We start from the raw sequence: 57,671 nt of genomic DNA, 5'->3' as shown, positions 1-57,671 counted from the left end.
ACGCCCTGCGCGCCGCGAAGATCGCCAAGGACCGCGGCATCGGCGGCCCCATCCTCTCCGCGTCCTCGTACTTCATGAAGTCCCCGCCGGTCCAGTACTTCGACGACCAGGCCCGGGAGAACGTCGAGAAGTTCATCAAGGGCGAGGTCGAGCGCTGACCCAGGTCGGCGTAGTGCGCTGACGCGCACCCGTGCTCCGTACGCGGGCCCCCGGGCAATCTCCCCGGGGGCCCGCGCCGTGTGTGAGGCTGTGCCTCATGCCCGTTGTGCGTGACCTTCGCGTATTGCTCCAACTGCGCGACTTCCGGCGCCTGCTGACCGTACGGCTCCTCTCGCAGGCCGCCGACGGCGTCTATCAGGTGGCGCTCGCCACGTACGTCGTCTTCTCCCCCGAAAAACAGGCCTCCCCCGCCGCCATCGCCTCGGCCATGGCGGTGCTGCTGCTCCCCTACTCCCTGCTCGGCCCGTTCACCGGCGTCCTCCTGGACCGCTGGCGCCGACGCCAGGTGCTCGTGCACGGCAACCTCCTGCGCACCGTGCTCGCCACCGGCACCGCCGCGCTGATCGTGGCCGGTGTCCCGGACTGGCTCTTCTACGCCTCCGCCCTGTGTGTCACGGCCGTCAACCGCTTCGTCCTGGCGGGCCTGTCGGCGGCCCTGCCCCGGGTGGTCGACGGCGAGGAGCGCCTCGTGATGGCCAACTCCCTTTCCCCCACGGCCGGAACGCTCGCGGCAACCGCAGGAGGAGGGCTGGCCTTCGCCGTCCGCCTCATGGGCACCGACTCCAACGCTCCGGTCGTGCTGCTCGGCGCGGCGCTCTATCTCTGCGCGGCCCTGGCCGCCGTACGGATGCCGCCGGACCTGCTCGGACCCGATACGGAACGCCTCCAACCCCTCCTGGGGGAAGCCCTGTTGAGCACGGCGCAGGGTCTTGTGGCCGGGCTGCGCCACCTCGCCGAACGCCGCGCCGCCGCCCGCGCCCTGACGGCGATGACCGTGATCCGCTTCTGCTACGGCGCGCTGACGGTCATGGTGCTGATGCTGTGCCGGTACGCCTGGGCCGACGGCGGCTCCGACGGCCTGGCGCTGCTGGGCGCCGCGGTGGGGATCTCCGGTGCGGGGTTCTTCGCGGCCGCGGTGATCACACCATGGGCGGTCGCCCGGCTCGGCCCCTTCGGATGGATCACCACCTGCGCCGCCTTCGCGGCCGTGCTGGTACCGGCCCTCGGCCTGCCGTTCGCACCCGGACCGATACTGGCCGCCGCGTTCGTCCTCGGCCTCAGCACCCAGGGCGCGAAGATCGCCACGGACACCGTGGTCCAGTCCTCGGTGGACGACGCCTTCCGCGGCCGGGTCTTCGCCATCTACGACATGCTCTACAACACCGCGTTCGTGGGCGCGGCGGCCGTGGCCGCGGTGGTGCTGCCACCGGACGGCAGGTCCGCCGCCCTGGTCCTCGGAGTCGCCATCCTCTATGCGCTGGTCGCGGTCCTTGTCCTGCACCGCCAACGGCGACAGCGGAGGTCCCGCTCACCCCAGCGCCCTCCCGCTGCGGAGCCTCGCTGAGAACCCGATACGTTACGGGGCGTCAATCACGCACCAAAGCGCATCACTTTCAGGGGGAATCCCATGACCACGCCGCCTCAGGGGCAGAATCCGTACGGCCAGGCCCCATATGGCCAAACCCCGTACGGCCAGGGTCCATACGCCCAGAACCCGTACCCTCAGGCGCCCAGCGCCCCGTACGGTCAGCCCCCTCAGGCACCCCATGCTCCGTACGGCCAGCCTCCTCAGGCGGGCTACGCCTACCCGCCGCAGCAGCAGGCACCGTACGGGCAGCAGCCGGGATTCCCGCAGGCACCCCAGCAGCCGCAGATACCCCAGGGCGGCGCCCCGGTTCCCCCGTCGCGGCCCGCTCGCAACGGCCCGTCCCCGATGACGATCCTCAAGGGCATAGGCGTCGTCATCGTCCTCATAGCCGGCGTCGTCTTCTGGATCAGCAGCTGGAACGACGCCGACACCGCCAAGGCCGGCGACTGCATGAAGAACAACGGCAACGACATCAAGCCCGACCTCGAGGTCGTCGACTGCGGCTCCGCCGAGGCCAAGTTCAAGGTGGAGCAGGTCCACAACGACACCCTCGACCGTTCCCTGTGCGGCCCGAGCGGCATTTCCTATGTGGAGAGCCAGCACCGCAGGAGGGGCGCGGACACCAAGTTCGTGCTGTGCCTGTCGCGGAAGTAGCAGGGCACCGCATGGGCTCGACAAGCCGCATGCGATGTTTCACGTGAAACAGACGGGCGTCCGCCTTCTCGGCGGACGCCCGTCGTTCTGTTTCACGTGAAACATCAGCCCTGCGCGGCCCACCACTCCTTGAGAGCCGCGACCGCCGCCTCGTGGTCCATCGGCCCGTTCTCCAGCCGCAGCTCGAGAAGGTGCTTGTAGGCCTTGCCGACCTCGGGCCCCGGCGAGATCCCCAGGATCTGCATGATGGCGTTGCCGTCCAGGTCGGGCCGGATCGCGTCCAGCTCCTCCTGCTCCTGAAGCTGCGCGATGCGCTCCTCGAGCCCGTCATAAGCGCGCGACAGAGCGTTGGCCTTGCGCTTGTTGCGGGTGGTGCAGTCCGATCGCGTCAGCTTGTGGAGCCGCTCCAGCAGCGGCCCGGCGTCACGGACATAGCGGCGCACCGCCGAGTCGGTCCACTCGCCCGTCCCGTACCCGTGGAACCGCAGGTGCAGTTCCACCAGCTGCGAGACATCCTTGATCATCTCGTTGGAGTACTTGAGAGCGGTCATCCGCTTCTTGGTCATCTTCGCTCCCACCACCTCGTGGTGGTGGAAGGAGACCCGGCCGTCCTTCTCGAAGCGCCGCGTCTTCGGCTTGCCGATGTCGTGCAGCAGCGCCGCCAGCCGCAGTACCAGGTCAGGCCCGTCCTCCTCCAGGTCGATGGCCTGCTCCAGGACGGTCAGCGTGTGCTCGTAGACATCCTTGTGACGGTGGTGCTCGTCGCACTCCAGGCGCAGCGCCGGCAGCTCCGGCAGCACCCGGTCGGCCAGACCCGTCTCGACCAGCAGCTTCAGCCCCTTGCGCGGGTGAGCGGCCAGGATCAGCTTGTTCAGCTCGTCCCGCACCCGCTCGGCGGAGACGATCTCGATCCGCTCCGCCATGGCCTTCATCGCCGCGACGACCTCGGGGGCGACCTCGAAGTCCAGCTGGGCGGCGAACCGCGCCGCGCGCATCATCCGCAGCGGGTCGTCCGAGAAGGACTCCTGCGGGGTGCCCGGCGTCCGCAGCACCCGCGCCGCGAGGTCCTCCAGGCCGCCGTGCGGGTCGATGAACTCCTTCTGCGGCAGCGCCACCGCCATGGCGTTGACCGTGAAGTCCCGGCGGACCAGGTCTTGCTCGATGGAGTCGCCGTAGGACACCTCGGGCTTGCGCGAGGTGCGGTCGTACGCCTCGGACCGGTAGGTCGTGATCTCGATGTCGAACGAGCTCTTCTTGCAGCCGACCGTGCCGAAGGCGATCCCGACCTCCCACACCGCGTCCGCCCAGGGCCGCACGATCTTCAGTACGTCCTCGGGGCGGGCATCGGTCGTGAAGTCCAGGTCGTTGCCGAGCCGGCCGAGCAGCGCATCCCGGACCGAACCGCCGACCAGGGCAAGCGTGAACCCGGCCTCCTGGAAACAGCGGGCCAGGTCATCCGCGACGGGGGAGACCCGCAGCAGTTCACTGACGGCGCGGCGCTGCACATGGCTCAGCGCGTTCGTCGACTGCGGGGTCCGCTCGGTCTGCGAGGTGGGGTTGTCATCGTTGGCGTTCGGCACAACAGAACAGGGTACGTGGCCGCGCCGGGCGAGGCTTCCTCGCCAAGCCCCGGGGGCGTCCCCACCGATACCGGGCGTCTCCCGAAAAAGGGGACCCGTACCCGGCCACCGGACCGGCGATCATGTGGAGCAGTCCCCAGCACTTCGCCACAGCGCGCATCGTTACCATTCGTGGACGCACATTCCGACGACCACTGACGACGACGAGGGACGGGCGAGCGCGTGGCCGAGGCGGCAGGGTTCCAGGGGAGTGAACGGCCGCGTGGGCGATGGCTGCGGCGCACCGCGACAGTCCTCGCCTCGGTGCCCCTGCTCGTAGGACTGCTGAACCTCCCGGCTCCCTCCGCCGCGCGGGCCGCCGAGACCGGCAGCCGCACCGTCGACGTCGCCATCGACAGCCTCACGCCCCCCGCCCCGTCGAAGGACGGCGAGATCACCGTCTCCGGCACCGTCACCAATGACGGGGACTCCACAGTCACCGACGCGCATGTGGCACTGCGCCGCGGCCAGATCCTCAACAGCCGCAGCGCCATCGACGCCCTCGCCAACCGCGCGGCCTTCTCCAGCGCGGACGGCCCGGAGGTCAAGGACCACACCGCGAAGATCGACAAGCTGGAGCCGGGCGTCAGCCGCTCCTTCGACCTGCGCGTACCGGTCAAGGACCTCGAGCTCGACGACGACGGCGTCTACCAGATCGGCGTCTCCCTCTCCGGCAAGACCGAGGAGGCCCGGTATGAGCAGGTGCTCGGCATCAAGCGGACCTCGCTGTCCTGGAAGCCGTCCGACGCGGAGAAGAAGACACAGCTCACCTTTCTGTGGCCGCTGATCTCCGCCACCCACCTCACCGCAGAGACCGACGCGGACCTGGAGCAGACGCCGGTCTTCCGCGACGACAAGCTGACGGCGGAGATCGCGCCCGGCGGACGGCTGCAGCAGATGGTCGCGCTCGGCAAGGAACTCCCGGTCACCTTCGTCATCGACCCCGACCTGCTCGCCACCGTCGACGCGATGACCAGGCCCTACAAGGTCGACGGACCAAACGGCCCCACCGCGGGCAAGAACCAGGCGATCGCCAAGCAGTGGCTGAACGACCTGACGGAAGCGGTGAACAACCACGAGGTCGTGGCGCTCCCCTTCGCCGACCCCGACCTGGCGTCGCTGGCGCACCACGGCCGGGAGGTGCCCGGCGCGCTCAGCCACCTCGGCCCGGCGACCGAGCTGGCGACGCGGACCGTGAACACCGTCCTGCACGTCAAGCCGCGCACGGACTTCACCTGGCCCGTCAACGGGGCCATCGACTCCTCCATCGTGGATGTGGCCACCTCCGCGGGCTCGCACAACGTCATCACCCGCAGCGACAGCCTGCGCGAGGGCAGCGACCTGTCCTACACGCCGACCGCCGCCCGGCCCATCGGCGGCGGCAACACGGCCGTCGTCGCGGACGCGCGGCTGTCCACCGCCTTCGAGGGCGACCTGTCCCGGGCGGAGAACGCCACGCTCGCCGTGCAGCAGTTCGTCGCCCAGACCCTGATGATCGACCTCCAGGAGCCGGGCCGGCAGCGCAGCATCGTCGTCGCCCCCCAGCGCATGCCCTCGGTGAGCCAGGCCCAGGCGATGGCGTCCGCGCTCAAGGCGCTGAACCCCGGACGCTGGACGCAGTCCCTGAACCTCGGCGCCGCGGCGAAGGCCCAGCCGGACCCCGGCGCCAACCGCGAGATCCCGGACAGCGACGCCTACCCCGCCTCGCTGCGCAAGCAGGAGCTGCCCACCGCGGCCTTCCGCGAGATCCAGGACACCCAGACCGCCCTCGACGACTTCACGGTCATCCTGGCCCAGCCGGGGCGGGTGGTGACCCCCTTCGGCAGCGCCATAATGCGGGAGATGTCGACCGAGTGGCGCGGCGACAGCAAGGGCGCCCAGCAGTTCCGTAAGTCCGTACGCAAGTACCTCGACGGGCTGAAGGCCAAGATCCACCTGATCCCCAAGTCGGACGCGACGCTCTCCGGCCGCAGCGCGACGATCCCGGTGACGGTCCAGAACAACCTGTACCAGGGCGTGCGCAACATGACCCTGGAGCTCACGTCCTCGCAGCCCAACCGTCTGGATGTCGGCGCCCCGCAGAAAATCGCGGTCGACGGCGGCCGCAACCAGTCCTTCAAGTTCGACACCACGGCCGCTGCCAACGGCCCCGTACGGGTGACCGCTCAGCTCTACACCTCGGACGGCAAGCCCTACGGCGACCCCATGTCCTTCGAGGTGAACGTCACCGAGATCACGGCGACTGTCATGCTCGTCATCGCGGGCGGTGTGCTGCTGCTCGTGCTCGCCGGTGTACGGATCTACTTCCAGCGCAAGAGTGCCGCGGCGCGGGAGGACGACGAAGGCGGCGAGGGCACGGACGGCGACAGCGGCGATACGGGCGGCGACGTACCCGAGCAGCCGAGTGACCCGCAGCCGGACACCGGTTCGGAAAGCACGGACGGGTCCGGCTCAGGTGAGAAAGTGGACCGTTGATAGATGGCGGGGCCGGATGGCCGGCGACGGATGAGGTGGGGCAGCGATGAATGCGCCGTACGACGGTGACCGCGGCCGGGGCGCGAGCGGCGATCCCGCGGGGCAGGCCCCCGCGCACCCGCACGTCCCGCCGCCTCAGGACCCCTATGTCCAGGACGCCTACGCCAACGACCCGTTCCGCGCCCAGGACCCCACGGCCCAGGATCCGGTGACCGAAGCGCTCTACGACCGGGCCGCGCACCCCCCGCCTCCCCCGGGACAGCCCCCGCACCCGCTCTACCAGCAGCCGCCCGCGCCGCAGCACGCCCCCGACCCGCAGTTGTGGGCGCCGCCCCCGGCGCCCGAGCCGCAGGGCCCGGGCCGCCGCCTGCCCTACGGCGACGACGCGGCGACGACACAGTTCGTGGGTGTGGACGACTTGGTCAGCCAGGCCGCGGACGAGCGCCCCGAGCCCGATGCGTTCGCCCATCTCTTCCGGGACCAGCAGCCCTACGAGCCGCAGCGTCCCGCCCCGCAACAGCAGCAGCAACAGCCCGTGCCCGCCCCGGCGGCCGTGCCGGAGCAGCCGGTCCCGGCCCCGGAGACGGTGGCCCCTCCCGTGCAGGCGCCTGCCAAGCCCTCCGGCGGCAAGGCCGGCAATCTGCTGAAGTCCAGTGCGGTGATGGCCGCGGGCACGATGGTCTCCCGGCTCACCGGCTTCGTACGGTCCGCGCTGATCGCCTCGGCGCTGGGCGCTGCCGTCCTCGGTGACTCCTGGCAGGTCGCCTACACCCTGCCGACGATGATCTTCATCCTGACCATCGGCGGCGGCCTGAACTCCGTCTTCGTCCCCCAGCTCGTACGGGCGATGAAGGAGGACGAGGACGGCGGCGAGGCGTACGCCAACCGTCTGCTCACCCTGGTCATGGTGATCCTCGGAGCGCTGACGGTCGTCGCCGTGCTCGCGGCTCCGCTCCTGGTCAAGCTGATGTCCTTCGACATCTCCCGTGACCCGGCGGCCAACGAGGTCGCCGTCGCCTTCACCCGCTACTGCGTACCCACGATCTTCTTCATGGGTGTGCACGTGGTGATGGGCCAGATCCTCAACGCCCGTGGCCGCTTCGGCGCGATGATGTGGACCCCGGTCCTCAACAACATCGTCATGATCGCCACGTTCGCCCTGTTCATCTGGGTCTACGGATCGGCCAAGAACTCCCAGATGGGCGTCACCACCATCCCGGACGAGGGCATCCGGCTGCTGGGCATCGGCACGCTACTCGGCCTGGTCGTCCAGGCGCTGGCGATGGTCCCCTACCTCCGCGACGCGGGCTTCAAGATCAGGCTGCGCTTCGACTGGCGCGGCCACGGACTGGGCAAGGCGGCCAAGCTCGCCAAGTGGACGATCCTGTTCGTGCTGGCCAACCAGGCCGGTGTGCTGGTCGTCTCGCAGCTCTCCACCTGGGCCGGAAACTCCGCCGACGCCGAAGGCTTCCCCGGCACGGGTTACATGGCGTACTCCAACGCCCAGCTGATCTGGAACATGCCGCAGGCCATCATCACCGTCTCCGTGATGGCCGCTCTGCTGCCGCGCCTGTCCCGTTCGGCACACGACGGCGACACCGGCGCCGTGCGCGACGACATCTCCCAGGGCCTGCGTACTTCCGCCGTGGCGATCGTGCCCATCGCCTTCGGCTTCGTCGCCCTCGGCATCCCGATGTGCACCCTGATCTACAACTCCTCGGGCGCCGGCGTCCCCATGGGCTACATGCTGATGGCCTTCGGCATCGGCCTGATCCCCTTCTCCGTGCAGTACGTCGTCCTGCGCGCGTTCTACGCGTACGAGGACACCCGCACCCCCTTCTTCAACACGGTGATCGTCGCCGCCGTCAACGCGGCCGCCTCCGCCCTCTGCTTCCTCATCCTTCCCGCGCGCTGGGCCGTGGTCGGCATGGCCGCCTCGTACGGCCTGGCGTACATCATCGGCGTCGGCGTGGCGTGGCGGCGGCTGCGCAAGCGGATGGGCGGCGACTTGGACGGCGCGCACATCGTCCGTACGTACGCACGGCTGGCGGGCGCCAGCATCCCCGCCACACTGGTCTCCGGTGGCATCGTTTACGCCATCATGCAGGCACTGGGCACCGGCGTTCTCGGCTCTCTCGCCGCGCTGGTCGGTGGCGGTGCCGCACTGCTGGTGGTCTTCTACGCGGCGGCCAGGAAGATGCGCATCGAAGAACTGAACGCCTTGGTGGGCATGGTCCGCGCCAAGCTGGGGCGCTGAGCCCGCACAACCATCGTCCGCCACTGTGTGTCGTGCATAGCGGCGGACTGTGGGCACAATTGTCTTGGCTCTGAGAGCGTGCAACGGATGGGGAGGCAGGAACGACGGTGGCGGAACGGAGCACGGCTGCCGTCGACGTGGCCGACACGAGCGGTGAAGAACCGCTGACCGCCAAGGCGGGAGAGGCCACGACCGACGGTGCGGAGGCCGAGAAGGTAGCCCGCACAGAGAAGGACACCGCACGCACCGACGAGCAGCATGCGTCGGCATCCGAAGCACAACCACCGGAACTGCACAGCGGCCACAAGCTCGCCAGACGCTACCGACTGGAAGAGTGCGTCACCCGTCTGGACGGATTCAGCAGCTGGCGTGCGGTCGACGAGAAGCTGCGCCGTGCCGTCGGTGTGCACATCCTGCCCGCCGACCACCCGCGCGCCCGCCCCGTGCTGTCCGCCGCCCGATCGGCCGCGCTCCTGGGCGATCCGCGCTTCGTCCAGGTCCTGGACGCCGTCGAGGAGAACGACGTCGTCTATGTCGTGCACGAGTGGCTTCCGGACGCCACCGAGCTCACCACGGTGCTGGCCAACGGGCCCCTGGAGCCGCACGACGCCTACCAGCTCGTCAGCCAGGTCTCCCAGGCCATGGCCGCCGCCCACCGCGAGGGCCTGGCCCACCTCAGGCTCACCCCCGGCTCCGTGCTGCGCACCGAGTCCGGGCAGTACCGCATCCGCGGCCTCGCGGTGATGGCCGCCCTGCGCGGCATCACCTGCGAGCGCCCCCAGCGCACCGACACCGAGGCGATCGGCGCGCTGCTGTACGCCGCCCTCACCCGCCGCTGGCCGTACGAGAGTGACGCCTACGGCCTCACCGGCCTGCCCAAGGACGTGGGGCTGATCGCCCCGGACCAGGTGCGTGCCGGGGTCCACCGCGGTCTGTCGGAGCTGGCCATGCGCGCGCTGGTCAACGACGGCGCCACCGCCTCCCGTCAGGAACAGCCCTGCGCCACTCCCGAGGAACTGGCCAAGGCGGTCGCGGCCATGCCGCGTATCCGGCCCCCGGAGACGTCCTTCACCACGCCGCCGCCCTATCAGCGCACGGCCTTCCAGCAGGGCACCTACGGACAGTCGACGACCCGCAACAACCAGGCGAGCCAGGCCACCCGACAGGTCCCCACGCCGCCGCCCCCGCTGCAGAGCCGCACCGGCAAGGCACTGAAGTGGTGCGTCTCCGCCCTGCTCATCGCCGCCCTCGGCCTGGGCAGCTGGCAACTGGCGGACACCCTGCTCCAGAGGGAGAACGAGAGCGAGGGCTCGGGCAGCTCCCAGCCGAGCAGCAACGAGGCCAAGAAGCCGAGTGGCAAGCCGATCAAGATCGCGGATGCTCAGGAGTACTACCCCGACGGCAAGCCGCAGCACACCGACCAGGTGCAGTTCACCTACGACGGGAAGCCCGACACCTACTGGCGCAGTAAGAGCTATCACGAGGGCCCGGCTCTGAACCCGGGCTTCAAGAAGGGCGTCGGCATCACCTACGACCTCGGCTCGAAGCAGCAGCTGAGCAAGGTGTCGATAGGGCTGCACTACCCCGGCGACCACACCACCGTGACGCTCTACGCGGCCAATTCCCTTTCGCCTTCCGAGCCGCTGAGTTCCATGCAGAAGCTCGGAACCGTCGATACTTCACAGACCACTGCGGACCTGAAGTTCGAGAAGTCGGCGCAGGCGCGCTATGTCCTCGTCTGGATCACCGCGATGCCGTACGGGCAGAGAGACGAATTCAGTGATCCCGGGTTCAAGCAAGCCGTGACGGATGTGTCCTTCACCGGCTGACACCGCGAGCGAATCGGTTTCCAGAAAGATTCAGGGCCCCGGCCGAGGAAACGGCCGGGGCCCTGAGCTTCGCCTCAACAGCGAAAATACACACCGCAGCGTCAGTTCCAGCCGGTGCAGTAGGTGACGTTGTTACCGAAGTAACCGCAGGCCCGCACCGAATATCCCGGACCGTCGTACTGAAGGTTGGTGCCGGCGATGGTTGCCGTCTCGCCCGGGTCGAGACTGAAGCCACGCCGCTGGACCAGCCCGTTCCAGGTCTTCCCTCCGTTGCGGGAGACATCCAGCCACAGCGCTCCCTCGCTGTCGCTGTTCTGGGACGTCATGCTTGCCATGGCCCAGTCGTGACCGTCACTGCACGTGTAAACGAGCAGTTTCACCGTCGCGTGTCCGCCGTACGTCTTCGCCGACAGCGACTTCCGGAAGCTGCAGCTTCCCTTGGAGACTGCCGACGCCGAAGCCGGCATGGCCCCCAGAGCAATTACCGCAGCCACAGCGATCAACAACAGACGCTTGATATTCCGCATCATTTGACTCAAACACCCCCACACCAAGAAGCAGGATTTCAACGGACAGGAGGAACTCGAATCCGCCACCTGCGATGCGGCATGCCCCCTTTGCCGTTGTTGATCTTTTCATCCCCTGTACATGACAGCAACTCACGCAAAATGCGCATTCGCCCCTTCTCTAACGGCCGCACGCCAGCATCGGGCGCGAGGGTCACGATCCGGCCGGCGCACTGCGACCAGCACGCTCCGGCCGCCCGGATCGCACATCCGCTGAATCATTTACTTTCGCCGCAGGGGAGGCTTCAATGGGCAGGAGTTGGAGCACTCGGTGGGGGTGTCGTGCGCGCTGAGGACAACGAAGCACTCGCGCCGAATGACGCCGAACTGCTGACACAGCACCTCAAAGGCGACCCAGACGCCTTCGGGGAGATTGTTCGGCGGCACCGGGACCGGTTGTGGGCAGTGGCACTGCGTACGCTCGGCGATCGCGAGGAGGCCGCCGACGCTGTCCAGGACGCCCTGGTTTCCGCCTACCGGGCCGCGCACACCTTTCGTGGTCAGTCCGCGGTGACGACCTGGCTGCATCGCATCACGGTCAACGCCTGTCTGGACCGGGCCCGTAAGGCGGCCTCGCGGCGGACCTCCCCTGTGGCCGAGACCGAGCGGCTGGAGCAGTTGCTGGAGCCCGAGGAGTCCGCAGCGGTTCCGGCCGAGCGTCAGGATCTGCACCGCGAACTGCTCAGCGCTCTGCGGACGCTGCCCGCCGAGCAGCGTGCCGCTCTCGTCCTGGTCGACATGCAGGGATACCCCGTGGCCGAGGCAGCGAAGATCCTCGATGTGCCCACCGGGACGGTCAAGAGCCGCTGTGCGCGGGGCCGGGCCCGTCTCCTTCCGATGCTCACCCATCTGCGTCCCGAAGCCGGGGGTAGCAGACCCGCGAGCGGGGGAAGGAACCGGGCGCAGGGGACATCCGTCCCACCGGCGGCAGGACCCAACGACACAGGTGCCGTGAAGGGCGGAGGTGGGTGAGCGTGACTTCCAGGACCGACACGGATGAGCACCCGGAGGTCTCGGAGATCTCTGCACTCACGGACGGACTGCTCTCCCCGTCCCGTAGCGCCGATCTACGCGACCACCTCGCCTGCTGCGAATTGTGCGAGGACGTCCATGCCTCCCTGGAGGAGATCCGTGGACTGCTCGGCACACTCCCCGGACCCGCGCGGATGCCCGAGGACGTGGCCGGCCGTATCGACGCCGCGCTCGCGGCCGAGGCACTCCTCAATTCCACCGCGCCGGAGGACGACGACGCTGTTTCACGTGAAACAGCGCCATCGGTTGTGACGACACGTGTTTCACGTGAAACAACACCGGCCGACACCTCGGACGGCACTGCCGCCCAGGACCGCCCCGCAGGCCGGCCCCGCGGAGCGACCGGCCCCGGTCGACAAACGCCTGGAATCCGATCGACGCGCGCTCGACGCTGGCCCAGGGTTCTTCTCGGCACCGCGGCGGCCGTCGCGGTCCTGGGAATCGGCGGCATCGTCGTCCAGAACATGACGTCGGCCTCCGGATCGGGCGGCGAGCAGCACGGAGCCGTACCCGAGAAGAGCTCCAACAGCGACGTCTCCACGCTCAGCTCCAGCACGCTCGAAGAACAGGTGCACGGGCTGCTCGCGGGCTCGGGGCCCAACAAGGCCCCGCGCATCGGTACACGCAGCGCCTCCGAAACGCCCCTGCGTGCGGGGTCGGACGCTGTCCCCTCCTGTGTGCGCAAGGGCATCGGGCGGTCCGAGACACCCCTTGCCGCCACGGAGGGGACGTACGAGGGCCGGAACGCCTATCTCGTCGTCCTGCCGCACCCTTCCGACGCGACGCAGGTCTCCGCCTACGTCGTCTCCGCTTCCTGCGCCTCGGCCTCACCACCGGTGCCCGGTGAGGTTCTGCTGAGCGGTTCCTACCGCCGGGAGTGAGACCACGGGACGTGTGCTGTGGCGCTCACGGGAATGCTCGCCCCGTAGGATCCGTTGGGTGGGGTGAGAGTTCCGAGAGAGCCCCAGCAAGCAGTCGGCAGAGACAAGGAAGACACCCGTGAGCGACGTCCGCAACGTGATCATCATCGGCTCCGGCCCCGCGGGCTACACCGCCGCGCTCTACACCGCCCGTGCCTCCCTCAAGCCGCTGGTGTTCGAGGGTGCCGTCACCGCCGGCGGCGCTCTGATGAACACCACTGAGGTGGAGAACTTCCCCGGTTTCCGTGACGGCATCATGGGCCCGGACCTGATGGACAGCATGCGTGCCCAGGCGGAGCGATTCGGCGCCGAGCTCGTGCCGGACGACATCGTCGCGGTCGACCTCTCCGAGGAGATCAAGACCGTCACCGACACCGCGGGCAATGTGCACCGCGCCAAGGCCGTCATCGTCACCACCGGCTCCCAGCACCGCAAGCTCGGTCTGCCGCGTGAGGACGAGCTGTCCGGCCGTGGCGTCTCGTGGTGCGCCACGTGCGACGGCTTCTTCTTCAAGGACCAGGACATCGCCGTGATCGGTGGTGGCGACACCGCGATGGAAGAGGCGACCTTCCTCTCCCGGTTCGCCAAGTCGGTCACGATCGTCCACCGCCGTGACACGCTGCGCGCGAGCAAGGCGATGCAGGAGCGTGCCTTCGCCGACCCGAAGATCAAGTTCGTGTGGGACAGCGAGATCGCCGAGATCCACGGCGACGCCAAGCTCTCCGGGCTGACCCTGCGCAACGTCAAGACCGGTGAGACCTCCGAGCTGCCGGTGACGGGCCTGTTCATCGCGATCGGCCACGACCCGCGCACCGAGCTGTTCAAGGGCCAGCTGGAGCTGGACGACGAGGGTTACCTCAAGGTCGAATCCCCCAGCACACGCACGAACCTCACGGGCGTCTTCGCCGCCGGTGACGTCGTGGACCACACCTACCGCCAGGCGATCACCGCGGCCGGCACCGGGTGCTCCGCCGCTCTGGACGCCGAGCGGTTCCTCGCCGCCCTCGCCGACGGTGAGGCCACCCCCGAGCCGGAGAAGACCGCCGCCGTCTGATCCCGACTCCAGCTTCCCCCCATACCCCCCTCAGTAAGGAGAAAGCCATGGCCGGTGCCACGGTGACCGTGACGGACGCCAACTTCGAAGAGGTCGTCCTCAACAGCGACAAGCCCGTCCTCGTCGACTTCTGGGCCACCTGGTGCGGCCCGTGCCGCCAGGTCGCCCCGTCCCTGGAGGCCATCGCAGCCGAGCACGACGAGATCGTCATCGCCAAGCTCAACACCGACGAGAACCCCGCCACCACCGCCAAGTACGGCGTCATGTCGATCCCGACCATGAACGTCTACAAGGGCGGCGAGGTCGTGAAGACCATCGTCGGCGCCAAGCCGAAGGCCGCGATCGAGCGTGACCTGGCGGACTTCCTCGCCTGAGCGAGCCGCACACGGCGTTCCATGCGAACGGGCCTGCCCCATCGGGGCAGGCCCGTTCGCGTACCGGGGCGGGCGCGCCTACAGAGGTCTGAGCGCGGGCTCTTTCTGCACCGCTCCCAGCAGCCGGTCCAGCGCCAGTTCCACGTCTTCCTTCCAGGAGATCGTGGTGCGCAGTTCCAGGCGCAGACGCGGATAGCGAGGGTGCGGGCGCACGGTCTTGAAGCCGACGGCCAGGAGGTGGTCGGCGGGCAGGACGCACGCCGGCTCCTTCCAGCGCGCGTCCCCGAAGGCCTCGATCGCCTTGAAGCCGCGTCTGATGAGGTCCTTCGCCACGGTCTGCACCATCACCCGGCCCAGCCCCTGACCCTGGTAGCCGGGCATCAGCCAGGCCGTCAGCAGCTGTACGGCGTCGGGGGAGACGGGACTGGTGGGAAAGGCCGTGGAGCGCGGCACATAGGCCGGCGGCGCGTACATCACGAAGCCGACGGGCACGTCGTCGACGTAGACGACCCGGCCGCACGACCCCCACTCCAGGAGTACGGCCGAGATCCAGGCCTCTTTCTCCAGCTCGGGCCGGCCGGCCTTTACCGCGGCTTCGCCACTGACGGGGTCGAGCTCCCAGAAGACACAGGAGCGGCAGCGCTTGGGGACATCCGAGAGGTTGTCCAGCGTGAGCGGTACGAGCCGACGGCCCATGAAGCAAGATCCTCACTTCCATCGCCCGCCGCACCGCGTGGGGCCGTCGGTGCTCCCCGCTCCGTGAGCAGGCCACCGACGAATCCACCGACTGCGCCGAGGCCGAACCCCGCTGCCATCAGTCCAGTGCGGCTCACCGATCGCATGGCCCTCTCCTCGATGTGAGGTTTCTCCACATGGATGCGTGCCATACCCGTTCGCATCGTATCGGCGGTATGCGACCGCGGATAGCGTGAGAGAGCAAAGGGTGAGCGGTGTTCCGGAATCAGCACCGGCCCACAGCCCACCCCTGAAACCCGCGGGGTGGGATCACCCCTCGTCCTGCTCCTCGGAGAGCTTCTGCTCCATCACGCGCCCCTCGCCGGGAGCGAGCGTTCCGAGGATCCGCTCCAGATCCTCTATCGAGGCGAACTCGACGACGATCTTTCCCTTCTTCTGACCGAGGTCGACCTTCACCCGGGTCTCGAAGCGGTCCGACAGCCGGGAGGCGAGGTCGTTCAGCGCGGGGGAGACCAGGGCACCCGCGCGGGGGCTCTTGGCCTTGGCCGACTTCTTGGGGCGCGACCCCATCAGCTTGACGATCTCTTCGACCGAACGCACCGACAGCCCCTCGGCCACGATGCGGTGCGCCAGCCGGTCCTGCTCCTCGGAGTCCTCCACGGACAGCAGCGCCCGGGCATGGCCCGCGGAGAGCACTCCGGACGCCACCCGCTTCTGCACCGAGGGCGAGAGGTTCAGCAGACGCAGCGTGTTGGAGACCTGCGGACGCGAGCGTCCGATCCGGTCGGCCAGCTCGTCATGCGTGCACTTGAAGTCCTTGAGCAACTGGTCGTACGCCGCGGCCTCTTCCAGCGGGTTGAGCTGCGCGCGGTGCAGGTTCTCCAGCAGCGCGTCCAGGAGCAGCTTCTCGTCCTCGGTCGCCCGGACGATCGCGGGGATCTTCTCCAGTCCGGCCTCGCGGCAGGCCCGCCAGCGACGCTCGCCCATGATGAGCTCGTAGCGCTCCGGCCCCGTCTGCCGTACGACCACGGGCTGGAGCAGACCGACCTCCTGGATGGAGGTGATGAGCTCGGCAAGAGCGTCGTCGTCGAAGAACTCGCGCGGCTGCCGGGGGTTGGGCGTGATGGAGTCCAGCGGCAGTTCCGTGAAGTGCGCCCCGGCCACGTTTCCCGTCTCCGGCTCGACCACTTCGTCCTTGGGCGGCGCCTCGGTTTCACGTGAAACATGGGGCGTGGGAAGGGACGTGACCTTTGCCGCCGCCACACCCCGCTCCGGTGTCAGTACCGGCACCGCCGTCGGCGAGGTCGCGCCCCGGCCCACCGCGGTTTCCGACTCGTCCGAGGCCTGCGGCGCCGCGGGGAACAGCGCACCGAGCCCACGGCCCAGTCCTCTACGTCGTTCGCTCACTGAGTCCCCTCCGACATGCTGTGCTGTGCTTGGTAGTTCACGCTGAGCCCCTGGCCACCGGCCTGCGGGACTCCGCGCATCGCGATCTCTCGGGCCGCTTCGAGATACGAGAGCGCGCCACTGGATCCCGGGTCATAGGTGAGGACGGTCTGCCCATAGCTGGGCGCCTCGGAGATACGTACCGACCGGGGGATGCTCGTGCGCAGCACCTCGTTGCCGAAGTGGCTGCGCACCTCGTCGGCGACCTGGGAGGCCAGCCGGGTCCGCCCGTCGTACATGGTGAGCAGAATCGTCGAGACATGGAGATCGGGGTTGAGATGCCCCCGCACCAGGTCGACGTTGCGCAACAGCTGCCCCAGTCCCTCCAGCGCGTAGTACTCGCACTGAATGGGGATCACCACCTCGGCGCCGGCGACCAGCGCATTGACCGTCAGCAGGCCGAGCGACGGCGGGCAGTCGATGAGGATGTAGTCCAGCGGCTGCTCGTACGCCTTGATGGCCCGGTCCAGGCGGCTCTCGCGAGCCACCAGGGACACCAGCTCGATCTCGGCGCCGGCCAGGTCGATGGTGGCGGGCGCACAGAACAGCCCCTCCACATCGGGCACCGGCTGTACGACCTCGGAGAGCGGCCTGCTCTCGACCAACACGTCGTAGATCGAGGGGACTTCGGCGTGGTGGTCGATGCCCAGTGCCGTCGATGCGTTGCCCTGCGGGTCGAGGTCGATCACCAGTACGCGAGCCCCGTGCAGGGCCAGCGAGGCGGCGAGATTGACCGTCGTCGTGGTCTTCCCGACGCCGCCCTTCTGGTTGGCGACGACCATCACCCGGGTCTGTTCCGGGCGGGGCAGCCCTTCTCCCGCGCGGCCCAGGGCCTCCATCGCCAGCTGCGCTGCACGACCGATCGGGGTGTCGTCCATCGGGGACGGCGTTTCACGTGAAACGTCGTCCCCGAGCGACTCGCTACGGGGACCGGGGACCGGATCGGTCATCGGTCCCGCGATGTTGGCGTCGGACCGCAAGGATTCACTCTCCTCGACTTCAGGCTCGCAGTGCTCAGAGCCTGCCATGCTTTCGGGGTCGTGAACCAGTGCGGCCCGTTCTCCTGTGGATGAATCCACGTCTGTGGATACTTCCGTGCCCTGTGTGGGCTTACGGTCACGCGGCGCGGCGGCCGCGCGACCGCGGCCGATGATCCCATGCAGCAGAGAGCGACGTTTCACGTGAAACACGATGACAGTGTCGCGCCCGATTCGGCCGCGACACTCCGACTTATGTCGTTTTGGTGGTTTGTATGGAGTACCCCGACCACCACCTCATACGTCAGCGGCGACGTCCACGGGAGGCCCTGCTGGCCCGTGCGGCCTTCGCGCGCTTCGCGGCGAACCGCACACCGCCGGGGCTCTCCCCGACCTCGACCCGCACCACGGTGGAGGCCGGATCGACGATGCCCTCGCCGACATGCACCACCGAGGTCCGCACCACACCCAGCTTGCTCAGCGCGGCACGGGCACCCTTGAGCTCCTCCTCCGCGGTGTCGCCCTTGAGCGCCAGCATCTCGCCGTAAGGACGTAGCAACGGCACCCCCCAGCCCGCCAGCCGGTCCAGCGGGGCGACCGCCCGCGCGGTGACCACATGGACCTGCGGCAGCTTGCCCATGACCTCCTCGGCGCGGCCGCGCACCACCGTCACATGGTCCAGGCCCAGCAGCTCGACCACTTCCTGCAGGAAGTTGGTACGCCGCAGCAGCGGCTCCAGCAGCATGATCTTCAGGTCCGGGCGGACCAGGGCCAGCGGGATACCGGGAAGGCCGGCGCCCGAGCCCACATCGCAGACCGATACGCCCTCGGGGACCACCTCGGAGAGCACCGCGCAGTTCAGCAGGTGCCGCTCCCACAGCCGCGGCACCTCGCGCGGACCGATCAGCCCCCTCTTCACGCCCGCGTCGGCGAGCAGTTCGCCGTAGCGCACGGCCTCCGGGAAGCGATCGCCGAATACTTCCTGCGCCGCTTTCGGCGCCGGCGGGAGCTCCGCTGCTGCCTCCGTCACGGGAACCGTCCTTCCTCAGGGGCTCTGTTTTCCAAGCACGTTCAAAGCAGGTTCAAAGCAAGGCTGACAAGATGCGGCCCCGCCTGCGAGCAGACGGGGCCAAAGGCATCAAGGGCGCGGGGTCAGGCCGGCAGGACGACCACGCAGCGCTGGGGCTCCTCGCCCTCGGACTCGCTGCGCAGTCCGGCCGCCGCCACCGCGTCGTGGACGACCTTGCGCTCGAAGGGCGTCATGGGGTTCAGCTTCACCGGCTCGCCGGTGCCCTTGGCCTCTTCCGCCGCCTTCGCGCCCAGCTCCGCCAGCTCCTCGCGCTTGCGGGCCCGGAAGCCGGCGATGTCCAGCATCAGACGGCTGCGGTCGCCGGTCTCGCGGTGCACCGCGAGCCGGGTCAGCTCCTGGAGCGCCTCCAGCACCTCGCCGTCACGGCCCACCAGCTTCTGCAGGTCGCGGCTGGTCGAGTCGCTGATGATCGACACAGCGGCGCGGTCGGCCTCGACATCCATGTCGATGTCACCGTCGAGGTCCGCGATGTCCAGCAGGCCCTCGAGGTAGTCGGCCGCGATCTCCCCCTCCTGCTCCAGGCGGGTCAGGGTGTCGGTGCCCTCAGTGGCTGGGGTCGTGTCCGTCACAGAAGGACTCCTTCTTACTTCTTGGACGGGTGCTTGGGCCGCTGCTGGCCCTTGCGCTGTCCGGACTTGGCGTTACGGGAGCCTGAGGCGGAGCCGCCCTTCGGCTTGCTGTCCTGCGCGGACTTCTTCTCCAGGGACGGCTTCTTCGAGGCATTCGCATCGGAGGAGCCGGTGTCCTTGGCGGCCGAGCCCGCACGGGTGCGGTTCTGTCCCGAACCCGCGGGCTTGGCGGCGGCGGTCCCGCCCTGGTGACGCTTGGCCTTCGTCTGCCGCTTGGGCTGCTGACGGTTCTGGCGCGCCTCCTCGACGGCCTTCTTCGCCTCGACCACGGCCGGGTCCTCGACCAGCTTGCCCTTGGCGCGCAGACGCTCCTGGCGCTCGGTGAACGCCTTGCTGCCGGGGGTCGGGTTACGACGGATGACGAACATCTGCTGGCCCATGGTCCACACGTTGGTGGTCAGCCAGTAGACGAGAACACCGACGGGGAAGTTGATACCGAAGACGGCGAACATGATGGGGAAGACGTACATCAGCATCTTCTGCTGCTGCATGAACGGCGTCTTGACCGTCAGGTCGACGTTCTTCGTCATCAGCTGGCGCTGCGTGTAGAACTGCGACAGCGACATCAGCACGATCATGATGACCGTGACGATGCGGACGTTGGTCAGGGAGGCGTTGAGCGCCTCGACCTTGGACGCGTCGTCCATGAACTTCGCCGCCAGCGGGGCGCCGAAGATGTGCGCCTTCTGCGCGCTCCCCAACAGCGTCTCATTGATGACGCCGACCTTCTCGTTGTTCGCGATGTGGTTCAGCACCTGGTACAGCGCGATGAAGAAGGGGGACTGCGCCAGAATCGGGAGACAGCTCGAGAGCGGGTTGGTGCCCGTCTCCTTGTAGAGCTTCATCATCTCTTCGGACTGACGCTGCTTGTCGCTCTTGTAGCGCTCCTGGATCGCCTTCATCTTCGGCTGCAGCGCCTGCATGTTCCGCGTCGACTTGATCTGCTTCACGAAGAGCGGGATCAGGCAGATACGGATCAGGATCACCAGCGAGACGATGGACAGACCCCACGCCGCGCCACTGTTCTTGTCAAAGATGAGGCTGTAGAACGAGTGGAACTGGACGATGATCCAGGAAACGGCGTAATAGAGAGGATTCAGGATCGTGTCCACGAATCAGGCTCCTTGGGCGTTGGGCTGAGTCTCGGGCTGTGTGGCGGGCTCATGGACGGTGGGCCCGTTCAGGCGGCTCCTCAGCCGCTGGTGCCAGACCGGACGCTTCCGGGGAGGGACGTGGTCGACGCCACCGAGCGACCACGGGTTGCAACGCAGGATGCGCCAAGCAGTCAGCGCAGTTCCTTTCACCGCGCCGTGCCGGTCGATGGCGGTGTAGCCATAGTGCGAGCACGACGGGTAGTACTTGCAGACCGGGCCCAGCAGGGGGCTGATGGTCCACTGATACAGCTTGATCAGCAGCAGCAACGGGTACTTCACTGTGCGCTCCCTCCCTGGCCTGGGCCGGAGGTCCCGGGGTTCTTCCCGGAGGGATCGCTGTGGCGCGGCGCCTTCCCCTGACCGTCGGCCAGCAGCCGCTGCAGCGCGGCGTCCAGGTCGCGGGCCAGCTGGTCGTGGTCCGCCTCGCCCGCACCGGGCAGCGCCCGTACGACCACCAGGCTACCGGCGGGCAGCCGGTCCAGGCGGTCGCGCATGAGGTGGCGGAGCCTCCGCTTGACCTTGTTACGGACAACGGCGACACCGATGGCCTTGCTCACGACGAAACCCGCACGCGCCGGGGGAACGCGTTCCCCCGCTGCGTGCGGGTCCGTTGAACCGCTACGAAGATGGACGACGAGGAGCGGGCGCCCGGCCCTGCGTCCCCGGCGAACCGCGGTCGCGAAGTCCTCGCGCCGCCTCAGCCGATTCTCGGTAGGCAGCACGTCATGGACCTAGGTCAGGCTGCTCAGGCCGACAGACGGGCGCGACCCTTGCCACGGCGGGAAGCCAGGATGGCGCGGCCGGCACGCGTCCGCATGCGCAGACGGAAGCCGTGGGTCTTCGCACGACGGCGGTTGTTCGGCTGGAAGGTGCGCTTGCTCACTCGGGGGCTCCAGAAATTCTTGGTGTCTCTACCGAGACGCTGTGGGGCGTCGACTGGCTGTCACCGTGCGCCCACGAGTAGCTCGCAACGCCCGAGTGCACCGCTACACGATCACTAGAGCGCGATCTTTGCCCATCGGAGGCAGGCGGCAGCAGCCATCGACAACTCGACCTGGTTACGGTACGCGCGGCTACGCCATCCGGTCAAACCGGCTTCTCGCCGGGACACACTATGCACAGCCTGTGGACAACAACTTGAATCACCAGGGCCGCCCTGACTACCGTGGCTGAACTTCGATTACTTCCCGCCCGTCCCGAGAATCACACATTCGTGGGACCTGTGAGAGAGCGTGCCCTGTGGCTGACGTACCTGCCGATCTTGCCGCAGTGTGGCCACGCGTTCTCGACCACCTTCTACGCGCGGAGGGCGACAGCCTCAAGGCCAAGGACCAGGACTGGCTCAAGCGCACCCAGCCGCTGGCCCTGGTCGCCGACACCGCCCTGCTGGCCGTCCCCAACGAGTTCGCCAAGGGTGTGCTGGAGGGCCGGCTGGCGCCGCTGATCGGTGAGGCCCTGAGCCAGCAGTGCGGGCGGCCGATCCGTATCGCGATCACCGTGGACGACTCCTCCGAGGAGCCCGCCCCGCCGGCGCCCCCGCAGCAGCCTCAGCCGCCCCAGCACCAGCAGCAGCCGCCCCAGCAGCACGATGCGTACGAGAGCTACGACAATCGGCAGGGGTACGGGCGCCAGAACGACGAACTGCCCACCGTGCGGCCCGCCTACCCCGACTACCAGCAGCAGCACCAGCAGCCCCGCCACGACCCCGGGGCCTGGCCGCAGCACCAGCACTCCACCGGCATGGGCGGCCCGCCGCGCGAGGACTACGGCTGGCAGCAGCAGCGCTTGGGCGGCTTCCCCGAGCGCGACCCGTACGCCTCCCCGCCGCCCCCGCACGTACAGCAGCAGCACCAGCACGCGCAGCCGCCGCAGGGCGACTACCGCTCTCAGGGCGCGGAGCGCCCCGGCCCGCCGCAGCACTCCGAGGCCCAGCGCTCCCCGTACGAGCAGCAGCGCCCGGACCGCTCCGAGCACCAGCAGCCCTCGCACGGCCAGCACTCCGGCGGGAATCTGCCCGCGCCCAGCGGCGCCCCCGGCCCGCTCGCCGCGCAGCCCGCGCCGGCCACCGGCCCCGGTGAGCCGACCGCCCGGCTGAATCCCAAGTACCTCTTCGACACCTTTGTCATCGGTGCTTCCAACCGCTTCGCGCACGCCGCGGCGGTCGCGGTCGCCGAGGCGCCGGCCAAGGCGTACAACCCGCTGTTCATCTACGGCGAGTCCGGGCTGGGCAAGACCCACCTGCTGCACGCCATCGGGCACTACGCGCGCAGCCTCTACCCCGGTACCCGGGTGCGGTACGTGAGCTCGGAGGAGTTCACCAACGAGTTCATCAACTCCATCCGCGACGGCAAGGCGGACGCGTTCCGCAAGCGCTACCGCGACATGGACATCCTGCTGGTCGACGACATCCAGTTCCTGGCGAGCAAGGAGTCGACGCAGGAGGAGTTCTTCCACACCTTCAACACGCTCCACAACGCCAACAAGCAGATCGTGCTCTCCAGTGACCGGCCGCCCAAGCAGCTGGTGACGCTGGAGGACCGGCTGCGCAACCGGTTCGAGTGGGGCCTGATCACCGACGTCCAGCCGCCGGAGCTGGAGACGCGGATCGCGATCCTGCGCAAGAAGGCGGTCCAGGAGCAGCTCAACGCGCCGCCGGAGGTGCTGGAGTTCATCGCCTCCCGTATCTCGCGCAACATCCGCGAGCTGGAGGGCGCGCTGATCCGCGTCACCGCCTTCGCCAGCCTCAACCGGCAGCCGGTGGACCTCGGGCTCACCGAGATCGTGCTCAAGGACCTGATCCCGGGCGGCGAGGACGCGGCGCCGGAGATCACCGCGACCGCCATCATGGCGTCGACGGCCGACTACTTCGGGCTGACGGTGGACGACCTGTGCGGATCCTCGCGCAGCCGGGTGCTGGTGACGGCGCGGCAGATCGCGATGTATCTGTGCCGGGAGCTGACGGATCTGTCGCTGCCGAAGATCGGCGCGCAGTTCGGCGGCCGCGACCACACGACCGTGATGCACGCGGACCGCAAGATCCGCGCGCTCATGGCGGAGCGGCGCTCCATCTACAACCAGGTGACCGAGCTGACCAATCGCATCAAGAACGGCTGACGCGGGCTCAGCGAGGGGCCCAGCAAGCACTTCTGAGGGCGCTCCGGGACGTACTCCCGGAGCGCCCTTCTTCGTTGAGGACGTCTGAGAGACGAAGAGGAACGAAGGGGAGCGCAGGGGAGAAGCCGCAGGATCGCCCCCTGAGCCGCCCCTGAGCCGCCCCGGAGACCCCCGCGAGACGCCCCGGAAGCGGCTCACAAGCTGTGGAGAGCGCGGGCCGTGTTCGATTCTCGGGCCGGTCACGGCCTCTCTCCACAGATTCGGGAAGAATCTTCCGTCCACACCCTGGGGAGGGGGAAGTTATCCCTGCGGCTTCCACAGGGGAGCCGACCGGAAGAGGATCATCGCAGGTCAGCGGCGTGTGGATTTGTGGCCAACCGGCTTCCACAGGGTGTGGACGAAGGTTTCGTCCACAGGGCCGGGTTTTCGTTGTCCACTGCCCGTCCCCAGGCGAGGCCCTGTTGTGCACAGCTTCTCCACACCGCTGTCCACTGTTCGGCAACGAAACACCCGGGGTCACCGGGGCGAGTGAAAGCCGTCACACCAAGGTGTCGGGTTGGGCTGTGGGGAACCTGGGTAAAGCTGGGGATGGCACTGGGGAGAAGTGGTCCTCTCCTGTGCATCGGGTGTGCAGAACTTTCGGCGGTCCACAGACAGGGCTGCTTTTCCACGGCCTCCACCCACAGGACCGGTGGACAAAAAATCCGCGTTGACCTGCGAAGAAGCAGTTGTCCACGGTTTCCACAGGCCCTACTACTACGACCACAGAGATCTACCGGGAAACTCGCTCGGAAATGGGCCCTGTGCACAAGCTCGGGACGGAGCGCCCCACGCCACTCGAGACGACTTGACCCCGAGCCGCACCGACTGTCGGTGGCGTACGTCAGACTGGTCTCCGGCAATCTGCCGACGACGATGGCCAGCAAGGGCGAGAAGCCAGCAACAGCAGGAGGCGGTTTCCGGTGAAGATCCGGGTGGAGCGCGATGTACTCGCGGAGGCAGTGGCCTGGGCGGCCAAGAGCCTCCCGGCCCGTCCGCCGGTGCCCGTCCTCGCGGGCCTGCTGCTGAAGGCCGAGGAAGGCGCCCTGAGCCTGTCGGGCTTCGACTACGAGGTCTCCGCACGGGTGTCGGTCGACGCGGACGTGGAGGAGGAGGGCACGGTCCTCGTCTCCGGCCGCCTGCTCGCCGACATCTGCCGTGCGCTTCCCAACCGGCCGGTGGAGATCTCCACAGACGGTGTACGCGTCACCGTGGTCTGCGGCTCCTCGCGCTTCACCCTCCACACCCTGCCGGTGGAGGAATACCCGGCCCTGCCGCAGATGCCCACCGCCACCGGCACCGTCCCCGGTGAGGTCTTCGCCGCGGCCGCCGCCCAGGTGGCCATCGCCGCCGGCCGTGACGACACCCTCCCGGTGCTCACCGGCGTACGCATCGAGATCGAGGGCGACACCGTCACCCTGGCCTCCACCGACCGCTACCGCTTCGCGGTCCGCGAGTTCCTGTGGAAGCCGGAGAGCCCGGACGCCTCCGCGGTCGCGCTGGTGCCCGCGAAGACGCTGCTGGACACCGCCAAGTCGCTCAGCAGCGGTGACACCGTCACCCTGGCGCTGTCCGGCTCCGGTGCGGGCGAGGGCCTGATCGGCTTCGAGGGCGCGGGGCGGCGTACGACCACGCGTCTGCTGGAAGGCGACCTGCCGAAGTACCGCACGCTCTTCCCCACCGAGTTCAACTCGGTGGCGGTCATCGAGACCGCGCCGTTCGTCGAGGCCGTCAAGCGTGTGGCGCTGGTCGCCGAGCGCAACACCCCGGTCCGGCTGAGTTTTGAACAGGGTGTGCTCATCCTGGAGGCCGGCTCCAGCGACGATGCACAGGCTGTGGAGCGGGTCGACGCGGACCTGGAGGGCGACGACATCTCCATCGCCTTCAACCCGGGCTTCCTGCTGGAGGGCCTGTCCGCCATCGACTCCCCGGTGGCCCAGCTGTCCTTCACCACCTCCACCAAGCCCGCGCTGCTCAGCGGCCGCCCGGCCAAGGACGCCGAGGCGGACGACGCGTACAAGTACCTGATCATGCCGGTGCGGCTCTCGGGCTGATCCGACGGGGAGCGCGAGGGCCGACCCTCGCAGGACCGCCGTATGCCGGTGCGGCTCTCCGGCCGACACCGCGCGGCGGTGGGTCCGATGAGCGCCTGAGCCCACAGGTGTGCACGCACCTGCGGGCGTAGGCTCGGACTCAGGTACGAAACGCAACGACTACGTGCAAAGAGGGTCTCTGATGGAGCTCGGTCTCGTCGGTCTCGGCAAGATGGGCGGCAATATGCGCGAGCGCATCCGCCGCGCAGGCCACACCGTCATCGGATACGACCGCAACCCGGACCTGGCGGACGTCCACAGCCTCAAGGAGCTTGTGGACGGCCTGAAGGGTCCCCGGGTCGTGTGGGTCATGGTGCCGGCGGGCGCCGCGACCCAGTCGACGATCGACGAGCTGGCCGAGCTGCTCTCCCCCGGCGACGTCGTCGTCGACGGCGGCAACTCCCGCTGGACGGACGACGAGAAGCACGCCGAGGAGCTCAAGGCCAAGGGCATCGGCTTCGTGGACTGCGGCGTCTCCGGCGGCGTGTGGGGCCTGGAGAACGGCTACGCGCTCATGTACGGCGGCGACAAGGACAACGTCGCCAAGGTGCAGCCGATCTTCGACGCGCTCAAGCCCGAGGGCGACTTCGGCTCGGTGCACGCGGGCAAGGTCGGCGCCGGCCACTTCGCCAAGATGGTCCACAACGGCATCGAGTACGCGATGATGCAGGCCTACGCCGAGGGCTGGGAGCTGCTGGAGAAGGTCGACTCCGTCACCGACGTCCGCGAGGTCTTCCGCTCCTGGCAGGAAGGAACGGTCATCCGCTCCTGGCTGCTGGACCTGGCCGTCAACGCCCTGGACGACGACGAGCACCTGGACAAGCTGCGCGGTTACGCCGCCGACTCCGGTGAGGGCCGCTGGACGGTGGAGGCGGCGATCGACAACGCCGTACCGCTGCCCGCGATCACCGCCTCGCTCTTCGCGCGCTTCAGCTCGCGCCAGGACGACTCGCCGCAGATGAAGATGATCGCCGCGCTGCGCAACCAGTTCGGCGGCCACGCCGTCGAGAACAAGAAGTAATCCACAGCAGTCCCAAGCGCAGCAGCCGGGGGAGGTCGGCGCGCCACCATGCACGTATCGCATCTCTCGCTCGCCGACTTCCGCTCCTACGCCCGGGTCGAGGTCCCGCTCGACCCGGGCGTCACGGCTTTCGTGGGCCCCAACGGGCAGGGCAAGACCAACCTGGTGGAGGCCGTCGGCTACCTCGCCACACTCGGCAGCCACCGGGTCTCCTCGGACGCCCCGCTGGTACGGATGGGCGCGGACCGCGCGATCATCCGGGCCGCCGTCACCCAGGGCGAGCGTCAACAGCTTGTGGAGCTGGAGCTCAACCCGGGCAAGGCCAACCGCGCCCGTATCAACCGTTCCTCGCAGGTCAGGCCGCGCGATGTGCTGGGGATCGTGCGTACGGTCCTGTTTGCGCCGGAGGACCTGGCCCTGGTCAAGGGCGACCCCGGTGAGCGGCGCCGCTTCCTCGACGAGCTGATCACCGCGCGCTCGCCGAGAATGGCGGGTGTGCGCTCCGACTACGACCGGGTGCTCAAGCAGCGCAACACCCTGCTGAAGACCGCGGCGCTGGCCAGACGGCACGGCGGCCGCAGGGGGGCACCTCCCGCGCGAGCGGATTCGAGCGCGGGGGCGGACCTGTCCACCCTGGACGTGTGGGACCAGCACCTGGCGCGCGCCGGTGCCGAACTCCTCGCCCAGCGGCTGGACTTGATCGCCACGCTGCAGCCGCTGGCGGACAAGGCGTACGAGCAGCTGGCTCCCGGCGGCGGGCCGCTGGGGCTGGAGTACCGCGCCTCCACCGGCGAGGGGCCGCAGGCCGCCGCCACCCGCGAGGAGCTGTACGGGCTGCTGCTGCAGGCGCTCGGCGAGGCCCGCAAGAACGAGATCGAGCGCGGGGTGACGCTGATCGGCCCGCACCGCGACGATCTGGTGCTCAAGCTCGGCCAGCTGCCCGCCAAGGGGTACGCCAGCCACGGCGAGTCCTGGTCCTACGCGCTGGCGCTCAGGCTGGCCTCGTACGACCTGCTGCGTGCCGAGGGAAATGAGCCGGTCCTCGTCCTGGACGACGTCTTCGCCGAGCTGGACGCGCGCCGCCGCGAGCGGCTGGCGGAGCTGGTGGCGCCCGGCGAGCAGGTGCTGGTGACGGCCGCCGTGGACGACGATGTGCCCGGTGTGCTGGCCGGAACGCGCTACGCGGTGTCGGAGGGCACCGTGGAGAGGGCCTCGGCGTGAGCGACCAGCAGCCCGGCAAGCCCAAGCCCCCGGAGCTGTCCGGGGTCGATCTGGCGCGCCAGGCGCTGGTGGCGGCCAAGGAGCAGGCCCGTGCGCGCGGCGCCGCCGCCCAGCAGAAGAAGCAGGCCCGGCGCGGCGGCGGGCTGCGCTCGGGCGCGCGGGCGGACGGCCGGGACCCGCTGTCCCTGGGCGCGGCCATCAACCGGCTGATCACCGAGCGCGGCTGGGAGACCCCGGCGGCCGTCGGCGGGGTGATGGGCCGCTGGCCGCAGCTGGTGGGCCCGGAGGTGGCGCAGCACTGCGAGCCGCAGAAGTACGACGAGGACGCGCGGGTGCTGACCGTGCAGTGCGACTCGACGGCCTGGGCGACGCAGCTGCGGCTGCTGGCGCCGCAGCTGGTGGCCCGGCTGAACCAGGACCTGGGCCAGGGGACCGTAAAGCTGATCAAGGTGCTGGGGCCCGGCGGTCCGGCGCGCCGGTACGGCCCGCTGCGGGCGCCCGGGAGCAAGGGGCCCGGGGACACCTACGGCTGAGGTTCATCAGTGGGACGGGTGAGACCCCGCTCACCGTAGCCGGAGGTTGACAGCCCGAAGCGCTGAGTGCCGGTGTGAGCGTCCTGGGGGCCCGCCTCAGATATGGGGAGTCGGCACACGTCAGTTCAGGGCGGCACATGAGGACTCAGGCGCCTGCAAACCCCCATTAGTGTCGGCGCTACCGGTAGACTGGTAGCAATCCCGCCCACTCGCGGAACATGTCGAACGACGCAGCCGCTCCCGCCTGACCGGATCTGACCGGAATGGGGAATTCCCCCGCAGGCCGGGTAAGGCTCGTGCTGTGCCAGAAAGGGCGCTTCGTGGCCGACTCCGGCGACCTCAACGAGAACATCACGGCTTCTACTGAAGAGGAGGTTCCTGCCGGCGCCAGTGGCGACTCCTCGGAAGAGAAGTCGTACGACGCCAGCGCGATCACCGTCCTCGAGGGTTTGGACGCGGTCCGTAAGCGACCGGGCATGTACATCGGCTCCACCGGTGAGCGTGGTCTGCACCACCTTGTGCAAGAGGTCGTGGACAACTCCGTCGACGAGGCGCTGGCCGGGCACGCGGACACCATTGACGTGACGATCCTGCCCGACGGCGGGGTGCGCGTGGTGGACAACGGCCGCGGTATCCCGGTCGACATCGTGCCCTCGGAGAAGAAGCCGGCCGTCGAGGTCGTGCTCACGGTCCTGCACGCGGGCGGCAAGTTCGGCGGCGGCGGTTACGCGGTCTCCGGTGGTCTGCACGGCGTGGGTGTCTCCGTCGTGAACGCGCTGTCCACGAAGGTCGCCGTCGAGGTCAAGCGGGACGGATACCGCTGGACGCAGGACTACAAGCTGGGTGTGCCCACCGCTCCGCTGGCCCGCAACGAGGCCACCGACGAGACGGGCACCACGGTCACGTTCTGGGCCGACGGCGACATCTTCGAGACGACCGAGTACAGCTTCGAGACGCTCTCGCGCCGCTTCCAGGAGATGGCCTTCCTCAACAAGGGCCTGACCATCCAGCTCACCGACGAGCGCGAGGCCCATGTCGACGAGGAGGGCAATCCCCTCACCGTCCGGTACCACTACGAGGGCGGCATCGTCGACTTCGTGACGTACCTCAACGCGCGCAAGGGCGAGCCGGTCCACCCCTCGGTGATCGACATCGAGGCGGAGGACAAGGAGAAGCTGCTCTCCGTCGAGGTCGCGATGCAGTGGAACACCCAGTACACCGAGGGTGTCTACAGCTTTGCCAACACCATCCACACCCACGAGGGCGGTACGCACGAGGAGGGCTTCCGTGCGGCGCTGACGGGTCTGATCAACCGGTACGCGCGCGACAAGAAGCTGCTGCGCGAGAAGGACGACAACCTCACCGGCGAGGACATCCGCGAGGGTCTGACGGCGATCATCTCGGTGAAGCTGGGCGAGCCGCAGTTCGAGGGCCAGACCAAGACCAAGCTGGGCAACACCGAGGCCAAGACCTTCGTGCAGAAGGTCGTCCACGAGCACCTGACCGACTGGCTGGACCGCAACCCCAACGAGGCCGCGGACATCATCCGCAAGGGCATCCAGGCCGCGACCGCGCGGGTGGCCGCCCGCAAGGCGCGCGACCTGACCCGCCGCAAGGGCCTGCTGGAGACCGCGTCGCTGCCGGGCAAGCTGTCCGACTGCCAGTCCAACGACCCCACCAAGTGCGAGATCTTCATCGTCGAGGGTGACTCCGCCGGCGGCTCGGCCAAGTCGGGCCGTAACCCGCAGTACCAGGCGATCCTCCCGATCCGAGGCAAGATCCTCAACGTCGAGAAGGCGCGGGTCGACAAGATCCTGCAGAACACCGAGGTCCAGGCGCTGATCTCGGCCTTCGGCACCGGTGTGCACGAGGACTTCGACATCGAGAAGCTCCGCTACCACAAGATCATCTTGATGGCGGACGCCGACGTCGACGGCCAGCACATCAACACCCTGCTGCTCACCTTCCTCTTCCGCTTCATGCGGCCGCTGGTGGAAGCCGGGCACGTCTACCTCTCCCGCCCGCCGCTCTACAAGATCAAGTGGGGCCGGGACGACTTCGAGTACGCCTACTCCGACCGCGAGCGCGACGCGCTGATCGAGCTCGGCAAGCAGAACGGCAAGCGGATCAAGGACGACTCCGTCCAGCGGTTCAAGGGTCTCGGCGAGATGAACGCCGAGGAGCTGCGCGTGACCACCATGGACGTCGACCACCGGGTGCTCGGCCAGGTCTCGCTGGACGACGCGGCCCGCGCGGACGACCTGTTCTCGGTGCTGATGGGCGAGGACGTCGAGGCGCGGCGCTCCTTCATCCAGCGCAACGCCAAGGACGTCCGCTTCCTCGACATCTGAGCCCTGTCGGCCCTCACACCAGCCGCAGCTCGAAAGGACTTTGAACCACCATGGCCGACGAGAACACCCCTGTGACCCCGGACGGCGTCACCGCCGAAGGCACGCCCGCCACCGTTGAGGGCGTGGGCATGCGCGTCGAGCCCGTCGGGCTCGAGACGGAGATGCAGCGCTCCTACCTCGACTACGCGATGTCCGTCATCGTCTCGCGTGCGCTGCCGGACGTACGGGACGGCCTCAAGCCCGTGCACCGCCGCGTCCTGTACGCGATGTACGACGGCGGCTACCGCCCCGAGAAGGGCTTCTACAAGTGCGCCCGCGTCGTCGGCGACGTGATGGGTACGTACCACCCGCACGGCGACTCCTCCATCTACGACGCGCTGGTCCGCCTGGCCCAGCCCTGGTCGATGCGCATGCCGCTGGTGGACTCCAACGGCAACTTCGGTTCCCCGGGCAACGACCCGGCCGCCGCCATGCGGTACACCGAGTGCAAGATGAAGCAGCTCTCCATGGAGATGCTCCGCGACATCGACGAGGAGACCGTCGACTTCCAGGACAACTACGACGGCCGTAACCAGGAGCCGACGGTCCTGCCGTCCCGCTTCCCCAACCTGCTGATCAACGGCTCGGCCGGTATCGCGGTCGGTATGGCCACCAACATCCCGCCGCACAACCTGCGCGAGGTCGCCGCCGGTGCGCAGTGGGCGCTGGAGCACCCCGAGGCCTCCCACGAGGAGCTGCTGGACGCGCTCATGGAGCGCATCAAGGGCCCGGACTTCCCCACCGGCGCGCTGGTCGTGGGCCGCAAGGGCATCGAGGACGCCTACCGCACGGGCCGCGGCTCGATCACCATGCGGGCCGTCGTCGAGGTCGAGGAGATCCAGGGCCGCCAGTGCCTGGTGGTCACCGAACTCCCCTACCAGGTCAACCCCGACAACCTCGCGCAGAAGATCGCCGACCTGGTCAAGGACGGCAAGGTCGGCGGCATCGCGGACGTCCGCGACGAGACCTCCTCGCGCACCGGCCAGCGCCTGGTCATCGTGCTCAAGCGGGACGCGGTCGCCAAGGTCGTGCTGAACAACCTCTACAAGCACACCGACCTGCAGACCAACTTCGGCGCGAACATGCTCGCGCTGGTGGACGGCGTGCCGCGCACGCTCTCGCTGGACGCGTTCATCCGCAACTGGGTGACCCACCAGGTCGAGGTCATCGTCCGCCGTACGAAGTTCCGGCTGCGCAAGGCCGAGGAGCGGGCGCACATCCTGCGCGGTCTGCTCAAGGCGCTGGACGCCATCGACGAGGTCATCGCGCTGATCCGGCGCAGCGAGACGGTCGAGATCGCCCGCGAGGGCCTGATGGGCCTGCTGTCCATCGACGAGATCCAGGCCAACGCGATCCTGGAGATGCAGCTGCGCCGGCTGGCCGCCCTGGAGCGCCAGAAGATCACCGCGGAGCACGACGAGCTCCAGGCCAAGATCAACGAGTACAACGCGATCCTGGCCTCGCCGGAGCGCCAGCGCCAGATCATCAGCGAGGAACTGGCCGCGATCGTCGAGAAGTTCGGCGACGACCGCCGCTCCAAGCTGGTGCCCTTCGAGGGCGACATGTCCATCGAGGACCTGATCGCCGAGGAGGACATCGTCGTCACGATCACCCGTGGCGGCTATGTGAAGCGTACGAAGACCGACGACTACCGCTCCCAGAAGCGCGGCGGCAAGGGCGTACGCGGCACGAAGCTGAAGGAAGACGACATCGTCGACCACTTCTTCGTCTCCACCACCCACCACTGGCTGCTGTTCTTCACCAACAAGGGCCGGGTCTACCGGGCCAAGGCCTACGAGCTCCCCGACGCGGGGCGCGATGCGCGCGGCCAGCACGTCGCCAACCTCCTCGCCTTCCAGCCGGACGAGCAGATCGCCCAGATCCTGGCGATCCGCGACTACGAGGCCGCGCCCTACCTGGTGCTCGCCACCAAGGCCGGACTGGTGAAGAAGACGCCGCTGAAGGACTACGACTCGCCGCGCTCGGGCGGTGTCATCGCCATCAACCTGCGCGAGCAGGAGGACGGCAGCGACGACGAGCTGATCGGCGCGGAGCTGGTCTCGGCCGAGGACGATCTGCTGCTGATCAGCAAGAAGGCCCAGTCGATCCGGTTCACCGCTACGGATGAAGCTCTGCGTCCGATGGGGCGTGCGACCTCGGGCGTGAAGGGCATGAGCTTCCGCGAGAACGACGAACTGCTCTCGATGAATGTGGTCAGGGCCGGTACGTTCGTCTTCACCGCCACCGACGGCGGTTACGCCAAGCGCACCCCGGTGGACGAGTACCGCGTGCAGGGTCGTGGCGGCCTCGGTATCAAGGCCGCCAAGATTGTGGAGGATCGGGGCTCGCTGGTCGGCGCGCTGGTGGTCGAGGAGACCGATGAGATCCTCGCCATCACGCTGTCCGGCGGCGTGATCCGTACGCGGGTCAACGAGATCAGGGAGACCGGCCGTGACACCATGGGCGTCCAACTGATCAACCTGGGCAAGCGCGATGCCGTGGTCGGCATCGCTCGGAACGCCGAGGCCGGTCGTGAGGCCGAAGAGGTTGACGGGGCCGAGGGGCCCGATGTGACCGATGAGGCCGAGGGAACCGAGTCTGCGGTGGCCGAGGGCGGGCAGCCCGCGGCGGAGTAGCACGAGGAGTAGGTCGTGAGTGGAGCCACGGGCGCTGCGGCGGGTGGGTCGGGAGCCAAGAGGCGCTCCCGGTCCGGGCCCGCAACCGTGACGGAAGACAGCGCCCGTGGCTCCACCGCGTCTCGTGGCTCCGCGGGGCCCCATGGCTCCGTCACTTCCGGCGGCCCCCAGCAGGAGGGCCCCTATCAGGGGGGAACCGTGACCGATACGCGACAGCCGTATCCCCAGCAACCGCACTCCGCGCCGCAGCCCCAGCCGCATGCGCAGCCACAGCCGCAGCAGCCCCACGAGAGCGGGCAGCAGCAGCCGTACCAGCCGCCGCAGGCCTACCGCACGGGTGCGGGCGGCGGCGCACCCCAGCAGTCGGTACGCCGGCCGCGCACCGGTGCGCGCACGGCTCCTCGTACGCGCAAGGCACGGCTGCGGGTGGCCAGGGCCGACCCGTGGTCGGTGATGAAGGTCAGCTTCCTGCTCTCCATCGCGCTGGGCATCTGCACGATCGTGGCGGTCTCGGTGCTGTGGATGGTGATGGACGCCATGGGCGTCTTCTCCACGGTCGGCGGGACGATCAGCGAGGCCACGGGCTCGGGCGACGGCGGGGGCTTCGATCTGCAGTCCTTCCTCTCGCTGCCGAGGGTGCTGCTGTTCACCTCCCTGATCGCGGTGATCGACGTGGTGCTGGCCACCGCGCTGGCCACGCTCGGGGCCTTCATCTACAACCTCTCGGCGGGCTTCGTGGGCGGCGTGGAGCTCACGCTGGCCGAGGACGAGTGAGCCGGTGACGAGCCCGGAGCCGGGTCCGTGAGGAACCGATTTTGGGAACGCCTCTGAAGTGCGCTAATCTTCAGGGGCAGCGCGGGGCTATAGCTCAGACGGTTAGAGCGCTTCCCTGATAAGGAAGAGGCCACAGGTTCAAGTCCTGTTAGCCCCACCAGCGCGATCGGCCCGGCCGGCGTATTCTCCGGCCGGGCCGATTCGTTTGTGTGGACCGGGAGTTGGCGCCTGACCGGGGAAGATGACGGACCAGGGGCCAGGTCACCGTTCGGTATCGGCCGGTGTGTATCATCGGCCACCAGAGGTCCCCTACGTCAATGAAAGACGAGGTCGCGCGGTGAAGAAGCTTCTCCTGGTCGCACTGGCCGCCATCGGCGGGCTCCTCGTGTACCGCCAGATCCAGGCGGATCGCGCCGAGCAGGATCTGTGGACGGAGGCGACCGACTCCGTGCCCGCAGGTTCGGGTGTGTGAGACCCAGAACGCACACAGTAGTTCCCACAGACCCCGCTCCCCGCTTCTGGCGGTGGGCGGGGTCTGTGCTGTGTGGTGATGCCGCGGGACCGTGATCACCATCCCTTTTGATTTGCTTTCGCATATGACTTTGCTTGCGAAAGCAAAGTTGATGTGCGCGAGGCGAGTGGGCGGGGGTGCCGGTGAGCTGGGGGCAACAGCTGCGCTACGGCGTGGAGTTCGCCGACCGGCCGACCGTGCGCTGCCGCACCTGCCGCACCTGCTGATTCCGGTTGCCCTGCGGACAGTTGGGACGGGGCGGTGGAGGATGGGCTGCCGGTCCGGTGGTGGCGTACCTGCGCGCCCGCAGGCGGCACAAGGAGCACAGCGGTGACGGGAGTTCGGATCCGATGAGGGGTGGCTCGTGGTGAGGTGGCGCGCGATCAGGAGCGGGTGCGCGGCGCTGGCGGCGTTGGCCGTAGTGGTGACGGGGCCGGCGGCGGCGCAGGCCGGGGAGCAGGCCCCGTCCGGCTATCGCACGGCCGAGGGCGCCCGCCCCGTACAGGGCAAGGACCGGGCCTCGCAGGCGCCGCGGCTGCGCGCCGGTACGTACACCGACAGCATCGAGCGCGGCGCCGAGAAGTGGTACGCGCTCACGCTGGACGACACCTCGGACGCCTATGTCTCGGCGGTGGCCGCGCCCGCGCCGGGCGGCAGGGGCGAGGCGTACGGCGACTCGCTGAAGATCAGCATCCAGGACAGCAGCGGCAGGAGCTGCGGCTCCGAGGGAAACGCGGTCTTCCGCGGCAGCAGGATGGCCTATCCCGTCGCCGACTACGCCACCCGCCGCATCGAGCCGGGCAAGAGCACGTGCCAGTCGGCGGGCCCGTACTACGTCGTCCTCAAGCGCGAGGGGCGGCTGACCTCGGGGGCGGGCGCCTGGCCCGTGGAGCTGAAGGTCCTCGACGAGCCGGGGGTCAGGGGCAGCGCCCCCGAGCAGCCCGCGCCGGGATCCTGGAGCACGGCGACACCGCCGCCGCCCACGAACGACAGCGCGGCCCCCGGGCGGGCCTCCGGCGGGACCGGCTTCAACGACGCGGCATCCGTCGGCGGCGGTGTGTGGAAGGACCGGATCCGGCCGGGGCAGACCCGCTTCTACCGGGTGCCGCTGGACTGGGGGCAGCGCCTGAACGTGTCCGCGGAGCTGTCCGACGCTCCGGGCCCGAGAAGGGGCCACCTCAGCAACGCGCTGGGGATGAGCGTCTACAACCCGGCGCGCGGAGCGGTCAGCGGGGGCGACTTCGTCTCCTACGGCGGCAAACCGGCCGCGGTGAAGTTCTTCACCGCGCCGGTGGACTACGGCAATCGCTTCAGCTCCACCGACGCGATCGGCGCGATGCGCTTCGCGGGCTGGTACTACGTCGCGGTGTCGCTGCATCCGGACGCGGCGAAGTTCTTCGCGACGGACGCCGACCTGACCCTGCGGGTGGGGGTGGACGGGGCGCGCGGGAAAGGGCCCGCCTACCGCGTCCCCACCAAGGACTTCTCGGTCTCCGACCAGGACCGGGAGGCGGCGGGTACGGGCCGGTCGGTGGCCGCGGCGGAGCGGAGCGGCACGCTGCGGACGGTGGGGTACGCGGGGATCGGCGCCGGGGTGGTGCTGCTGGCGGGGCTGGGAGCCTGGGTGCTGGTGGCGCGGCGTGGTGCCGGAGGGGCCGCGGGGCCCGGTGGCGGTGGCGTACCGCCGCAGTATTCACAGGGGAGCCGGGAGGCCTTGGAGCAGCCGTCCCGGGGTGCGCCGGGGCAGGGGCAGCCGACCCAGGGCGGGCCGGGGCAGCAGCCGCCCTCCTACGGTCAACAGACCCAGCAGTCGCAGCAGTTCGGGCCGCCGCAGGGCTGGTAGGCGGCCGCGGTCCTGGCGGCGCGGTCAGCTGACGGACAGGGCCCAGACGCCGACGGCGATGCACAGCAGCGCGAGGACGAGCACCGGGACCGCCACCTTCGGGGGCGGTCCCGGCCGCCGTTGCGGGGCCTGTGGGGCCGGTACGGGGGCCGGTGGCGCGGTGTAGGGGCGGGTGGCCGCCGGGTCCTGGCGGGCGGCGGTCGTCGGCTCGTACGGCGGCACGGGCTGATGCTGCAGCGGCACGGGCTGCGGCTGTGACGGCGCTTGCTGCTGCACCTGGTGCTGCACCTGGTGCTGCGACGGCGGCTGGGCGGGGGCGGCCGGGACCGGCCCGGGGGGCGTCGTCGGCGGCTGAGCGGGCTGCTGCGGCGGCGCGAGCTGGAAGCTGCCGGTCTGCGACATGGCGGGCTCGGGAGCGGGAGGCTGCGGCGGGGTGTGCGCGGCGCCGCTCGCGGCCGCTTCCGGCTGCGGGGGTACGGTCCCGGAGCCGGGAGCGGAGGGCGCGCCCGTAGGCGAACTCCCGCCGGGCGAAACACCGGTGGCCGGACCGTGGCCGGCCGGCCCGCCCGCCACCCGGCTGCCCGTGACGGCGCCTCCCGTGACGGCGCCTCCGGTGACCGCGCCGCCCGTGGCCCCGCCGTCCGTGAGCGGCCCCGTCGGCCCGAAGCCCGCGGGCAGCGGCCCGATGTGGTCGAAGACCTCGACCAGTTCCTCCTCCACCGTCGGCTCCGGCAGCAGCTCCACCGCCGCCAGCAGCGCCTTGCGCGCACCCGTGGCCGTACGGAAGCGCGCCTGGGGATCGGGCTGCACCAGGTTGGCCAGCACCTGCCACAGCGGCTCGGGCACGCCCTCGGGGGCGCCGGGGGTGCCGTGCCGCGCGAAGTGCTGGATGAGCGCCTGCGCGTCGGGCTTGGCGCCCGTCAGCAGGTACAGCGCGACCAAGCCGACGGCGAAGAGGTCCGCGGGGAAGTCCGGCTCGGCGCCGAGCATCTGCTCGGGCGCGAAGTAACCGGGCGTCCCCACCACGTAATTGGTCTCGGTCAGCCGCGGCTCGCCCTTGCGCATGGATATCCCGAAGTCGGACAGCCGCAGGTGCGGGCGCCCGGTACCGGTGGATTCCAGCAGGATGTTGGCGGGTTTGATGTCACGGTGCACCACGTCCTCGGCGTGCACCGCCGTCAGCCCGGACAGCAGCTGGTCCAGCAGTACGCACACGAAGCGCGGCGGCAGCGGCCCGTAGTCGCCCACCAGGTGCGCCAGCGACCCGCCGCTCACCAGGTCCATGGTGAACAGCACCTTGTCGTCGTCGGCCGCCCAGCTCGCCGGGGCCAACACGTGCGGGTGGTCGATCCGCAGCGCCTGTTCGCGCACGAACCTCAGCAGGGTGTGCGCGTCGCTCTGCTGGAGCACCTTGGCCGCCACGTAGCGGACCCTGCGGTGGTCCCAGGCGCGCCAGACGGCGCCCACGCCACCCCGTCCGATCGGGTCGACCAGCTCGTACCGGCCGGCGAAGACCTCACCCATAGCGCCCCGTCCGCTCTCCGGGCTCCGCGGATGTCCGCTGATCCCCGGGCCCCGCTGTGTGCTGCTGTGTGCCGGCCGAGCGCCGGGGTCAGTTCTGGTGGGACTCGTAGTGGGCGACCGCGTCCGAGGTGCGGCCCGCGCCGTAGACCCGGAGGAACTCTGCCAGTTCGGGATGGGTCGGGGCGAGGGTGTCCGCGGCGTCGATGATGTCGCCGGCCGCCGAGACCGACCGCAGCAGCGACTGGATCTCCCGTACGACGCGCCGCACGGTCGTCGCCCCGGTCGAGGAGGTGGTCTGCGCGGTGCTGTTGAGCACCGAGCCGCCCGCCGACTTCTTGATCTCCTCCATGCGCTCGGTGGCCTCGGCGGCGCTGGCACTGCCGTCGGCGACCTGCCCGGCCAGCTCCTGCAGGGCCTGCACCCGCTGGACGACGGCGGGGTTGCCGATCTTCGCGCGCTGGCCGCTCATCAGCTGGGACAGCATGGGGGCGGACAGGCCCAGGACGTTGGCGAGCCGGGCCTGATTGAGGCCGAGATCGTCGATGAGGCGGCGGAACAGGGCTCCCAGAGGCTCCCCGTACCAGTTGCGCTGCAGCTCCCGCGCACGTGCGGTGGCTTCCTGCTGTGCTGCGTCCATGGCCTCTCCCCTGTCTCCCCAGATCGCGCTTCGCTGCCGCGAATCTCGCGAAGCATCCTACGGAGAGGCCCGCGAGCGGCGATACCCGGTCGGGGAAGGTGCCCGGCACCGGGTATCCTGAAGCGCGACGGGGCCTTAGCTCAGTTGGTAGAGCGCTGTCTTTGCATGGCAGATGTCAGGAGTTCGACTCTCCTAGGCTCCACGTCACAGAGCCCCTCCGAGCTGCGAAAACGCAGGTCGGAGGGGCTTTTGCATGCCGACTGGTGCCTGCCGGTGGCTACCGGCGCCCGTGTGTGCGCAGGGTGTGCGCCGATGTGTGTGCGGTGTGTGCGCGTCCGTACACAAGCCTCACACCGCGTCGGCCGCCCGCTTGCGGGGAGTGGGCAGCATGGTCAGGCCGCGGGGGACGAGCGTGATGCCCGGCGCGGGCCGTACCTGGCTGCCCGGCGCGGGCCGCAGCTGCCAGTGGGCGGCGACGGTGGCCAGGGCGAGGGTGGCCTCGATGACGGCGTAGATGTCGCCGATGCACTTGCGGGCGCCGCCGCCGAAGGGGACCAGGGTGCCGCGCGGGGCCGCCGCGAGGCCGGGGGCGTCCTTCCACCGGTCCGGGTCGAAGCGCTGGGGCTCGGGGTAGAGGTCCGGCCGCTGGTGGATCAGGTAGGGGCTGTAGGCGACGGTGGCGTGGGCGGGGATGAACCGGCCGTCCAGTTCGGTGTCGCAGGTGCTGGTGCGGGTGAGCAGATGGCCGGGCGGGTACAGCCGCAGGGTCTCGGTGATGATGCGCCCGGTCACCTCCAGGCGGGGCAGGTCCTCGTACGTGGCGGCGGTGCCGTCCAGCACGGTGTCGGCCTCGTGGTGCAGCTCCGCCTCGATCTCGGGGTGGCGGGCCATCAGGTGCAGGGCCCAGGCCAGGAGGCTGCCGGTGGTTTCCGTGCCCGCGAAGGAGAACGTCAGGATCTGGTCGACCAGTTCGGTGTCCGACAGCAGCCCGGCGTCCGGGTCCGCGGGGTCGCGGGCGGCCAGCAGCGCGGAGAGCAGATCGCCGTGGTCGGTGCCGGTGGCGCGGTAGTCGGCGACGATACGGCCGATGGTCTCGCGCAGACGTGCCCCGGCCTGGTTGTAGCGGCGGTTGCCCAGGACGGGCAGCCGCTGCAGCGCCGGCGGCATGAACATCCGCCGGTGGAAGCCCCGCTGCAGGGTGTTGAGGTCCTCGATCATCTCGGTGAGGGCCGTGCCGGTGAGCGTGACATCGGCGAGCATCGTGGCGACGAGGGTGCGCGCGGCGAGCGCCTGCATGTCGGTGAGTACGTCGACGGGCCGGCCCTCGCGCCAGGCGCTGGTCACGGCGGTGATCTGCTCGGTCATCACGCGCCCGTACTGGGGGAGGCGGGCGGCGTGGAAGGCGGGCTGGAGCAGGCGCCGCTGGCGTCGGTGGTGGCGGTGCGGGCAGGTGCCCAGGCCGTTGCCGAGGGTCTCGCGTACGCGGTCGAAGAGCAGCCCGCCCTTGTCGAAGGTGCGGTCGTCGACGAGCACCTGGTGGGTCAGCTCGGGGGTGCAGGCGACGTACACCCGCTGGGGGCCCAGTCTGATCTGGACCAGGTCGCCGCTGGCGGGCAGCGAGGCCAGGAAGGACAGCGGGCGGCGCAGCAGGGTGATGCCGTGGCCGAGCAGGGGGAGGGCCCCCGGTGCCGTGGGTGGCGCAATTCTGGTGTTCATGATCGCTCCGTGCTGGGACCGGCGCCGTCGTCACCAGCCAACTCGCTCGGGAGCACCACAACAACCCCGTTGGCAGGGGCGCGCGATTCGTGGGAGCGGCGCTGCGGTGGTCCGGGACACGCGTCCGGCGCGCGTAAGCGGAAGAACAACTTCCGGGCGCGCGCGATCCCTCGGACCGGCGCGCGCTGGAGTGTCGCGATACGAAGGCCCGCAGGCCCTCGGACACCCCCGTGTGCGTCCCCCGTGGACTCACTCCAGCGGCGCCGGTGAGTCCACTGTGGCAGGGCCCGGTATTTGTCCGAAAGCGCAAAAGGGCCGGGACAAAGACGCCGGACAATGATCCGGGCCCCTGCGGGAGCCGCCGCGGAGGCGCGCACACAGCAGCGGCGGGCGCCCCCGGTGTGGGGACGCCCGCCGGAAACCGGTGCCAGGACGGTGCGGGGCCGCGGGCCCTTTTGCCTGCCGGTCCTTGCCTGTGCGGCCCTTACTTCTGGCCGCCGCCGCGCTCCTCGGCCTCCGCCTCGGCCTGCTTGGCCTGTACCTCGGGGTCCAGGGAGGCGGCGTCCGCGCTGCCGTCCACCGAGGTGAGCGGCGCGCGCCCACTGACCTCGGTGGGGGCCGGCGGCTCGACCAGCCAGTCGGGGTTGGCCTGCTTGTCCCACCACTTCCAGGCGGCGACCGCGCCGCCCGCCAGGATGCCCAGCACCGCCAGGCGCTTGGCGGCCTTACCGGCCCGCGCGCGGCGCCGGTGCTTCTTGGCGAGCTTCTCGATCTCGGCGGCCGACACCTGGCCGCGCAGCGCGGCGAGTGCGGCCGTACCGCGGGACAGGGCCTGCTCGCGCACCGGCTCGGCGGCGGCCCTGGCACTGCTCACGGCGTGCTCCACGCGCGGCGCGGTGTAGTCGGCCGCCTGCCGGGCGGCCTGGCGGGTGCGCTCGGCGGCCCGGGTCGCCGCGGCGTCCACCTTGGGCGGCAGCGAGCCGCGGGCGTGCTCGATACGCGGGTGCAGACGCGTGTCGTACTGGGTGCGGGCCTGATGCGCGGCCTCGGCCACCTTGGGGGCCAGTCGGGTACGGGCCTCGTGCGCGTAGTGCACGGCGGCCTCCTTGGCCGTGCCGGCATACGGAGCTACCACCTCCGCGGCGTGCCGCACGCTGTCCTTGGCCGAACCGGTCGCGGCGCGCACGCTGTCCTTGCGGGTCACGGGATCCTCCTCCTCGGTGGCGTGTCCGGGGTATGGGGTTGTACCCCAATGTCTGCTGTGTCGCCTGTCCACCCGATTGAAGATCATGCCTGCTCATGCCGCATGGAGCATGTGCGAGCGGGCATCCGGGTCATTGGGGACCATCTGGAGCCTGTTGATGACAATGCCACGCTTTTGTGCGGCGCGCTGCGATTCGGCGCCTACTCGTTGCGGGCGGATCAGATGCGGGCAAAGTGCGGGCGAGGGGCGGGAAACGGGAAAGTACGGAGAAAGAACGGTGGAGGAAGGGGGTCCGGGGCCGTTGTGGGGTGGTGGTCGGGCACCCCGGGGGCGGTCCGTGCGAGGATCGGGAACCGTCAGTGCAGACTTATTGGAAGGTAGATCGTGGCTGAGCAGCTCTACGCCACCCTGAAGACCAATCAGGGCGACATCGAGATTCGGCTCCTGCCGAACCACGCCCCGACGACGGTCAAGAACTTCGTCGAGCTCGCCAAGGGCGAGCGCGAGTGGACCCACCCGGCGACCGGCAAGAAGTCCACGGACAAGCTGTACGACGGCACGGTCTTCCACCGTGTGATCAGCGGCTTCATGATCCAGGGCGGGGACCCGCTGGGCAACGGCACCGGCGGCCCGGGCTACGAGTTCAAGGACGAGTTCCACCCGGACCTGGCCTTCAACAAGCCCTACCTGCTGGCCATGGCCAACGCCGGCCCGGGCACCAACGGCTCGCAGTTCTTCGTGACGGTCTCCCCGACCACGTGGCTGACCGGCAAGCACACCATCTTCGGTGAGGTCACCAACGACGCGAGCAAGAAGGTCGTGGACGCCATCGCCGGCACCCAGACCAACCCGCGCACCGACCGTCCGGTCCAGGACGTCGTCATCGAGTCGGTCGTCATCGAGACGCGCGAGGGCTGATCGCCGCCGCGTCCCGCCTCAGGGAACCATCGCGCCCCGTCCGGTCGTAGACCAGGCGGGGCGGAGGTTCTTTCAGGGGGCGGATCCGGGCGGCGTGGTCATGCTCGTACGCCGCGCGGGTAGGCCATGAGCAGCGCATCCGCGCACGGGAGAGATGAGGCAGGGATGGACCAGGCGTCGAGCAGCCCGCAGGACGCGCGGGGCGAGGGCGAGGTGCCCGGCTGCTACCGCCACCCCGACCGCACCACGGGCATCCGCTGCACCCGATGTGAGCGGCCCATCTGCCCCGACTGCATGGTCAGCGCCTCGGTCGGCTTCCAGTGCCCGGACTGCGTCCGCGGCGGCAGCGGTACGGGCCATGCCCCCGAGGCCAATCAGCCCCGTACGGTCGCCGGCGGCGCGCTCACCGCGGACCCCCGGCTGATCACCAAGATCCTGCTCGGGCTGAACCTCGCGGTCTTCGTCGCGGTCCTGGCCACCGATTCCCGCATCGTGAGCGGCCTGGAGATGCTGGGGCTCGCCTTCGACCCCCAGCAGGGTCAGCTCGTCGGCGTCGCCGAGGGCGAGTGGTACCGCCTGCTGACCGCGGCGTTCCTGCACCAGCAGGTCATGCACATCGCCTTCAACATGCTCTCGCTGTGGTGGCTGGGCCCCCCGCTGGAAGCGGCGCTGGGCCGGGCCCGCTTCCTCGCGCTGTATCTGATCTCCGCGCTGGGCGGCAGCGCCCTGTCGTATCTGCTCGCCGCCCAGAACCAGCCCTCGCTGGGCGCCTCCGGCGCGATCTTCGGCCTGCTCGGCGCCACGGCCGTGCTGATGCGCCGCCTGAACTACGACATGCGGCCGGTCCTGATCCTGCTCGGCCTCAACCTGGCCATCACCTTCCTGTGGCCGGACATCGCCTGGCAGGCGCACGTCGGCGGCCTGGTGATCGGTGCCGCGGTGGCGTACGGGATGGTGCACGCGCCCCGGGAGCGCCGCGCTCTCGTGCAGGGCGCGACCTGTGCGGCGGCGCTGCTCGTGATCGTCGCGGTGGTGGGGGTACGGACCGCTCAGCTCCTGGGCTGAGCGGGTTCCGCGGCCCCTCACCGGCCCCACACAGGCCTCTCGGAGGCCCGTTGTGGGGCCGTTTCCGTACCGGTTGTCCACAGCGAGTGCCGGATCTTGTGCACGCTGTGGGGAACGGGTGTCCCGAGCCGGACGGATCTGCGTTTTCCCAGCAGGGACAAGGGGTGCGGGGCAGCCTGTGGGTGGGCTGCCGATCACACCGGCGTCAACGTCCGGGAAGTTATCCACAGATCTTCTGAAGTTTTCCCCGGCTGTGGATAACAGTGTGGATGGCCTTGGGCAGGGCTTGCGCTACTTCCACTGAGTGGATACGCCGAAGCCCACCGCGATGAAGCCGAAGCCGCACACGATGTTCCAGTTGCCCATGGAGCTGATGGGCAGCTTGCCCTCGGTCACGTAGAAGAGCACGATCCACGCCAGGCCGATCAGGAACATCGCCAGCATCAGCGGAGCGACCCAGCGGCGGCCGGAATTCAGCTTGAGACTGGTGGTCTGCTTCGCCGGCGGCGGCGTGAAGTCGTCCTTCTTGCGGATCCGTGACTTCGGCACGAGGAACTCTCCTGTCGATGCGCTGCTCCCCCACTCTCGGCTTGGCTCGAGCGGGCGGTGCCCCCATCCGCGCGGGGATATAGGGGAACGGAAAGGGCTGCCGGGCGAGGAAGCGACGGGGAGCGGTTCCTTCCCCCGGGCGTCCGTTAGCGTAGTGCTTCCGCGGCGTAGTAAGGAGTAAGGGTACGTTGAGCAATTCCGCTGACTTCCCTGACCGCCCCGCGCGCCGCCGTCTGCGGCCCCTGCGCCTGCTGACCCTGGCCGTCTTCGCGCTGGCCGGTCTGATCTTCTGGCTCAGCTTCGACACGGCCCGCGGCACGAACCTGCGCTCGGACGACTCGATGCTGCGCCTGTCGGACCTCATCCAGGAACGCAGCCAGAAGAACGGCGCCCACGACGACCGCAACGCCACCCTGCGCGAGGAGGTCGACGGCCTCGCCCAGCGCGACGACGGCAGCTCCAAGGCCGAGGACGCCAAGCTCCAGGCGCTGGAGAAGGACGCCGGCACCAAGCAGCTGCAGGGCCAGGGGCTGACCGTCACGCTCACCGACGCGCCGCCCAACGCCACCGCCAAGATCCCCGGCGTGCCCGACCCGCAGCCCAACGACCTCGTCATCCACCAGCAGGACCTCCAGGCCGTGGTCAACGCCCTGTGGCAGGGCGGCGCCAAGGGCATCAAGGTCATGGACCAGCGGCTGATCTCCACCAGCGCCGTGCGCTGCGTGGGCAACACCCTCATCCTCCAGGGCCGGGTCTACTCCCCGCCCTACAAGGTCACCGCCGTCGGCGACCGCAAGGAGCTGTCCCGGGCCCTGACCGCGGCCCCCGCGATCCAGAACTACATGCAGTACGTCAACGCCTACGGGCTCGGATGGAAAGTCGACCAGCACGAGACGGTGACTCTTCCCGGCTACTCCGGCACAGTGGATCTCCACTACGCACAGCCTGTGAAGCCGTAGACCGCGCGCCCCGCGCGCGGAGCGGAAGGGGGCGGAGCCGGAATGACGGTGCGGTCGATCGTCCGGGCGTTCAGCGAGGTCTGCGTCACCATCGGCACCCTGATCGTCCTGTTCGTCGTGTACGTCCTGCTGTGGACGGGCGTACGGGCCGACAGCGCGATGGACGGCGAGATCGGCAGACTCCAGGACCGCTGGTCCACCGGGCAGAACGCCGGGCAGGACGGCGCGCCCCCGCAGGCGCCGCCCGGCACACCCCGGCAGGCCGCCTACGAGGACGGCCGGGCCTTCGCCGTCATGTACATCCCGCGCCTGGGCGAGGACTGGGCCAAGCCCGTCCTGGAAGGCACCGCCACCGGCACCCTCAAGAAGGGCCTGGGCCACTACGACCGCACCGCCCGCCTCGGCGCCACCGGGAACTTCTCCGTCGCCGGGCACCGCCGCACCTACGGCGACCCCTTCAAGGACTTCCCCCGGCTGCGGCCCGGCGACGCGGTGGTGCTCACCGACGGCACGACCTGGTTCACCTACCGCATCGACAACCGGCCCTACACCACCGTGCCCACCGACATCGGCGTCATCGATCCCGTACCGCGCAAGTCGGGGTACGAAGGCCCCGGCCGCTATCTGACCCTGACGACCTGCGAGCCGGAGTGGGGCCACAGCCACCGGCTGATCGTCTGGGCGCATCTGGATTCCACCCAACCCGTCGCGAAGGGAAGGCCGTCGGCTTTGCCCGGCTGACCCACCAGCCCCGTGCGTCGCCCTTTAGTCTGGTGTGGCAAACGGCATCAATCGACAGACATCAACATGGTCACGGTCATCGGCAAGTAGGGGCAGCGACAGCATGTACGGCTGGATCTGGCGGCATCTGCCGGGCAACGCATGGGTGAAGGCGCTGATTTCGGCCGTGCTCGTGCTGGCGATCGTCTACGTACTGTTCCAGTACGTCTTCCCGTGGGCGGAGCCGCTGCTGCCCTTCAACGACGTCACCGTCGACGAAGGGGCGGGGGCCGGACGATGACCACACGCATTCTCGTCGTAGACAACTACGACAGCTTCGTCTTCAACCTCGTGCAGTACCTCTACCAACTGGGGGCCGAGTGCGAGGTGCTGCGCAATGACGAGGTCGAGCTCGCGCACGCCCAGGACGGCTTCGACGGGGTGCTGCTCTCCCCCGGGCCGGGCGCTCCCGAGCAGGCCGGGGTCTGCGTGGAGATGGTCCGGCACTGCGCGGCCACCGGCGTCCCGGTCTTCGGCGTGTGCCTGGGCATGCAGTCCATGGCGGTCGCCTACGGCGGGGTGGTGGACCGCGCCCCCGAGCTGCTGCACGGCAAGACGTCCCTGGTGACCCACGAGGGCACCGGCGTCTTCAGCGGCCTGCCCTCTCCCTTCACCGCCACCCGCTACCACTCCCTGGCCGCCGAACCCGCCGCGCTGCCGGGCGAACTCGAGGTCACCGCCTGGACCGAGGACGGCATCATCATGGGGCTGCGCCACCGTGAACTGTCCGTCGAGGGCGTGCAGTTCCACCCCGAGTCCGTACTGACGCAGTGGGGCCACCGCATGCTCGCCAACTGGCTGGCGGAGTGCGGCGACACCTCGGCCGTGGAGCGTTCGACGGGGCTCGCCCCGGTGGTCGGCAAGGCCGGCGCGTGACCGCCCTGCGCCCCGAGCGCGAAGGGCAGGACCACGAGCCGCGGGACCCGTACGGCGGGTACGCGGACGATGCCGCCTTCGAGGAGGCCGTGGGACAGCTGGCGGACCCGCTCAACGACCCGCTCCCTGGGCAGCGGGCCGCCGAGGCGCCCCGCCCGCAGCAGCCGGAGCACCGCCAGCCCCGGCCGCCGCGCTTCGTACGGGAGGAGACGCAGCCCGCTCAGACGGCCGGACAGCGCACCGCACCGCCGCGGCAGGCCGCCCCGCAGCCGGAGCAAGCGGCCGGGACGCAGGGCTCCCCGTGGTTCCGGCCGCACCAGCAGCCCGTGGCCCCGGCCGCGCCGGTCTCCTACGCGCAGGGCCCCGCCCCGGGCCTGGACCCGCAGACCGATCCGTACGAGCCCATAGCCGCCCCCGCCTCCATACCGGAGCCCGTACCCGGCCCCGCCCCGTCCCCCGAACCGCCGCTGGACGACGCGACCATGGCGCTGCGGCAGGCAACGCAGACCGAGGAGGCCGAGGGGGACACCGGCACCTCCGCCGGGCCGGACGACGAGCGTGTGCGGGACACCGTTTCACGTGAAACCGAGACGGCCGTGCCGACCGGGGGACGCGCCGCCCGGCGCAAGGCGGCCAAGCGGGGCGGCAGGCGAGCCCGAAACGGCGCCGGATCCCCGGCCGCCGAGAAGCCCGCCGCGAGCACCGCCCCCATGACCCGCATGGAGGCCCGCCGGGCCGCGAAGGCACGCAAGGACAGCCCCAGCGTCATCGCCAGCCGCGCGGTGGGAGAGCTGTTCATCACCCTCGGCGTGCTGATGCTGCTGTTCGTCACCTACCAGCTGTGGTGGACCAATGTGCTGGCCCACCAGGAGGCGGGCGGCGAGGCCGACAACCTGCAGCAGCAGTGGGACGGCGGCGGTGCGCCGGACCGCTCGGCGGGCGCCTTCTCGCCCGGCCAGGGCTTCGCGATCATGTACATCCCCAAGCTGGACGTGAAGGTCCCCGTCGCCGAGGGCATCAGCAAGAACGGCGTGCTGGACAAGGGCATGGTCGGTCACTACGGCGAGGGCAAGCTCAAGACGGCGATGCCCTGGGACAAGAAGGGCAACTTCGCGGTGGGCGGCCACCGCAACACCCATGGCGAGCCCTTCCGTTACGTCAACAAGCTCGTGAAGGGCGACAAGATCGTCGTCGAGACGCGGGACACGTTCTACACCTACGAAATGGCCGGCATCCTCCCGCAGACCTCCCCCAGCAACGTCGCGGTGATCGATCCCGTACCGACCGGCTCCGGATTCACCGGACCGGGCCGTTACATCACCCTGACGACCTGCACCCCGGAGTTCACCAGTACGTATCGAATGATCGTCTGGGGCAAGATGGTCGAGGAGCGGCCGCGGAGCAAGGGCAAGCCGGACGCGCTCGTCAGCTGAGCGAGGTAAGAGGGGTACTACGCGGTGACTGCCACCGGACACGACGAGGACACCGGCCCGTCCGCGCCGTCGCCTCGGCCTCGCCAGGTACGCAGGCGCATCGCCGCCGTCGTCAGCGTCATCGGCGAGCTGCTGATCACCGCGGGCCTGATCCTGGGGCTCTTCGTCGCCTACTCGCTGTGGTGGACCAACGTCCTGGCCGACCGCGAGGCGGGCAAGGAGGGTGACAAGGTGCGTCAGCACTGGGCCAAGGACACCGGCCCCGGCGCCCTGGACACCAAGGACGGCATCGGCTTCCTGCACGTACCGGCCATGAAGAACGGCGAGGTGCTGGTCAAGAAGGGCACCGACGCCAAGACGCTGAACGCCGGTGTGGCCGGCTACTACACCGAGCCGGTCAAGTCGGCGCTGCCGCAGGACAAGAAGGGCAACTTCACCCTCGCCGCGCACCGCGACGGCCACGGCGCGAAGTTCCACAACATCGACAAGCTCAAGGACGGCGACCCGATCGTCTTCGAGTCCAAGGACACCTGGTACATCTACAAGGTCTACGCGACCCTGCCGGAGACCACGAAGTACAACGTCGAGGTCCTGGACCCGGTGCCCAAGGAGTCCGGCAAGCGCAAGCCGGGCCGCTTCATCACCCTGACGACCTGCACCCCGGTCTACACCTCCACCTACCGCTACATCGTGTGGGGCGAGCTGGAACGCACCGAGAAGGTCGACGCCGACCGCACACCCCCCAAGGAACTGCGCTAGCGACCCAGGTACGGGAAAGCCCCGGGGCCCTCAACGGGCTTCCGGGGCTTTCGCGTTGACCAGGGTGGGTGCTGCTGCCTCAGTGGCGCCGACCCCACGGGCCGCTGATGAAGCCGCCGTCGTCCTCGCCGCCGGAGTCGCTGTCGCCCCCGCCGGTGCCGGGCATCGTGACGAGGTTGACGGGGGTGTTCTTGGCGACCTGCTGGCCGGTGCCCGGCTGGGACGCCACCACGGTGGCGTTGTCGTCCGACGGGCCGGTGACGCTGCCCACGGCCAGACCCAGGTCTGTCAGGGCCTTCTTGGCGTCCTTGAGCTTGGAGTTGCGCAGCTCGGGGACCGCGACCTTCTCCTCGGCGGCGGCCTTGCCGACGGTGAGGGTGACCGTGGAGCCCTTCTTGGCCGGGGTGTTGCCGTCCGGGCTCTGCTTGATGACCTTGCCGACCTGGTTCGGATCGGAGGTCTCCTCCTCGGTCTTGCTGACGTTGAAGCCGAGGTCGGAGAGCTGCTTGGAGGCCTTGGCGAAGTCCTGGCCCGTGACGACGGGGACGTTCTGCTTCTCCTCCGCCCTGGCGACGGTCAGCGTGATCGTCGCGTCCTTGGCCTGCTCGGACTGCGGATCGGGGTCCTGCTTGATGACCACGCCGGGCGTCTGGGAGGAGATCTCGGTGGTCTGCTCGACGTTCTTGAAGCCCTTGTCGGCCAGCATCGACTTGGCCTTGTCGAAGGTGTAGCCCTTCACGTCGGGGACCGCGACCTTCTCCGGCCCCGAGCACAGCGTGACCGTGACCGTGCCGTCCTTCTCGATCATCGTGCCGGCCTTCGGGGCCTGCGCGCTGATCTGGCCCTTCTTGACGTCCTCGCAGGGCTTGGTCTCGCCCTCGGCGACCTTGAAGGAGCCGTTGGTGCCCTGCGCCTTGGCGCCCGAGAGGGAGTCGCCGACGAGGCTGGGGACCTTCACCTTGCTGTCGGGCTTGTTGCCGCTGAACATCGCCTTGCCGATGAAGACCGCGCCGACCAGCACGAGGATGCCCGCCACGATCAGCAGGATCGTGGAGGTGTGGCTCTTCTTCTGGCCGCCTCCACGGCGCCGGTCGGGCCGGTCCTCGTAGGCGCCGTCGTCCGGGTTGGCCGGCGGCAGCATGGCGGTCTTCGCGCCTGCCGGGTCCTGGGGACGCAGCATCGCGGTGGGCTGGTCCTGGTCGAAGCCCACCGCGCCCATGGCCGCGGTGGCCGCCACCGGCTGGCCGTCCAGCGCCGCCTCGATGTCGGCGCGCATCTCATCCGCCGACTGATAGCGGTAGTCGGGGTCCTTGACCAGCGCCTTCAGGACGATGGCGTCCATCTCGGGCGTGATCTCGGGGTCGAAGGTGCTCGGCGGGTTCGGCTCTTCCCGTACGTGCTGATAGGCGACCGCGACCGGGGAGTCGCCGACGAAGGGGGGCCGGACCGTGAGCAGCTCGTAGAGCAGACAGCCGGTGGAGTACAGGTCCGAGCGTGCGTCGACCTGCTCGCCCTTGGCCTGCTCCGGGGAGAGGTACTGGGCGGTGCCGATGACGGCCGCGGTCTGCGTCATCGTCATGCCGGCGTCGCCCATCGCGCGGGCGATGCCGAAGTCCATGACCTTGACCTGGCCGGTGCGCGTCAGCATGACGTTGGCCGGCTTGATGTCGCGGTGCACGATGTTGTTGCGGTGCGAGTACTCCAGGGCCTGGAGGATGCCGACCGTCATTTCCAGCGAGCGCTCGGGCAGCAGCTTGCGGCCGGAGTGCAGCAGCTCACGCAGCGTGGAGCCGTCGACGTACTCCATGACGATGTACGGGATCGAGACACCGTCGACGTAGTCCTCGCCGGTGTCGTACACCGCGACGATCGCCGGGTGGTTCAGCGAGGCGGCCGACTGGGCCTCACGGCGGAACCGGGCCTGGAAGGACGGATCGCGGGCGAGGTCCACCCGGAGCGTCTTCACCGCCACGGTGCGGCCGAGCCGGGTGTCATGGGCGAGGTAGACCTCGGCCATGCCACCGCGGCCGAGCACCGAGCCCAGCTCGTACCGGCCGCCGAGGCGACGCGGCTCTTCCATAAGCTTCTCCAGCCCTCTCCGTCAGTCCCGACCGCACCCGTGTGTGGTCCGGCGGTGTGCTGTTCGGGCATACCGTACCCGGCACGCCACATGGGACCCGGACGCGACCGGCACCTGATATGCGACCGGTATTGGCGTGACCGGGGTCACTTCTTACCGTCCAGCACCGCCTCCATGACGGCCTTGGCGATGGGTGCGGAGAGCCTGCCGCCCGCGATGTCGTCGCGCAGGGTGTCCGAGCTCTCCACGACGACGGCGACCGCCACCGGCGTGCCCTTGTCGGTCTTGGCGTAGGAGATGAACCAGGCGTACGGGTTGTCCTTGTTGTTCTCACCGTGCTGGGCGGTACCCGTCTTGCCGCCGACGGTGATGCCTCCCCCGATCTGGGCGGCCTTGCCGGTGCCGTCCTTGACGACGGTCTCCATGGCCTGCTGGAGCTGCTGGGCGTTCTCCGGCTTCAGCGGCCGGCTCAGCTCCTCGGGGGTGTGCTGCTGGATGACGTTGAGGTTCGGCGCGACCAGCTGCTCGACCATGTACGGCTTCATCAGGGTGCCGCCGTTGGCGATGGCCGCGGTGATCATCGCCATCTGCAGCGGGGTGGCGCGGTTGGAGGCCTGCCCGATGCCGGCCATCGCGTTCTGCGGCCGGTTGTCGACGGGGTAGACGGACTCCGCGGCCCGCACCGGGGTGTCGATCTCGGGGTGGTTGAAGCCGAACTTCTCGGCCTCGGCCTTCATCTTCTTGTTGCCGAGGTCGTCGCTCATCTTGCCGAAGACGGTGTTGCACGAGACCCGCAGCGCCTCGCGCATCGTGGCGTTCTCGCACGGCAGGTTGCCCTCGTTGTGCAGCTCCTTGACGGACAGCGGCAGCTTCCAGGGCAGCGGGGAGTTCGTCTTGTCGTCGATGTTCTTGTAGAGGCCGTTCTCCAGCGCGGCGGCGGCGGTGACGACCTTGAAGGTGGAACCCGGCGGGTAGGTCTGGCGCAGCGCCCGGTTGAGCATCGGGTCGCTGTCGTCGTTCTTCTTCAGCAGCGCGTTGTACGCCTTGGAGTCCTTGTCGCTCATCCCCGCGAACGTGGACGGGTCGTAGGAGGGCTTGCTGACCAGGGCCAGGATCGCGCCGGTCTCCGGGTTGATCGCGGCGACCGCGCCCTTCTTGTCGCCCAGGCCGTCGTAGGCGGCCTTCTGGGCCTTGGCGTCCAGCGTGGTGACGACGTCGCCGCCCTTTTGCTTGCCGCCGGTGAACATGTCGACCGTACGGCTGAAGAAGAGCTTGTCGTCGGTGCCGGTCAGGATGCCGTCGTTGAGCTTCTCCAGCTGGTTGGCGCCGAAGGCCTGGGAGGCGTACCCGGTGACCGGCGCCCACATGGGGCCGTCCTTGTAGGTGCGCTTGTACTTGAAGTCGCCGAAGTCGGTGACGGTGGAGCCGGTGACGGCCTTGCCGTCCACGATGATGTTGCCGCGCGGTTTGGCGTAGCGCTCGATGGCCACGCGCCGGTTGCGGTCGTCGTTCTTCAGGGCGTCCGCCTGGACGAACTGCACCCAGTTGACGCGTACCAGCAGGGCCAGAACCAGCAGGCCGCAGAAGATCGCGACCCGGCGCAGCGGCTTGTTCACGGACGGACCACCTGGGTCATCTCGGCGTCGGGGGAGGGCGCCGGCGCGGGTGCGGGGCGGCGCGCGGTGTCGCTGATCCGCAGCAGGATCGCGACCAGCGCCCAGTTGGCGATCACGGAGGAGCCGCCCTGGGCGAGGAAGGGCATCGTCATGCCGGTGAGCGGGATCAGGCCGGTGACGCCGCCGGCGACGACGAAGACCTGCAGGGCGAAGGCGCCGGAGAGCCCGATGGCCAGCAGCTTGCCGAACGGGTCGCGGGCCGCGAGCGCGGTGCGGATACCGCGCTGGATGAGCAGGCCGTACAGCAGCAGGATCGCCATCAGGCCGGCCAGGCCCAGCTCCTCGCCGACGGTGGCGAGGATGTAGTCGCTCTTGGTGGCGATGCCGCCGATGAGGCGGGAGAAGCCCTGGCCGAGGCCGGAGCCGAGGATGCCGCCGGAGCCGAAGGAGTACATGGCGTTGGCGGTCTCGGTCACACCGCACTGGTCGGGGGCCGAGCACTGCAGCTCGAGGGGGTTGAGCCAGTTGTGGACACGCGACTGGACGTGCGACTCGAAGGTGGCCACCGCCACCGCGCCGCCCGCCGAGAGCAGCAGGCCGAAGACGATCCAGCTGGTCCGCTCGGTGGCGACGTACAGCATGATCACGAAGAGGCCGAAGAAGAGCAGCGAGGTGCCCAGGTCGGTCTCGAAGACCAGGATCATCAGGCTGATCGCCCAGATGACCAGGATCGGGCCCAGGTCGCGGCCGCGCGGGAGGTACAGGCCCATGAAGCGGCGGCTGGCCAGGGCCAGGGCGTCGCGCTTGACCATCAGGTAGCCGGCGAAGAAGACGGTGATGATGATCTTGGCGAACTCGCCGGGCTGCAGCGATCCGACCGGGGTCTGGATCCAGATCTTGGCGCCGTTGACGCCGGGGAAGAACATCGGGGCGGCCAGCAGGACCAGCGCCACGACCATGGAGATGTAGGTGTAGCGCTGCAGGACGCGGTGGTCCTTGAGGAAGACCAGGACGGCCAGGAACAGCGCGATGCCCAGCGTGGACCACATCAGCTGTCCGGGGGCCATGGCGCCGCCCAGCTTGGGTGTGCTGATGGACGGCTCCTGGTCCAGGCGCCAGATGAACACCAGGCCCAGGCCGTTCAGGAGCACGGCCAGCGGCAGCATCAGCGGGTCGGCGTACGGTGCCCACTTGCGCACGACCAGGTGCGTGATGCCCGCCAGCAGCACCAGGCCCAGCGCGTAGCCGAGCACGCCGGCGGGGACCGACCCGTCCTTGGCCAGGCCGACGTTGATGTAGGCGAACACCGGGATCAGCACCGCGAAGACGAGCATCGCCAGCTCGGTGTTGCGGCGGCTCGGTGGCGCGAAGGTACCGATCGTGGTTGTGGTGGTACTGCTCATGAGATCTACGGCCCCCTACGCCCTCACTGCTGGGTGCTGCAATTCTTCTCCAGCTTCTGCTGCTCCTCGGACGGGGCCTGGCCGGAGGTGGTCGGTGTGGGTGTGGGCGCGGTGGTGGCCAGGCTCGCGAGCGTGCCGGCCTCGGCGCCGGCGCCGGGCTTCTGGGTGGTGCCGGGCTTGCCGGGGGTCCCGGGCTTCTGCCCGGCCGTACCGCCGGCCTGGCCCTCGCCCTTTTCGCGGGCGGCGTCGCGCTCGGCCGTCTCGCGCTGTTCCTTGGACTTGCAGGCGTTGGCCTGCCGGCCCAGTTCGGCTACCCGCTCAAGGGCCTGGTTGCGGCCGTCGGCGGCGATCGTCTCCTTGACCTGGGTGCGCTGCCACACCGGTAGGTACTTGAGTTCGATCTCGGGGTGGTCCTCGTCGACCTTGTTGAGCTTGATCCACGCCAGGTCCTGGCTGATGCCCTGATAGAGCGCGACGTGGTCGTCCTTGGCACCGACGAAGTACTGGGTCTGGGTCCAGCGGTAGCCCGCGTACAGCCCGCCGCCGACCACGGCCAGCGCCAGCGCGATGATCAGCGAACGCTTGATCCACTTACCGCGCCGCTCGGGCTTGATGTACTCCTCGTCCATGAACGCGCCGAAGGAGCCCTGCGCAGGGCCCCCGACGTCCGGTCCGCCGCTTCCGGGCGGGCCGAACGCGCCTCCTGGGGGCGGCGGTACGTCCCGGTGGCGCCCCAGTTCGGCGGCGCGGGCCGCCGGGGTCTGGAGCGTGGAGGGGTCGCTGAGCTGCTGCTGGTTCTCCGCGACCGCGCCGACGATGACGGGGGTGTCGTTGAGCTGCCCCGCCAGGGTGTCGGTGACGTCCACGTCCAGCACGTCGGCGACGATGCAGGTGATGTTGTCCGGGCCGCCGCCGCGCAGCGCGAGCTGGATGAGCTCCTGCACCGTCTCGTGCGGGCCGTGGTAGCTGGCGAGGGTCTCTTCCAGCGTCTGGTGGCTGACCACTCCGGACAGGCCGTCCGAGCAGATCAGATAGCGGTCCCCGGCGCGCACCTCCCGGATGGAGAGGTCCGGTTCGACGTGGTCGCCGCTGCCCAGCGCGCGCATCAGCAAGGAGCGCTGCGGGTGGGTGGTGGCTTCCTCTTCGGTGATCCGGCCCTCGTCGACCAGGCGCTGTACCCAGGTGTGGTCCTGGGTGATCTGGGTGAGGACGCCGTCGCGCAGCAGATAGGCGCGGGAGTCGCCGACGTGGACGAGGCCGAGCCGCTGCCCGGTCCACAAAAGGGCGGTGAGCGTGGTGCCCATGCCCTCCAGCTGCGGGTCCTCCTCGACCATCACGCGCAGCTGGTCGTTGGCGCGCTGTACGGCGGTGCCGAGCGAGGTGAGGATGTCGGAGCCCGGGACGTCGTCGTCGAGCTGGACGAGGGTGGAGATCACCTCGGAGGAGGCGACCTCACCGGCGGCCTGGCCGCCCATGCCGTCGGCGATGGCGAGCAGCCGGGGGCCGGCGTAGCCGGAGTCCTCGTTGCCTTCCCGGATCATGCCCTTGTGCGATCCGGCGGCGAAGCGCAGTGACAGACTCATGCGCACCTCGCCCGTCGGCTCCGGGTACATCCGCACGGTGCCCACCCTCCGGTCGGGAGCACGCCCGGGTCCGTCGAGTGGACCGCCGCGGCTCGCTCGCTCCGCTCGCGCTCTTTCATGACGTAGCACTACTTCCGCAGCTCGATGACGGTCTTGCCGATGCGGATCGGGGCACCCAACGGAATCGGTGTCGGGGTCGTGAGCCGGGTCCGGTCGAGATAAGTGCCGTTGGTGGACCCGAGATCCTCGACGATCCACTGGCCGTCTCGGTCCGGGTAGATCCTGGCATGCCTGCTGGAGGCGTAGTCGTCGTCCAGCACGATCGTGGAGTCGTGCGCCCGGCCCAGGGTGATGGTCTGGCCCTGGAGAGCGACGGTGGTGCCCGTCAATGTGCCCTCCGAGACCACCAGCTTTGTGGGGGCTCCCCGGCGCTGACGGTTGTTGCCGCGGCCGCTTTCCTGGCGGCGCTGCTGTGGTGGCGCGGCGGCCTGGCGCTGCGTCGTACGGGCCTCCTGCCCGCCGCGCCGGGCGGCACCGCGCTGTGTGACGCGCGTGCCGAACAGATCGCTGCGGATGACCTGTACGGCCACGATGACGAACAGCCACAGTACGGCGAGGAAACCCAACCGCATGACCGTGAGGGTCAGCTCTGACATTGCCCCCGCTTCACCCTTCGGCTTGCCGGTAAACGATGGTGGTACTGCCCACGACGATCCGCGAGCCGTCGCGGAGATTAGCGCGGGTGGTGTGTTGCCCGTCCACCACGATGCCGTTGGTCGAACCCAGATCCTGGACCGTGGGGGGCGTTCCGACCCGGATCTCGCAGTGGCGACGGGACACCCCCGGGTCGTCGATGCGCACATCCGCCTCGGTGCTGCGGCCCAGGACCATCGTCGGGCGGGAGATCTGGTGGCGGGTGCCGTTGATCTCGATCCAGCGCCGGGTCTGGGCGTAGGGCTGCGGACCGGCGCCGGCGGGCGGTGCGGTACGGGGAGCGGGGTGCGCGCCGGGCGGCGGCGCGGACGGCATGGGGGGCGGGCCCACATGGCCGCCGGAGGGGGCGGGACGGGGAGCGGTGGGGCGCTGGGCCGCGGCGGCCTGGCCGGGGCTTTCCTGGGACGTGCTGGAGGCCAGGGTGCGGCTGCGCACGCGGTACAGACCCGTGTCCAGGTCCTCCGCCTTCTCCAGGTGCACCTTGATGGGGCCCATGAAGGTGTAGCGCTGCTGCTTGGCGTAGTCGCGGACCATGCCGGAGAGCTCGTCGCCGAGCTGGCCGCTGTAAGGGCTCAGGCGCTCGTAGTCGGGGGTGCTCAGTTCGACGATGAAGTCGTTCGGGACGACCGTGCGGTCGCGGTTCCAGATGGTGGCGTTGTTGTCGCACTCGCGCTGGAGGGCGCCGGCGATCTCGACGGGCTGCACCTCGGACTTGAACACCTTGGCGAAGGTGCCGTTGACGAGACCTTCGAGTCGCTGCTCGAAGCGCTTCAGTACTCCCACGGGGCACCTCCTTCCTCAGTCTTCGTCGGGGTCGTCCTGATACTGCTTACTGATCGTATCCACGCGTCGGGAAATCGGCTGGTTCCCCTTTCCCGCCTTAGGGACGAGTGTCGCCCCTCACAAGGTTGCCCACCGGTCCTGAGTGCTTGCTCACTGCGATCGTAGATGTGCCCCGCTGACAGTGTCCCGCAACCGCCGCTCTCTCCTACCGTGCGGGGGCGCACGGATCCCGGGGGCGGGTGCGGCGGACGCGGGGGGAGTCAGGACGGAACAAGGGCGCCGGGGTGCGGTCGAGGTGGGCCGGACGGAAGGCATGTGAAGTCACCCCCGACAGCGTGCTAATGTTCTGCATGTCGGAAGGCGCTCGCACAAGACCCGGACGGACCAGTCCGGAGGGCGTGAGAGAATCTAAAGACAACACCCATGCGCGGGTGGCGGAATAGGCAGACGCGCTGGATTCAGGTTCCAGTGCCCGAAAGGGCGTGGGGGTTCAACTCCCCCCTCGCGCACAGAGTCGAGGGGGGGGGGGGGGGGGGG

General features: G+C 69.4%; 50 protein-coding genes and 3 tRNA genes (1 of these 53 running past the window's edge). 31 read left to right on the top strand and 22 right to left on the bottom strand.

The window, feature by feature from the left end; all coding sequences use genetic code 11:
• From AC4IJH_RS21700 to AC4IJH_RS21690, 3 genes are all read left to right on the top strand, one after another.
• Positions 1 to 158: the 3' end of an inositol-3-phosphate synthase gene (locus AC4IJH_RS21700; protein WP_490853464.1), read on the top strand. Its footprint begins 925 nt before the window's first position; only the last 158 of its 1,083 coding nucleotides appear in the window; the start codon falls outside the window, past its left edge; the stop codon is at positions 156 to 158.
• A 98-nt stretch (positions 159 to 256) separates the two neighbouring features.
• On the top strand, positions 257 to 1,564 hold the full coding sequence (locus AC4IJH_RS21695) for an MFS transporter (RefSeq protein ID WP_490853463.1): 1,308 nt from the start codon (positions 257 to 259) through the stop codon (positions 1,562 to 1,564).
• Positions 1,565 to 1,933: 369 nt separating this feature from the next.
• Positions 1,934 to 2,242 (top strand): LppU/SCO3897 family protein, encoded by a 309-nt coding sequence (locus AC4IJH_RS21690; RefSeq protein WP_490853462.1) that lies wholly within the window; start codon positions 1,934 to 1,936, stop codon positions 2,240 to 2,242.
• Positions 2,243 to 2,346: 104 nt separating this feature from the next.
• On the opposite strand, the gene AC4IJH_RS21685 is transcribed toward AC4IJH_RS21690, so the two are convergent.
• Positions 2,347 to 3,822 (bottom strand): CCA tRNA nucleotidyltransferase, encoded by a 1,476-nt coding sequence (locus tag AC4IJH_RS21685; protein WP_490853461.1) that lies wholly within the window; start codon positions 3,820 to 3,822, stop codon positions 2,347 to 2,349.
• 222 nt (positions 3,823 to 4,044) lie between these two features.
• Between AC4IJH_RS21685 and AC4IJH_RS21680 the strand changes: the two genes are divergently transcribed.
• The 3 genes from AC4IJH_RS21680 to AC4IJH_RS21670 all read left to right on the top strand — a co-directional run bounded on the left by AC4IJH_RS21680 (position 4,045) and on the right by AC4IJH_RS21670 (position 10,422).
• Positions 4,045 to 6,336, top strand: coding sequence for a DUF6049 family protein (locus AC4IJH_RS21680; protein WP_490853460.1), 2,292 nt, complete (start codon positions 4,045 to 4,047; stop codon positions 6,334 to 6,336).
• Positions 6,337 to 6,382: 46 nt separating this feature from the next.
• Positions 6,383 to 8,593, top strand: coding sequence for a murein biosynthesis integral membrane protein MurJ (gene murJ, locus AC4IJH_RS21675; protein WP_490853459.1), 2,211 nt, complete (start codon positions 6,383 to 6,385; stop codon positions 8,591 to 8,593).
• Positions 8,594 to 8,700: 107 nt separating this feature from the next.
• On the top strand, positions 8,701 to 10,422 hold the full coding sequence (locus tag AC4IJH_RS21670) for a protein kinase family protein (RefSeq protein ID WP_490853458.1): 1,722 nt from the start codon (positions 8,701 to 8,703) through the stop codon (positions 10,420 to 10,422).
• 101 nt (positions 10,423 to 10,523) lie between these two features.
• Here AC4IJH_RS21670 and AC4IJH_RS21665 read toward each other — a convergent pair whose 3' ends face one another.
• Positions 10,524 to 10,949: a hypothetical protein gene (locus AC4IJH_RS21665; protein WP_490853457.1), complete on the bottom strand. Its 426-nt coding sequence runs from the start codon at positions 10,947 to 10,949 to the stop codon at positions 10,524 to 10,526.
• Between the two features lie 321 nt (positions 10,950 to 11,270).
• Between AC4IJH_RS21665 and sigM the strand changes: the two genes are divergently transcribed.
• The 4 genes from sigM to trxA all read left to right on the top strand — a co-directional run bounded on the left by sigM (position 11,271) and on the right by trxA (position 14,368).
• Complete coding sequence (gene sigM / locus AC4IJH_RS21660; protein WP_490853456.1) at positions 11,271 to 11,960, top strand: RNA polymerase sigma factor SigM; 690 nt, start codon at positions 11,271 to 11,273, stop codon at positions 11,958 to 11,960.
• A 2-nt stretch (positions 11,961 to 11,962) separates the two neighbouring features.
• Positions 11,963 to 12,901 carry an anti-sigma factor family protein gene (locus AC4IJH_RS21655; protein ID WP_490853455.1) on the top strand — a complete coding sequence of 313 codons (939 nt, stop codon included), beginning with the start codon at positions 11,963 to 11,965 and terminating at the stop codon, positions 12,899 to 12,901.
• A 118-nt stretch (positions 12,902 to 13,019) separates the two neighbouring features.
• Positions 13,020 to 13,994 carry a thioredoxin-disulfide reductase gene (gene trxB / locus AC4IJH_RS21650; protein ID WP_490853454.1) on the top strand — a complete coding sequence of 325 codons (975 nt, stop codon included), beginning with the start codon at positions 13,020 to 13,022 and terminating at the stop codon, positions 13,992 to 13,994.
• 47 nt (positions 13,995 to 14,041) lie between these two features.
• Positions 14,042 to 14,368: a thioredoxin gene (gene trxA, locus AC4IJH_RS21645; RefSeq protein ID WP_451442339.1), complete on the top strand. Its 327-nt coding sequence runs from the start codon at positions 14,042 to 14,044 to the stop codon at positions 14,366 to 14,368.
• Positions 14,369 to 14,446: 78 nt separating this feature from the next.
• Here trxA and AC4IJH_RS21640 read toward each other — a convergent pair whose 3' ends face one another.
• The 9 genes from AC4IJH_RS21640 to rpmH all read right to left on the bottom strand — a co-directional run bounded on the left by AC4IJH_RS21640 (position 14,447) and on the right by rpmH (position 21,243).
• Positions 14,447 to 15,064 carry a GNAT family N-acetyltransferase gene (locus tag AC4IJH_RS21640; RefSeq protein ID WP_490853453.1) on the bottom strand — a complete coding sequence of 206 codons (618 nt, stop codon included), beginning with the start codon at positions 15,062 to 15,064 and terminating at the stop codon, positions 14,447 to 14,449.
• 309 nt (positions 15,065 to 15,373) lie between these two features.
• Positions 15,374 to 16,471 carry a ParB/RepB/Spo0J family partition protein gene (locus AC4IJH_RS21635; RefSeq protein ID WP_490853452.1) on the bottom strand — a complete coding sequence of 366 codons (1,098 nt, stop codon included), beginning with the start codon at positions 16,469 to 16,471 and terminating at the stop codon, positions 15,374 to 15,376.
• The gene (locus AC4IJH_RS21630) at positions 16,468 to 17,538 is read right to left on the bottom strand and encodes a ParA family protein (protein ID WP_490853451.1); all 1,071 of its coding nucleotides are present in this window, start codon (positions 17,536 to 17,538) and stop codon (positions 16,468 to 16,470) included. The genes AC4IJH_RS21635 and AC4IJH_RS21630 overlap by 4 nt, the downstream gene beginning before the upstream one ends.
• A 253-nt stretch (positions 17,539 to 17,791) precedes the next feature.
• Positions 17,792 to 18,517 (bottom strand): 16S rRNA (guanine(527)-N(7))-methyltransferase RsmG, encoded by a 726-nt coding sequence (gene rsmG / locus AC4IJH_RS21625; protein WP_490853450.1) that lies wholly within the window; start codon positions 18,515 to 18,517, stop codon positions 17,792 to 17,794.
• Between the two features lie 122 nt (positions 18,518 to 18,639).
• On the bottom strand, positions 18,640 to 19,146 hold the full coding sequence (locus AC4IJH_RS21620) for a Jag family protein (RefSeq protein ID WP_490853449.1): 507 nt from the start codon (positions 19,144 to 19,146) through the stop codon (positions 18,640 to 18,642).
• 14 nt (positions 19,147 to 19,160) lie between these two features.
• Complete coding sequence (gene yidC, locus AC4IJH_RS21615) at positions 19,161 to 20,318, bottom strand: membrane protein insertase YidC (protein ID WP_490853448.1); 1,158 nt, start codon at positions 20,316 to 20,318, stop codon at positions 19,161 to 19,163.
• A gap of 3 nt (positions 20,319 to 20,321) precedes the next feature.
• The gene (gene yidD / locus AC4IJH_RS21610; protein ID WP_490853447.1) at positions 20,322 to 20,639 is read right to left on the bottom strand and encodes a membrane protein insertion efficiency factor YidD; all 318 of its coding nucleotides are present in this window, start codon (positions 20,637 to 20,639) and stop codon (positions 20,322 to 20,324) included.
• Entirely contained in the window at positions 20,636 to 21,082 is a 447-nt protein-coding gene (gene rnpA, locus AC4IJH_RS21605; RefSeq protein ID WP_490853446.1) for a ribonuclease P protein component, read from the bottom strand. The genes yidD and rnpA overlap by 4 nt, the downstream gene beginning before the upstream one ends.
• A gap of 23 nt (positions 21,083 to 21,105) precedes the next feature.
• The gene (gene rpmH / locus AC4IJH_RS21600) at positions 21,106 to 21,243 is read right to left on the bottom strand and encodes a 50S ribosomal protein L34 (protein WP_003949374.1); all 138 of its coding nucleotides are present in this window, start codon (positions 21,241 to 21,243) and stop codon (positions 21,106 to 21,108) included.
• 356 nt (positions 21,244 to 21,599) lie between these two features.
• On the opposite strand from rpmH, the gene dnaA reads away from it, so the two are divergent.
• The 11 genes from dnaA to AC4IJH_RS21545 all read left to right on the top strand — a co-directional run bounded on the left by dnaA (position 21,600) and on the right by AC4IJH_RS21545 (position 36,535).
• Positions 21,600 to 23,474 (top strand): chromosomal replication initiator protein DnaA, encoded by a 1,875-nt coding sequence (gene dnaA / locus AC4IJH_RS21595; protein WP_490853445.1) that lies wholly within the window; start codon positions 21,600 to 21,602, stop codon positions 23,472 to 23,474.
• Positions 23,475 to 24,436: 962 nt separating this feature from the next.
• Positions 24,437 to 25,567: a DNA polymerase III subunit beta gene (dnaN, locus tag AC4IJH_RS21590; protein ID WP_490853444.1), complete on the top strand. Its 1,131-nt coding sequence runs from the start codon at positions 24,437 to 24,439 to the stop codon at positions 25,565 to 25,567.
• Positions 25,568 to 25,748: 181 nt separating this feature from the next.
• Entirely contained in the window at positions 25,749 to 26,627 is an 879-nt protein-coding gene (gene gnd, locus AC4IJH_RS21585; protein WP_490853443.1) for a phosphogluconate dehydrogenase (NAD(+)-dependent, decarboxylating), read from the top strand.
• Positions 26,628 to 26,675: 48 nt separating this feature from the next.
• The gene (gene recF, locus AC4IJH_RS21580; RefSeq protein ID WP_490853442.1) at positions 26,676 to 27,848 is read left to right on the top strand and encodes a DNA replication/repair protein RecF; all 1,173 of its coding nucleotides are present in this window, start codon (positions 26,676 to 26,678) and stop codon (positions 27,846 to 27,848) included.
• A complete protein-coding gene (locus AC4IJH_RS21575; RefSeq protein ID WP_490853441.1) occupies positions 27,845 to 28,381 on the top strand; it encodes a DciA family protein in 537 nt (178 codons plus the stop codon). The genes recF and AC4IJH_RS21575 overlap by 4 nt, the downstream gene beginning before the upstream one ends.
• Before the next feature lie 296 nt (positions 28,382 to 28,677).
• Entirely contained in the window at positions 28,678 to 30,732 is a 2,055-nt protein-coding gene (gene gyrB, locus AC4IJH_RS21570; RefSeq protein WP_490853440.1) for a DNA topoisomerase (ATP-hydrolyzing) subunit B, read from the top strand.
• Positions 30,733 to 30,782: 50 nt separating this feature from the next.
• A complete protein-coding gene (gene gyrA, locus AC4IJH_RS21565; protein WP_490853439.1) occupies positions 30,783 to 33,407 on the top strand; it encodes a DNA gyrase subunit A in 2,625 nt (874 codons plus the stop codon).
• A gap of 15 nt (positions 33,408 to 33,422) precedes the next feature.
• Positions 33,423 to 34,181: a DUF3566 domain-containing protein gene (locus AC4IJH_RS21560; protein WP_490853438.1), complete on the top strand. Its 759-nt coding sequence runs from the start codon at positions 33,423 to 33,425 to the stop codon at positions 34,179 to 34,181.
• Positions 34,182 to 34,264: 83 nt separating this feature from the next.
• Positions 34,265 to 34,341 (top strand) — tRNA-Ile (locus AC4IJH_RS21555).
• A gap of 177 nt (positions 34,342 to 34,518) precedes the next feature.
• Positions 34,519 to 34,653 carry a DLW-39 family protein gene (locus AC4IJH_RS21550; RefSeq protein WP_003958712.1) on the top strand — a complete coding sequence of 45 codons (135 nt, stop codon included), beginning with the start codon at positions 34,519 to 34,521 and terminating at the stop codon, positions 34,651 to 34,653.
• A 403-nt stretch (positions 34,654 to 35,056) separates the two neighbouring features.
• Positions 35,057 to 36,535, top strand: a complete 1,479-nt coding sequence (locus tag AC4IJH_RS21545) for a hypothetical protein (protein WP_490853437.1) — start codon at positions 35,057 to 35,059, stop codon at positions 36,533 to 36,535.
• A 24-nt stretch (positions 36,536 to 36,559) separates the two neighbouring features.
• Here the strand turns inward: AC4IJH_RS21545 and AC4IJH_RS21540 are convergent, their stop codons facing one another.
• Together AC4IJH_RS21540 and AC4IJH_RS21535 are read right to left on the bottom strand one after the other, a co-directional pair.
• A complete protein-coding gene (locus AC4IJH_RS21540; RefSeq protein WP_490853436.1) occupies positions 36,560 to 38,059 on the bottom strand; it encodes a serine/threonine-protein kinase in 1,500 nt (499 codons plus the stop codon).
• 88 nt (positions 38,060 to 38,147) lie between these two features.
• On the bottom strand, positions 38,148 to 38,696 hold the full coding sequence (locus tag AC4IJH_RS21535) for a helix-turn-helix domain-containing protein (protein ID WP_490853435.1): 549 nt from the start codon (positions 38,694 to 38,696) through the stop codon (positions 38,148 to 38,150).
• A gap of 129 nt (positions 38,697 to 38,825) precedes the next feature.
• On the opposite strand from AC4IJH_RS21535, the gene AC4IJH_RS21530 reads away from it, so the two are divergent.
• A tRNA-Ala gene (locus tag AC4IJH_RS21530) sits at positions 38,826 to 38,898 on the top strand.
• Between the two features lie 146 nt (positions 38,899 to 39,044).
• Here AC4IJH_RS21530 and AC4IJH_RS21525 read toward each other — a convergent pair.
• Positions 39,045 to 40,412 carry a cytochrome P450 gene (locus AC4IJH_RS21525; RefSeq protein WP_490853434.1) on the bottom strand — a complete coding sequence of 456 codons (1,368 nt, stop codon included), beginning with the start codon at positions 40,410 to 40,412 and terminating at the stop codon, positions 39,045 to 39,047.
• Between the two features lie 484 nt (positions 40,413 to 40,896).
• Positions 40,897 to 41,616: a DUF5324 family protein gene (locus AC4IJH_RS21520; protein WP_490853433.1), complete on the bottom strand. Its 720-nt coding sequence runs from the start codon at positions 41,614 to 41,616 to the stop codon at positions 40,897 to 40,899.
• Between the two features lie 384 nt (positions 41,617 to 42,000).
• Between AC4IJH_RS21520 and AC4IJH_RS21515 the strand changes: the two genes are divergently transcribed.
• Together AC4IJH_RS21515 and AC4IJH_RS21510 are read left to right on the top strand one after the other, a co-directional pair.
• Complete coding sequence (locus tag AC4IJH_RS21515; RefSeq protein WP_490853432.1) at positions 42,001 to 42,534, top strand: peptidylprolyl isomerase; 534 nt, start codon at positions 42,001 to 42,003, stop codon at positions 42,532 to 42,534.
• Between the two features lie 165 nt (positions 42,535 to 42,699).
• On the top strand, positions 42,700 to 43,599 hold the full coding sequence (locus AC4IJH_RS21510) for a rhomboid family intramembrane serine protease (RefSeq protein WP_490853431.1): 900 nt from the start codon (positions 42,700 to 42,702) through the stop codon (positions 43,597 to 43,599).
• Positions 43,600 to 43,890: 291 nt separating this feature from the next.
• On the opposite strand, the gene crgA is transcribed toward AC4IJH_RS21510, so the two are convergent.
• Positions 43,891 to 44,148, bottom strand: coding sequence for a cell division protein CrgA (gene crgA / locus AC4IJH_RS21505; protein ID WP_490853430.1), 258 nt, complete (start codon positions 44,146 to 44,148; stop codon positions 43,891 to 43,893).
• A gap of 188 nt (positions 44,149 to 44,336) precedes the next feature.
• Between crgA and AC4IJH_RS21500 the strand changes: the two genes are divergently transcribed.
• From AC4IJH_RS21500 to AC4IJH_RS21475, 6 genes are all read left to right on the top strand, one after another.
• On the top strand, positions 44,337 to 45,107 hold the full coding sequence (locus AC4IJH_RS21500; RefSeq protein WP_490853429.1) for a DUF881 domain-containing protein: 771 nt from the start codon (positions 44,337 to 44,339) through the stop codon (positions 45,105 to 45,107).
• Between the two features lie 42 nt (positions 45,108 to 45,149).
• Positions 45,150 to 45,848: a class E sortase gene (locus AC4IJH_RS21495; protein WP_490853428.1), complete on the top strand. Its 699-nt coding sequence runs from the start codon at positions 45,150 to 45,152 to the stop codon at positions 45,846 to 45,848.
• A 103-nt stretch (positions 45,849 to 45,951) separates the two neighbouring features.
• Positions 45,952 to 46,128, top strand: coding sequence for a hypothetical protein (locus tag AC4IJH_RS21490; RefSeq protein WP_490853427.1), 177 nt, complete (start codon positions 45,952 to 45,954; stop codon positions 46,126 to 46,128).
• Positions 46,125 to 46,763: an aminodeoxychorismate/anthranilate synthase component II gene (locus AC4IJH_RS21485; protein WP_490853426.1), complete on the top strand. Its 639-nt coding sequence runs from the start codon at positions 46,125 to 46,127 to the stop codon at positions 46,761 to 46,763. Before AC4IJH_RS21490 ends, AC4IJH_RS21485 begins: the two co-directional genes overlap by 4 nt.
• Entirely contained in the window at positions 46,760 to 48,196 is a 1,437-nt protein-coding gene (locus AC4IJH_RS21480) for a class E sortase (protein WP_490853425.1), read from the top strand. The genes AC4IJH_RS21485 and AC4IJH_RS21480 overlap by 4 nt, the downstream gene beginning before the upstream one ends.
• Positions 48,197 to 48,220: 24 nt before the next feature.
• Positions 48,221 to 48,955, top strand: a complete 735-nt coding sequence (locus tag AC4IJH_RS21475; protein ID WP_490853424.1) for a class E sortase — start codon at positions 48,221 to 48,223, stop codon at positions 48,953 to 48,955.
• A gap of 79 nt (positions 48,956 to 49,034) precedes the next feature.
• Here AC4IJH_RS21475 and pknB read toward each other — a convergent pair whose 3' ends face one another.
• The 6 genes from pknB to AC4IJH_RS21445 form a co-directional block, all read right to left on the bottom strand.
• Positions 49,035 to 51,035, bottom strand: a complete 2,001-nt coding sequence (gene pknB, locus AC4IJH_RS21470; protein WP_490853423.1) for a Stk1 family PASTA domain-containing Ser/Thr kinase — start codon at positions 51,033 to 51,035, stop codon at positions 49,035 to 49,037.
• Positions 51,036 to 51,181: 146 nt separating this feature from the next.
• A complete protein-coding gene (locus tag AC4IJH_RS21465) occupies positions 51,182 to 52,651 on the bottom strand; it encodes a peptidoglycan D,D-transpeptidase FtsI family protein (RefSeq protein ID WP_490853422.1) in 1,470 nt (489 codons plus the stop codon).
• A complete protein-coding gene (locus AC4IJH_RS21460; protein WP_490853421.1) occupies positions 52,648 to 54,054 on the bottom strand; it encodes an FtsW/RodA/SpoVE family cell cycle protein in 1,407 nt (468 codons plus the stop codon). Before AC4IJH_RS21460 ends, AC4IJH_RS21465 begins: the two co-directional genes overlap by 4 nt.
• A gap of 23 nt (positions 54,055 to 54,077) precedes the next feature.
• Entirely contained in the window at positions 54,078 to 55,637 is a 1,560-nt protein-coding gene (locus AC4IJH_RS21455) for a PP2C family protein-serine/threonine phosphatase (RefSeq protein ID WP_490853420.1), read from the bottom strand.
• Between the two features lie 128 nt (positions 55,638 to 55,765).
• A complete protein-coding gene (locus tag AC4IJH_RS21450; protein WP_490853419.1) occupies positions 55,766 to 56,293 on the bottom strand; it encodes an FHA domain-containing protein FhaB/FipA in 528 nt (175 codons plus the stop codon).
• A 10-nt stretch (positions 56,294 to 56,303) separates the two neighbouring features.
• Positions 56,304 to 57,134 (bottom strand): FHA domain-containing protein, encoded by an 831-nt coding sequence (locus AC4IJH_RS21445; protein WP_490853418.1) that lies wholly within the window; start codon positions 57,132 to 57,134, stop codon positions 56,304 to 56,306.
• Positions 57,135 to 57,559: 425 nt separating this feature from the next.
• Here AC4IJH_RS21445 and AC4IJH_RS21440 point away from each other — a divergent pair.
• Positions 57,560 to 57,643, top strand: a tRNA-Leu gene (locus AC4IJH_RS21440).
• The last annotated feature ends 28 nt before the right edge of the window (positions 57,644 to 57,671 follow it).

The organism is Streptomyces sp. UF-297 (genome assembly GCF_058245575.1).
Note: the sequence above shows the minus strand (reverse complement) of the source record. Positions and strands in the feature narration are given on the sequence as shown.

Excerpts from the sequence above, each read along its gene's own strand:
- AC4IJH_RS21695 (WP_490853463.1), top strand. The coding sequence starts at position 257 with ATGCCCGTTGTGCGTGACCTTCGCGTATTGCTCCAACTGCGCGACTTC.
- AC4IJH_RS21690 (WP_490853462.1), top strand. The coding sequence starts at position 1,934 with ATGACGATCCTCAAGGGCATAGGCGTCGTCATCGTCCTCATAGCCGGC.
- murJ (WP_490853459.1), top strand. The coding sequence starts at position 6,383 with ATGAATGCGCCGTACGACGGTGACCGCGGCCGGGGCGCGAGCGGCGAT.
- AC4IJH_RS21665 (WP_490853457.1), bottom strand. The coding sequence starts at position 10,949 with ATGCGGAATATCAAGCGTCTGTTGTTGATCGCTGTGGCTGCGGTAATT.
- trxA (WP_451442339.1), top strand. The coding sequence starts at position 14,042 with ATGGCCGGTGCCACGGTGACCGTGACGGACGCCAACTTCGAAGAGGTC.
- AC4IJH_RS21640 (WP_490853453.1), bottom strand. The coding sequence starts at position 15,064 with ATGGGCCGTCGGCTCGTACCGCTCACGCTGGACAACCTCTCGGATGTC.
- AC4IJH_RS21630 (WP_490853451.1), bottom strand. The coding sequence starts at position 17,538 with ATGGCAGGCTCTGAGCACTGCGAGCCTGAAGTCGAGGAGAGTGAATCC.
- gnd (WP_490853443.1), top strand. The coding sequence starts at position 25,749 with ATGGAGCTCGGTCTCGTCGGTCTCGGCAAGATGGGCGGCAATATGCGC.
- recF (WP_490853442.1), top strand. The coding sequence starts at position 26,676 with ATGCACGTATCGCATCTCTCGCTCGCCGACTTCCGCTCCTACGCCCGG.
- gyrA (WP_490853439.1), top strand. The coding sequence starts at position 30,783 with ATGGCCGACGAGAACACCCCTGTGACCCCGGACGGCGTCACCGCCGAA.
- AC4IJH_RS21540 (WP_490853436.1), bottom strand. The coding sequence starts at position 38,059 with ATGGGTGAGGTCTTCGCCGGCCGGTACGAGCTGGTCGACCCGATCGGA.
- AC4IJH_RS21535 (WP_490853435.1), bottom strand. The coding sequence starts at position 38,696 with ATGGACGCAGCACAGCAGGAAGCCACCGCACGTGCGCGGGAGCTGCAG.
- AC4IJH_RS21525 (WP_490853434.1), bottom strand. The coding sequence starts at position 40,412 with ATGAACACCAGAATTGCGCCACCCACGGCACCGGGGGCCCTCCCCCTG.
- AC4IJH_RS21510 (WP_490853431.1), top strand. The coding sequence starts at position 42,700 with ATGGACCAGGCGTCGAGCAGCCCGCAGGACGCGCGGGGCGAGGGCGAG.
- AC4IJH_RS21495 (WP_490853428.1), top strand. The coding sequence starts at position 45,150 with ATGACGGTGCGGTCGATCGTCCGGGCGTTCAGCGAGGTCTGCGTCACC.
- AC4IJH_RS21490 (WP_490853427.1), top strand. The coding sequence starts at position 45,952 with ATGTACGGCTGGATCTGGCGGCATCTGCCGGGCAACGCATGGGTGAAG.
- AC4IJH_RS21485 (WP_490853426.1), top strand. The coding sequence starts at position 46,125 with ATGACCACACGCATTCTCGTCGTAGACAACTACGACAGCTTCGTCTTC.
- pknB (WP_490853423.1), bottom strand. The coding sequence starts at position 51,035 with ATGGAAGAGCCGCGTCGCCTCGGCGGCCGGTACGAGCTGGGCTCGGTG.
- AC4IJH_RS21460 (WP_490853421.1), bottom strand. The coding sequence starts at position 54,054 with ATGAGCAGTACCACCACAACCACGATCGGTACCTTCGCGCCACCGAGC.
- AC4IJH_RS21455 (WP_490853420.1), bottom strand. The coding sequence starts at position 55,637 with ATGAGTCTGTCACTGCGCTTCGCCGCCGGATCGCACAAGGGCATGATC.
- AC4IJH_RS21450 (WP_490853419.1), bottom strand. The coding sequence starts at position 56,293 with ATGTCAGAGCTGACCCTCACGGTCATGCGGTTGGGTTTCCTCGCCGTA.